Genomic DNA, 57,158 nt, shown 5'->3' with positions numbered 1-57,158 from the left:
AGTGTTATTCCTCATGGGTTTTATGACCTCAAACGAAACACAGGATATATCACGCTTGGAACGAGTCATGATACCAGTGAATTTGCCTGTGATAGCTTATTTCAATGGTGGGTAAACGAGGGTATTATTCATTATCCTAAAGCAAAATCATTGTTGATCCTTTGCGATGGTGGAGGGAGTAACAGCTCACGGCACTACATTTTTAAAGAAGATTTACAAAAGACTGCGAATGCACTTGGATTGGAAATTAGGATTGCCCACTATCCTCCTTATACCTCCAAGTATAATCCCATTGAACATCGTTTTTTTCCTCATGTGACTCGTGCTTGTGAAGGTGTTGTATTTGACTCGGTTGAAACAGTTAAAACATTGATTTCTAGAACATCAACGTCAAAAGGACTAACAACAATTGTTCACATACTCGACAAAATATACGAGACAGGACGAAAATATGCCGCTGACTTCAAAGAAATAATGCCGATTGTATTTGATACACATTTACCAAAATGGAATTACCGTGCAATTCCTCAAGAATAATTAATATCGGGAAGTTGTTTCGTGCTTATTCCTAAGTCCGTTTTAGGTTTTGTGATTTTTTTATAATCTTCAAATGAAAGAATAACCACAGCATTATTTCCATGTTTTGTAACAAACTGGGGTTCACTTGACATAGCATTTTCAACCAATTGGCTAAATTTGCTTTTTGCATCTTGAAGTTGCCATGTATTATTTTTCATTGCGTCTAACTCCTTATCATAAAAACTAGTCAGACTAGACTTTATATTCATTTTTAATATTTGTCAATTCCTTGTGGTGCATAGCTCCTTCTTCAGCTGACGTAAAAAGGGGCGCATTTTTTACCCTAGCAACCTAAACCACCTAAATATCTTTCATAGCTTGGTGTGACACTTTAAAAAATTAGTCTGCCAACCCAGTCTCGCGCATGCAAATAATCTTTATACAATACTGCTTCTGGGCTACCTTCTTCCGGGCTCCAGTCATATTTCCAATGCACTACCGGAGGCATAGACATTAAAATAGATTCGGTACGTCCGCCCGATTGCAAACCAAACAAGGTCCCACGATCATAAACCAGGTTAAATTCCACATAGCGCCCACGACGATATAACTGAAAATCACGTTCACGTTCACCATATTCTGTTGCTTTGCGTTTTTGCACAATGGGTAAATAAGCTTTTAAGTAATGCTCCCCCACACTTTGCATAAAAGCAAAACTTTGCTCAAACCCTGGCTCATTTAAATCATCAAAAAATAACCCACCTACCCCTCGAGTTTCATCCCTGTGCTTGAGATAAAAATATTCATCACACCATTTTTTGTATTGTGCATACACCTCTGCGCCAAAAGGGTCACAAGCTGCTTTAGCCGTTTCATGCCAGCTAATAGCATCTTCTTTAAAGGGGTAAAATGGGGTTAAATCAAAGCCCCCACCAAACCACCAGATAGGCTCTTCACCTTCTTTTTCTGCAATAAAAAAACGTACATTAGCATGTGAAGTAGGTATATAAGGATTATGTGGATGAATGACCAGTGATACTCCCATCGCCTGAAAATCACGACCTTCTAGTTCCGGACGCTTTGCCGTTGCTGAAGGCGGAAGTTTATGGCCAAATACATGAGAAAAATTCACCCCTGCCTGCTCAAAGGTTTTACCGTTTGTTAATACTCGCGAACGGCCACCGCCTCCTTCTGCTCTGTCCCAGGCATCCTCAACAAAGACTGCTCCGCCATCTTCTTTTTGTAGTCCTGCACAAATACTATCTTGCAAGCCTAATAGGAAAGCTTTTACCTGCTCAATTTCATTTTGACTAATGTGTGCCACTATTCATTTTCTCCTTAAAGTTTATTTCTACGTACAAAGTGGCAATTATTAAGTAAAATTAACACTCTGGTTTTATGATAATTAAAATGAATTCACAAAAAGATACTTTATACGCAAGCCCACTAGGGAATGTCGATGGTTTTAAATTCGATAACAGTGTGGTTGATGTTTTCCCTGACATGATACAGCGTTCTGTACCTGGATACAGCGCTATTATTTCAGCTATTGGTTTACTTGCCAGCCGCTTTGCACAGCCGAATAGTCTTTGTTATGACCTAGGTTGCTCATTGGGTGCTGCCACTCTTTCCATGCGTCATAAAATAGCGGCACCAAACTGTAAAATTATAGCTGTGGATAATTCCACTGCCATGCTATCACGCTGCCAGAAAATCATAGATCGAGACACTGCAGCAATTCCCGTTGAGTTAATTTGTAGTGATATTCAAGACATTAATATACAGAATGCATCTGTGGTTGTATTGAATTTTACTCTACAATTTATTCCTTTAGTTGATCGTGATGCCTTTATTAAAAAGATATATGCGGGGCTGCTGCCTGGTGGTTTATTAATTCTCTCTGAAAAGCTTTTGTTTAAAGACACAAGACAACAAGCCTTACAAACAGAAATGCACCATGCCTTTAAAAAAGCCAATGGCTATAGCGATATGGAAGTAAGCCAGAAACGTGCCTCACTGGAAAATGTTTTAATTTCTGAGTCATTCGCTGAACATAAAAACCGCCTTCTGCATTCAGGCTTTGATAGTGCTGAAGTCTGGTTTCAATATTTTAACTTTGCTTCCATGTGTGCTCTGAAATGATTGACTACCAACCGCTTTACGAACTACTAACTGAAAGAGGCGCCGTGCATTGGAGCTCCATTTTAGCAAAACAAATTCAGCAAAAACTAAATCCGCAAGCACATGGTAATTTCACCAAATGGAATGCTGCCGTTGAGCAATTACCAGTACCCATTAACCCGAGTATCCAGCTTAATGATGAGGGGTTTAAAATTGGTCAGACTAAAGAATTATCAGCAGCTGCATGGCAACAACTGGATGCCGGCTTAAAAAACCTGTTCCCCTGGCGTAAAGGACCTTATGATTTATTTGGTTTACATCTGGATACCGAGTGGCGTTCAGACTGGAAATGGGATCGTATTAAAGACCATATCACCTCATTAGATAAGCGCCTAGTTCTAGATGTTGGCTGTGGTAATGGCTATCACTGCTGGCGCATGCTTGGAGCAGGTGCGCAAATGGTCGTTGGAGTTGACCCTGTGCAGTTACATGTATTACAGTTTCAAGCAATACGTCGCTTATATGGTGAAGCTCCGGCGTATGTCCTGCCCTTAACTCTGGAAGAGATACCTGAAAAAACTAAAATTTTTGATACTGTGTTTTCCATGGGAGTACTTTACCACCGCCGCTCGCCCATTGATCATTTAACAGATTTACGCGATTGTTTACGCAGTGGTGGCGAACTGGTTTTAGAAACACTGGTCATCGAAGGTAAGCAAGGCGAAGTTTTAGTACCCGAGGGCCGTTATGCGCGTATGCGTAATGTCTGGTTTTTACCTACTTGCGATACTCTGGTGGGCTGGATGAAACGCTGCGGTTTTAAAAATATACGTGTTGTCGACGTTAATCAAACGAGTATGCAGGAACAACGATCAACCCCGTGGATGACCTTTAACTCGCTAGAAGATTTTTTAGACCCTGACAATCCAGATTTGACCATTGAAGGGCATCCGGCCCCGAGGCGTGCAACTATTATTGCCACGATTGATTAACTTTTCTAGTTCCCCTGTTCCTGCATAGGAAAAAGGAAAAACCACATTTTCTCCGTAGGTCGGGTTTACTCCAAAGGCGGAATCTAGAAGGGCGAACTGAAGTCCTCCCTAACCTGAGAGGCTTGTATACAAAACTTCGTATTTTTTTAGAATTTGCTGATGAAAACTAGTGGGGAGCCTCGCCCAATCACGCGCTTCTACAATGATGGGAATATTACTATCCTTTAACTGCTCGCAGAAGTTCATTACTTGTTCCCAATCTAAGCGTCTAGAATTAGCGCCTCTCATCACCAGGTCCAAGTCACTCGCGTCATGATTAGTCCCATTTATCCGGCTACCGTATGCCCAGACCTCAAGTGGCTCATTAAAATTTCTTTCTATCAGTTCACAAATCCGCTTCTGGTCATTTTCTCTTAAATCAATCATGCTGATTTTGCTTATCAATGGCTATAACCAGCGACTTTGCATCCATAATAAACTGAGGTAACACTTTTAGCGTATCTTCGGCAAAACCTAATCCATAATCATGTGCCGTAGTATTTCTATTGTCACGATAGTTTAGCCACCTTTCCGTTTCTTCCAGGCTAATAATGCTATGCAAGGCTGCCTGACGAAAAATATCTTTAAAGATTAATTTATCAGCAGCTTTATTACTATGGAAGTAGGGTTTCAAGGTTTTTTTAAGTAATTTACCCGATTGCTCAAGAATAATCTCAAATTCCTTGATACAGGCCGAACGATACATTTCATACTCGATACTGTCAGGTTCACTATCTTGTAGAAACGTCAACGCTCTCCCTAAGGCCTGTATGCAACGCTCCAGGAATTGAGTATCAATATCAGTCATAGTTTTCTGGATTGAGAAAAATCTTCACTTCGAATAAAGAAGTCGTGCGATACATTCGCTTCTAAAGCCCCTTTTACTGTGAGCCTGGTTGGCTCACAACCCTAATAAAATCACATAGTATAGTAGTATCAAGAAGTTATTGGCGGGCTAAAGCCACACTCTACTCGAGCACAGAGAAATACTATTTTACATTGCACTCGCGTGACTGATGACTTGAGTCGATGCCAGTTCAAGGCCAAGCTTATAACATTCACTTGCACGCTCCTGATCATCTTCCTCTGCCAGAAAGTTGCCTAAAATACGATAGGCTTCGACAGTCGGCTCGACACCAATGCTTTTAGCTAGATATTTCTTAGCTTTGTCAGCAAACTCACATTTAATGGAGATTTTCCCCAGAACACGCAATAAGATAGGGTCATTACCGTGCTGTAACAACCATTTTTCAGCTATTTCTAACTGTCCACGAAAATCTATAGACTGAACACTGCCAAATAAAACTAGCTGGGTCATATCCCATTTATTATTTAAAGACTTAACCAGGTCTTTTTCAATTTTCGCTCCTGCACCCGCTTCAATCATTGCAGCATAATAAATAGCCGGAACGCCTGGCATGGTTTTAACATGCTCTGGAACACCGTCCCAAAGCTCCTGAATTTCACGAGCATCCGCATGTTCAGCAGTTTCTTTTAACAACACGCTATATGTTTCTACTTCTAATAGCTTGACCTCGGCCTCCATAAAAACTTTATTTTCATGAAAGGCAGGTAACAACGCACGTATCGCTTTCCAGTCACCTAACTGCTGGTAAGTCTGGTGCATCATCTTTAGAACACTGGCATGCGAAGAGTCAATGGAATGTAATTTTGTCAGCGTTTCCAGAGCCTGATCAAATTGTTTTTGCGACAGGTGTAACTCAGCTTGAGTTAAACCTACTGCAACCTCAGAACCTGGCGCATCTTTCGTGGCACGCTGTAGATATTCATCACGCTTTTCCATTGCTCCACGCGAATGCGCTGCTCGTGCAGCCGTCAAGTAGTGTATTAACGGGGCTCCGCTATTAGACGCATGTTTTATTAATGTATTTTCAGCTCTCTCCCAGTTACCTTCAGCCGAATCTACCAATCCTGATATCAATGCATCTTGTGAACGGTTAAATTTAACCGATTTACCACGCATTTTTATTTTTCCCGGCAGACGAATTAGCCAACCCAGGACCCTGAACAAAACATAGAAAATAAAGAAACTGATAATAAGCCCAACAGCAAAAACAATTAGCGATGTTTCCAAAGCCCAATGACCGATACCAATTAAGACATAGCCCGGATCATCATATTGCAGCATCCACTCATGGACAATAAAGGCAAACCCGACTGCGGCAATTAAGGTTCCTAGAAAAAATAGAATATTTTTCATAACTCAACTCTCCTGTTATTGAGTTTTCTGAGTAGTGGGCTGTGTTAAGCTCTCTACTTTAGTCTCAGGTTTTGTTGAGGACTTAATCTCTGCTGCAGGTCGTAGAGCTTTATCCGTTTCCAGTCTTAATTTGGTAATATTTCTTAACATTTTAAGTGACTGACTAATATCCGGAAAATTACTCCGAATCTGTATAAGCTTTAACCTGTCTAATTCACTCATGAAATGCTTATATTCTGCATCTTTCGTAAAATTCTTATTTAACCACTGGACAACATCTTTAATACCAGCCTGATAAAGTGCATCATCATGCTGTACCAGGGCAAGCTTAACAATAACCAGTTTGGTACTTAGCTGCTCATTTATAAATGCTTTCTGTTCCGGGGTAATTATCTCTGTAACCGGGTTATCTAAACGTCTAATAGTAATAATACCTTCAATTTCAATTAAAGCATTATCTAGCGCATCATTTAAATCATCAGCAGTCTGACCTGATGAAGCGTCACGAGCATTTTCTTGATCTTTTCCCTTACCTGAGTAGGGTAAAAAAACGTTTAATTTAATAACATCTTCTTCCAGCATTTCCAAGGTCGAATAAATACCGACAACATCCGCGACTTGTACTTTATTTACTAATGCAATTTCTTTAGTGATTTGCCCCCTGACTTTGAATTCAGCAGTATCACCACTCTCTCGCAAGCGATTATCGGCTGCTTTTAATGCTTCAATAGTAGTCGAGACATCTCCCATTAAGTGCAAACGACGGTTAGCAACACTTAATAGGTATTCTGCATCGGCAACTAACCAGTCACCACGAGTCTTGCCCAACTGTCTTTGAATACGCTGTATAGATTCTTTTAATCGCTCTGCTGTGTTATCTAGGCGCTCATTATGTATATCACTATGCTCATTTAGTTTGTGCTCATAGTTAGTTTCTTTACTATTCACTTCCGCACTTAAATTGGTCAATTGACTCTGAATCGCAACTAACTGTTCCTGATAACCAGAAATTTGTTTGGTTAATTCTTGCATCTGCTGAGTATCTTTACTCAGTTCACCACCTAAATCCTGCTGTTTGTCACGTAACTGTTGTAATAATAGAAAGCCTGCCCCAGCCAAACCTAAAACAACCAATATAATAACCAGCCCAAACCAGGCACCATTTCCAGATTTTTTTTCCGTAGGTACCGATACCGGTGTTGGTGTTGGCGTTACCTCAGCTTGATTTTGTTCTTCTATAATTTCAGCCACATTCTTCCCCATTCAATAATGCGTTTATCATTGCTGCATCGGATGCTTCATCAGCAATAATAATATTCTTAAACCCTATTGTTTTAGCCATTATCTGTACTCGCTGACTAATAACAATTAAAGGTATATTTAACAAGTGCTTGTTAAAGTCTTCTTTAACAAGCACTTTTACCAGATTTTTTAGTGCATCTCCACTATATATAAGGATAGCGCTAAGCGTTTTTTGCAGCAGATAGGCGTCTATGATTTTATTATCGGTTATTGGTAATACCCGCTTATAGACTTCCAAATAATCTACCCTAGCGCCGCGTTCACGTAAGCTATCCGCTAATAATTCACGCCCCCCTTCACCTCGAATTATCAGGCAGGACTGTCCAGACAACACCTGCATTTCCGGCATTGCCAAGATTGCTTCACTATTAAAACCTTGCTCTGGCATTAACACGTGGCTAAGCCCAGAAGCGGATAAAGCATGATAGCTAGCTTTACCTACAGCAATACACGTTAATTTTTGCAAACGATCTATTTTGCCATTAATTAGCTGTAGTGCAAAATTTACTGCATTAACACTGACAAAAATGACCTTTCGATATTGTTCTATATTTTGTATTCGCTGTATATCTTTCGTGGATAACGGCTTAGCCTGAATGTCGATTACTGGAAAACGAATAGCATGCCAGCCTTGCTGCTCAATCAACTTACACAAGTTTTTAGATTGATGATCCGGCCGTGTGACCAATATATTTTTTCCTGTCTGCATCATTTTCCCTGCCAGACGCCCTTAAACTCTAATCATACAATTCTTTTAATACCTCAGCAGCACCACTTGCCAGTAACTCATCAGCCACTGCCCGACCAATTGCTTCAGCATCTGCTATGGGGCCTGTTTTCTCAGCCCGATAAATAACACTACCATCAGGTTTACCTACTAATCCACGCATATATATGTGACCACCCTGCAACTCAGCAAAGCCCGCAATAGGCACTTGACAGCCACCATTCAAACGTTCATTCATAGCACGTTCTGCTCTAATTCTAATGGTACTTTCTTCATCCTGTAAGGGAGCTAGCAACTGGTTCACCTCTAGATCATCCACTCGACACTCAATCCCGACCGTGCCTTGCCCTATCGCTGGTAGGCTTACAGTACTATCCAGTTGCTGAGTAATTCTATTGGCAAAGCCTAAGCGTTTGAGACCTGCACTTGCCAGGATAATCGCATCATAATCACCCGCATCCAGTTTAGCTAAGCGTGTATTGACATTTCCTCTTAAGGATAATATCTTTGCATTCGGCTTGTTCTCAGCAATTTGGCATTGCCGACGTAAACTGGAGGTGCCAATCCTGGCATCAGCAGGTAAATCTTCAATCGATTGATACTTGTTAGATACAAAGGCATCAGTAGGGTCTTCACGCGGCAATACAACTGCCAAATGTAAGCCCTCAGGAAATTCAACAGGAACATCTTTCATGGAATGTACCGCTATATCAGCCGTACCTTCCAGCATCCCTTGCTCTAGCTCTTTAACAAATAAACCTTTGCCACCAATTTTAGCCAAAGGAGCATCTAGGATTTTATCGCCCTTGGTCACCATTTTAACTAATTCGGTTTTTATCCCAGGGTGAGCTTGCTGTAATCTATCCGCTACGTATTCAGCTTGCCATAAAGCTAAAGGGCTCTGTCTTGTTGCAATTTTAATAATTCGTTGAGTCACTAATTGTCCTGATTTCCATTTTCCATAACGCCTAACATTGTACCTTTTTTATGCTGCTTATTAGCATATTTATCTGTGTTTTTCTTGCTCGAGCAGTTAATTCTTAAAAAATGCACGCAAACGTCTCATATCTTCTATAGCTGAAGTTTCCCAATAATTATTTATGGTAAAATTGAAACTATGCTACAACTATATGAAAAAAATAGTCTTTTCATTCGTTTCAAATGCTATTGCCTAAGGGGAATTAAGTAGGGGTTTGCTATAAACATGGCAAAACCACCTAAAATAAACCTCGATACACCAGCATTGTGTATTTCAGCTACTCAATAATTGGGAAACTTCAGTTCTATAGTTATAACAATAATAAAAATAAAAAGTAACTGGCACCTTATTTTCACCTGAAATCAGATAACGATTTTTATGCATATTATTGAAAAAACAGCATTACATTCATTGCATACTGAATTAAAAGCAAAAATCACGCCTTTTGCCGGATATGCAATGCCATTACATTATCCTCCTGGAATTATTAAAGAACACCTACATACCCGCACCAAGGCGGGCCTGTTTGACATTTCTCATATGGGGCAAATTCGTTTAACAGGAGATCAATCTGCTGCTGAACTAGAAAAACTAGTCCCTAGCAATATACAAACTCTACAGCCTGGTCAGCAACGCTACACAGCATTGACCAATAAATCAGGCGGAATTATTGATGACTTGATCATTGCTAACCTTGATAAATATTTGTTACTTATAGTTAATGCATCACGTAAGGACGCCGTTGTACAGCACTTGCAGATTCACTTACCACATCATTGCCAGATAGAATTACTGACAGAGCAGGCTTTATTGGCACTTCAAGGGCCACAAGCCGTTACCGTACTTCAACAGAATGAAAAGCAGCTTAGCAAAATGCCTTATATGAGCATCAGGCAAACAGAAATTAACAATATCCCATGCACTATTAGCCGCAGTGGCTATACAGGCGAAGATGGATTTGAAATTTCCGTTGCTAATATTTTCGCCAACAATCTCGCGCAACGCCTCCTCTCTCATACAGAAGTATTACCTATCGGCCTGGGTGCGCGTGATAGCCTACGTTTAGAAGCTGGGTTTTGTTTATATGGCCATGAGCTTTCAACAGAAATCACTGCAGTAGAAGCAAACTTATCATGGCTAGTTGCAAAAGAGCGAACTGATTATTTAGGCGCAAAAAGAACACTTTATCAATTTCGTGAAGGGGCACAGCACTATCGAGTGGGCATCCAGACCAGCGGAAAAAGCATACTCAGATCAGGAACAGATTTATACGATTCGCAGGGCAATAAAGTCGGAAAAATCAGCAGTGGTAGTTTTGGTGCAAGCCTACAAAAACCGGTTGCCATGGCCTATGTAATTGCAGAAGTTATTGCACCCGGCACCACCTTTTTTTGTCAACAACGCGGGCATGATATCCCTGTCTCACTCACCCCTCTCCCCTTTGTAAAACATCGTTATTACCGCGAAACCAAGAGCTAACCACTACTATCTAGGGTGCTTATTAATGCCGACTAAAAACATACCTTTATCTGAACTAGAAATGCGCGGTAATTTCGTGCAACGTCATATAGGCTCCAATAAACAACAAATTCAAGAAATGTTAGATGAACTGGGACTAGATTCACTCGAAGATATAATTGCTGCCGCTTTTCCTGACAATATCGTCGACCACGAGCCTTTAGAGCTTGTTGATGCCATCAGTGAACGCGCTGCAATCATTTACTTACGTAAGATCCGCGCACGCAACAAAACTTTTACCTCCCTCATCGGCATGGGTTATTACGATACGGTTATGCCTGCAGTCATAAAACGCAATGTCCTGGAAAACCCATCCTGGTATACTGCCTACACCCCCTATCAAGCGGAAGTAAGCCAGGGACAGGGACGACTAGAAGCATTGCTTAATTTTCAGCAAGTCATTATAGATTTAACAGCAATGGATATTGCAAATGCCTCTTTATTAGATGAAGCAACAGCCGCTGCTGAAGCGATGAATATGAGTCAACGCATCAGCAAAAGCAGCTCTAATAATTATTTTGTCGATAAGCTTTGTCACCCACAAACTATTGCCGTATTAGAGACTCATGCAACACCACTAGGTCTGAATATAGTATTAGGAGATCCCTTAAAAGATTTTGCTCAACAGCAATGCTTCGGCGTACTTGTCCAGTACCCAAATACTTTAGGCGAGATTAATGATTTCAGCTTGCTTGCCAGCCTAGCCCAGGAAAAATCAGCATTAATTACCATTGCCACTGACTTGCTCAGCCTGTTATTACTCAAAGCACCCGCTGATTTCGGTGCAGACATAGTCATTGGCAATGCGCAACGCTTTGGTGTGCCAATGGGTTATGCCCCCCCCCACGCGGCCTTTTTTGCCTGCAAGGATAGCTATAAGCGCTCCATGCCAGGCAGATTAATAGGCGTATCCCGGGATATTCATGGCAATACAGCTTATCGCATGAGCTTGCAAACCCGGGAACAACATATCAGACGAGCAAAAGCGACCAGTAATATTTGCACGGCACAAGTGTTATTAGCGGTATTATCCGGGTTTTATGCTGTTTATCATGGCGAATCTGGTCTACGCATGATTGCTCAACGCGTACACCGTTACAGCCAGGTTCTGGCTCAGGGATTAAAGCAATTAGGCTATCAAATCAACACAAGACCCTATTTTGATACCATTATCATCCATACCCCTTACAAAGCCCATCGTATTGCCGCTAGAGCTGAGGAGAGAAAAATCAATCTACGCATTATCGATAAAGATACACTGGGTATTTCAATGGATGAGAGTAGTTCTCGAAGCTTGATTAGACAACTCTGGAAAATCTTTGCATTACCTACGCAGAGTATCCCGGATTTAATAGAAATTGATAAAATATGCCCCACTTGCATTCCTGCCAATTTACTAAGGAAAGATAAAATTTTACAACACCCCGTATTTAACCGATATCACTCAGAAACTGAAATGATGCGTTATATGCGTTTGTTAGCGAGCAAGGACATTGCCTTAGATCGCTCAATGATCCCCCTTGGCTCGTGTACTATGAAGTTAAACTGGGCAACTTCACTGCAAGCCATTTCACAGTACGAATTTAATTGCTTGCACCCTTTTGTGCCAACGCATCAGGCTCAGGGCTACCAGCAATTGATTGAAGAACTGGAAAATATGCTCTGTGATTTAACGGGGTTCTCAGCATTTTCGTTGCAACCGAATGCTGGATCACAAGGCGAATATAGCGGTTTATTAGTTATTCAAAAATATCATCAGGCATGCAACCAGGAATAACGCAATATTTGTTTGATTCCAGAATCAGCCCACGGCACAAATCCAGCTAGTGCAGCTCTGGCAGGCTATACAATTATTGAAGTACCCTGCGACAACCTGGCAATATTAACGTTGAGAAATTAAAAGAAATCGCTTCCCTGCATTCCAGTTTTATCGCTGCATTATGATTACCTACCCATCCACTCACGGTGTATTTGAAGAGTCATTTTGCCAGATATGTCAGATTATCCATGAGCATGGAGGCCAGGTATATTTAGATGGCGCTAATTTCAATGCATTGATTGGTATCAGTCGCCCTGGAAAAATTGGAGCTGATGTCGCCCATCTTAATCTCCATAAAACCTTTAGCATTCCGCATGGCGGAGTTGGACCCATAGGTCGGCGAACACTTGCCAACTCACCCAGTAGTACCAGGAGTCAACCCTGCAGCAAGCAAACATTCAAGCATAGGAACAATTGCAGCAGCCCCTTGGGGTTCAGCAAATACACTTAGTATTCCATGGGCATATATTGCCATGATGGGGGCAGCAGGCCTTAAAAGAAGCACTTTAACTGCCATTCTAAATGCCAACTATATAGCCAGAAATCTAGCCCCCTACTACCCAATCTTATACAAGGGAAAAAATGGCTGGATTGCTCATGAATGCATCCTGGATTGCAGGTCGTTTAAAAAAAGTTGCGGAATAGCAGTAAATGATATCGCAAAACACCTAGTTGATTATGGACACCACGCTCCTACCGTATCTTTTCCAGTACATGAAACATTGATGATAGAACCCACGGAAAGCGAGAACAAACCAGAACTGGATAGATTTTGTGCCGCAATGATCAGCATACGTAAGGAAATAACGGCTATAGAAAACGGAACAGCAGATAGGCAAGACAACTTATTAGTTAATGCCCCACATACTCAGTTAAGCCTGCTAAATGAAAACTGGTCGCACCCTTATAGCAAGCAACAAGCATATTTTCCGGATAAAGCTCAGTATGTCGATAAGTATTGGCCACCTGTTGGCCGTATAGATGAAGCTTATGGCGATCGCCATTTAAAATGCACCTGTGTTTAGTGAGTACTTCAAAACAGGGTAGAAAGCATGAATAAGTAACTCGGCAAAATTGAATTAACTTTTTTTAGAAAATATCCTGGTAATATTAATAGGCACGTAGAACGGATTTTATAGTCCGCCAATATATCAGTTTTCTACATTAGCGGACTAAAGTCCGCTCTACATTGATGCCTTACTTTAGTTAAGTTACTCTGGGGAACTTACAATAGTTAAATTTCTTGATAGCCAAAATCAACCTGATATGCAAAGCCAGTCACTTTCTTCATGACATAAAAAAACCAGCCTAAGCTGGTTTTTTTTTATTAGAAATAAAGAGAAATTAATCTTCTGCTTCTTCTAATTCAGGTCGATCAACTAACTCTACGTATGCCATAGGAGCTTTATCACCAGTGCGGAATCCGCATTTCATAATGCGCAAATAACCACCAGGACGATCCTGGTAACGAGGACCAAGTTCATTAAATAATTTAGTGACTATTTCACGGTCACGTAATTTAGCGAACGCTAAACGACGATTAGCAACTGAATCATTCTTAGATAATGTTAGAAGAGGCTCAGCAATTGAACGCAATTCCTTAGCCTTAGGCAAAGTAGTTCTAATTAATTCTTTATCAAATAAAGAAGTTGCCATATTACTAAACATAGCTTTTCTATGACTACTATTTCTATTTAATTGTCTACCAGACTTACGATGTCTCATACGGTTAAACCTTGTATTGTTATAAAACCGCTTGAGCTTGCTCAAGCAGATTTTCAGGCGGCCAGTTCTCTAGTCGCATTCCTAAAGAAAGTCCTTTTAGTGCTAACACATCTTTAATCTCAGTTAACGACTTTCTACCTAAATTCGGTGTTTTCAATAATTCAAATTCAGTACGCTGAATCAAATCACCGATATAATAAATATTTTCAGCTTTCAGACAATTTGCAGACCTGACAGTTAACTCTAAATCATCAACTGGACGTAGAAGATTAGGGTCTATCTGTTCAACTGGCTCATCGACTTCTTCAGGTATTTGCTCTTTTACTTTCTCAAAGTCAACAAATACTGATAATTGGTCATGTAATATAGTTGCAGCAAGTTTAATTGTCTCCTCAGGATCAATAGTTCCATTGGTATCTAATTCGATAATCAATCTATCCAGATTAGTCCGCTGCTCAACCCTGGTTGTCTCAACAGTATAGGCTACTGTAGAAACAGGGCTATAGGAAGCATCAACTTGCAACGCACCCACCACACCAACACCTAAACCCTCAGTTCTTGTGTTAGAAGGCTCATATCCACGACCACACTGAATGTTGATTTTCATTGATAATTTACCTTCTTCGGTTAAATTAGCAATAACCAGATCAGGGTTAATGATCTCAACATCATGAGTAGTTTGTATATCAGCAGCTGTAACAGGCCCTGAACCGCTTTTACTTAATGTTAATGTTACTTCGTTTGCAGAGTGTAAGATAATAGCCAATTGCTTTAAATTCAACAGCACATCAATAACATCTTCCTGGACGCCATTGATTACTGAATATTCATGCTCGGCATTTTCAATCTCGGCACTAACGACAGCACAACCAGGAATTGAAGAAAGAAGTACTCTTCTTAAAGCATTTCCCAGTGAGTGGCCAAAACCTCTCTCTAAAGGTTCAATAACAATTCTTGAATGATTAGTTGATTTACTTACAACCTCAACAAGTTGAGGTTTTAATAAACCAGTAACAGCACTATGCATTTAAAACCCCAGAATTTATTTAGAATATAGCTCAACTACTAGCTGCTCATTAATATCACTACCTAAATCAGCACGATCAGGTAAAGAATTAAATGAACCAGAAAAATCCTTAGGATTTACTTCAAGCCATGCAGGGAAACCATACTGATCAGCAACTGTTAGTGCATCACCAATACGCACTTGTTTTTTAGATTTTTCTCTAATAGAGACTTTATCGCCAACAGAAACTTGAGCAGAAGGGATATTATTAATATTGTCATTCACCAAAATGGATTTGTGACTAACTAACTGTCTTGCTTCTGCACGAGTTGCAGCAAAGCCCATTCTATAAACTACGTTATCCAGTCTAGACTCTAAAAGGTTTAATAGGTTTAAACCTGTTGCGCCTTTTTGTAAATCTGCTGATTTATAGTAATTTCTAAATTGCTTTTCAAGAACACCATATATACGTCTGATACGCTGCTTAGCTCTTAACTGAGTTGCGTAGTTAGAGTCACGAGCACGCTTAGTACCATGCTGACCAGGACGCTGGTCTAATTTACATTTACCTTCGAGCGACTTACCTCTGCTTTTTAAAAACAGGTCAGTACCTTCGCGACGACTTAATTTACAAGTGGGTCCTACATATCTAGCCATAATAAACTCCTAACTATACCCTACGCTTTTTCGGTGGACGACAACCATTATGAGGAATAGGCGTAACATCAACGATGCTGCCAATTTTAAACCCTAAGTTGTTAAAAGATCTTACTGCAGATTCACGACCTGGGCCTGGGCCTTTGATCATGACATCAAGATTCTTCATGCCGAATTCTTGAGCTACTTTGCCAACGTTTTCTGCTGCAACCTGAGCTGCAAAAGGAGTGCTTTTTCTAGATCCTCTAAAACCAGAACCACCAGAGGTTGCCCATGCTAAGGCATTTCCTTTACGATCAGTAATTGTAACTATTGTGTTATTGAAAGTTGCATGGATATGGGCAATGCCATCAGCAATTTCCTTTTTTATTTTTTTCTTTGTACGATTTGAACTAGCCATATTTATAACTTATCTTATTTTCTAATAGGTTTACGTGGGCCTTTTCTAGTACGAGCATTTGTTCTCGTTCTTTGACCACGCAATGGTAGTCCACGTCTATGACGAATACCACGGTAACAACCAAGATCCATCAAACGCTTAATGTTCATTGACACTTCGCGTCGTAGATCACCCTCAACGACAATTTTTGCGATTACTCCACGAATAGCGTCTAACTGCTCTTCGCTTAGCTCTTTAATTTTAATTGTCCGTTCTATACCAACTTCTTTACAGATATTAATTGCAGTTGGCTTACCAACGCCATAAATAGCAGTCAAACCAATTTCTGCATGTTTATGATCTGGTACATTAATTCCGGCAATTCGTGCCATCTAGATACTCCTAATACGGTACTCTAAAGTCAAGCGCTCAATTATAGCACTTGCACTTTATAAAGCAATAAAAAATTATCCCTGACGTTGTTTATGACGCCCATCTTTACAAATCACCCTAACTACTCCAGCTCTTTTAACAACTTTACAGTTACGGCACATTTTTTTTACAGAAGCTCGTACTTTCACAGCTCACCCCTTAATTAAATTAATTTATCTTTTCTTTAAATTTGCTTTGTTCATCAGTCCATCATACTGCTGTGACATTAGATGAGTTTGCATTTGCGAAACAAAATCCATAACCACGACTACAATAATCAAAAGAGATGTACCACCAAAGTAAAAGGGCACATTCCAATAAACAATTAAAAACTCAGGTAACAAACATACTGCCGTTATGTAAAAGGCACCAATCAACGTTAAACGTGTCATGACCTTATCAATATAAATGGCTGTTTGCTCACCAGGTCTAATTCCAGGTAAAAATGCACCTGATTTTTTTAAATTATCTGCTGTCTCTGTTGAATTAAATACCAACGCAGTATAAAAGAAACAGAAGAATACAATCGCAATTGTATATAGCATTACATATAACGGCTGCCCCGGAGAGATCGATGTGGCAATATCTTGTAACCAACCCATTCCTTCAGCGCTACCAAACCAACCTGCGATTGTAGCAGGAAACAAAATAATACTAGAAGCAAAAATTGGTGGAATAACTCCAGCCATATTTAGCTTAAGTGGCAAAAAACTACTTTGCCCAGCATACATTCTTTTTCCTTGCTGACGCTTAGGATAGTTGATAACAATACGTCTTTGCCCGCGCTCTACAAATACAACTAGAGCAGTGACCGCAATAGCCAATAAAAATAACAAGACAATAAATGCGCCATTAAGCTCACCTGTTCTTGCTAATTCCAAAGTTCCACCAATTGCAGAAGGTAATCCAGAAACGATACCAGCAAAAATAATCAGTGAAATACCATTACCCAGACCACGCTCGGTGATTTGCTCACCCAACCACATAAGAAAAACAGTTCCGGCAACCAGGGTAATAGCAGTAATAACTATAAATTGCATACCTGGATTTATCACTACAGATAAACCACCAGCTGTTTGGTTTTGCAATGCAACCGATACTCCAACAGCCTGGAATGACGCCAATAAAACAGTACCATACCTTGTGTACTGTGAAATTTTACGTCGCCCTGACTCACCTTCTTTCTTTATTTGCTCTAGCTGAGGAATAACAATAGCCATCAACTGCATAATAATAGAGGCAGAAATATACGGCATAATTCCCAGAGCAAAAAGACTTAATCGCTTTAATGCACCACCAGAAAACATGTTGAACATGTCAAAGATAGAGCCTTCTTGCTGCTTGAACATCGCCGCCAAAGCATCAGGATCAATTCCTGGTACCGGAATATGCGCACCAACGCGGTAAACAAAAAAAGCGCCGAGAACGAATAATAGTCTTGAACGCAATTCAGAAGTTTTTTCTAATTGCTCTTTCATTTGTGCGCTTGATCTACTCACTTTTATTCCTCTACTTTTCCACCAGCTGCTTCAACAGATGCCTTAGCACCCGTAGTTGCTTTAATACCCTTTAGGGTAACTGCCGTTGTTATTTCACCAGATTTAATCAGTTTAGCTACTTTAGTAAAAGCAGGAACGATGTTCGCTTTAATTAAATCATCAAGTGTTACCACTTCCTGACCTAGTTTAGCTATTTCGCACAATCTGACTTCAGAAGTAAATTTAGCTTTTCTTGATCTAAAACCTACTTTAGGTAAACGTTTTTGCAGTGGCATTTGACCACCTTCAAAACCTACTTTAGGCATACCACCACTACGTGATTTTTGACCTTTATGCCCACGTCCGCAAGTTTTACCAAGAGTTGATCCGATTCCTCGACCTACTCTTTTGCGATCTTTTTTTGAACCCTCAGCAGGCTTAATTGTATTTAAATACATTAGACTTCCTCTACTGTAACCATATAAGAGACTTTATTAATCATGCCTCTATTTTCAACAGTATCGATTACTTCAACCGTATGATTGATACGTCGTAAACCTAAACCCTGTAAACAGGCTTTATGATTTTTCAGACGGCCAATACTGCTCTTTGTCATTGTAACGCGTAATTTTTTATCAGCCATGTCAATTACCCTGTAATCTCTTCAACTGACAAACCACGCTTAGCAGCGATTTGTTCAGCATTATTCATATGAGCCAGGCCATCTATAGTAGCTCGCACAACATTGATCGGATTATTGGTTCCGATACATTTTGCTAGTACATTGTGTACACCTACCGCCTCAAAAACAGCACGCATAGGTCCACCAGCGATAATACCTGTACCTTCAGTAGCTGGCTGCATAAATACTTTAGCCGCCCCTACTTCTGACATAATTGAATATTGCAATGTATCACCCTTAAGAGCAACTTTATGCATATTTTTTCTTGCTTGCTCTAGTGACTTCTGTATTGCTATGGGTACCTCTTTTGCTTTACTTACCCCATAACCTACATTTCCATCACCATCGCCTACCACTGTAAGCGCAGTAAAACCAAAAACTCTACCGCCTTTAACAACTTTTGCGACTCTACGGACAGAAACTAATTTTTCTTGTAGTCCATCAGAATTCGCTTGTTGAGATGCATTTGCCATTTTTATCCCCTAGAACTTCAAGCCAGCTTCGCGAGCAGCATCAGCTAATGCTTTTACACGACCGTGATATTTAAAACCAGAACGATCAAAAGTTACTTCAGTAATTCCAGCAGCGATTGCTTTATCCGCTACAGCCTTACCTACTAAAACCGCTGATTCAACATTACCAGCACTCTTAACTGCTGACTTAATATCAGCTTGAGTAGTAGAGGCACTAGCTACTGTAACAGTTCCATTCTCAGTAATTATCTGAGCGTATATATGTTTCGATGTTTTATGCACTGATAAACGATTAGCTCCAAGTCTTTTGATACTAGATCTAATCTTTAATGCCCTTTTCATTCGAGATGCTTTTTTATTCATTTCGTTAGCCTATTTTTTCTTAGCGTCTTTTCTAACAATATGCTCATCAGCATACTTAACCCCTTTACCTTTGTAAGGTTCAGGTGGCCTAAACGCTCTAATATCAGCAGATACTGCACCAACAAGTTGCTTATCAATACCTTTAACAACCAATTCAGTCTGGCTTGCCGCTTCAATAACAATCTCTTCTGGCATTCTATATTCAACAGGATGCGAGAAACCAAGGCTTAAATTAAGAACTTTGCCTTTAACCTGCGCTCTGTAACCTACGCCAACCAAGTTAAGTTTCTTTTCAAAGCCGCCAGTAACACCGGTTACCATATTGGCAATATTAGCACGTGCAGTTCCCGCCTGGGCTACCGCTTTTTTATTGTTCTGATCCCACTTCATATTAACTGTTGAATCAGATAGATCAACCTGTACCAGGCTATTCAATCTCATACTTAAAAGACCTTTAGATCCTTTAACAGTAACAGTTGAACCATCAACCTTTACTTCAACACCCGCTGGTAAAGTAATAGGATTTTTTGCTATTCTAGACATAAATTCCCCCTACTATTAACAGACAGTGCATAATACTTCGCCGCCATGACCAATTGCACGTGCTGCGCGATCAGTCATAACACCTTTCGAAGTAGATACAATAGCTACACCCAAACCACCAAGTACTTTTGGTAATTCATCTTTTGATTTATAAACTCGTAAACCAGGACGACTGATACGCTTTACCTTATCAATTACCGGCTTACCATTATAATATTTTAATTCAACTGTTATGGAAGCGTGCGCTCCATTAGTTTCAGTTAAAAAATTGCTGATATACCCTTCATCTTTCAAAACTTTAGCTATTGCAACCTTAAGTTTAGATGATGGCATATTAACGTTCATTTTTCCTGCAGACTGCCCATTTCTGATGCGTGTAAGCATGTCTGCAACTGGATCTGTCATGCTCATATTTTATTCTCCAAATATCTAACTAGTCGATTACCAACTGGCTTTAGTTAAGCCTGGTACATCCCCACGCATAGTCGCTTCTCTAAGCTTATTTCTACTTAAACCAAACTTGCGATAGAAACCATGAGGGCGCCCCGTAATGCTACATCTATTGCGCAATCTTGCCGCACTAGAGTCTCTTGGCAGTTTTTGTAATGCTAGACTAGCTTGATCTTTCTCTTCAAAAGAAGCATTTGGATCTCTAATAATTTCTTTTAAAGAAGCTCTTTTAGCTTCATACTGCTTTACCAGCTTAACTCGTTTATTTTCACGAGCTATCATTGATTTTTTAGCCATAACTTTAGCTCTTAAATGGAAAGTTAAACTGCTTCAATAACGCTAATCCTTCTTCGTTATTACTCGCGCTTGTAGTGATACAAATATCCATACCTCTTAAGGTATCAATCTTGTCATAATCAATCTCAGGAAAGATAATTTGCTCGGTAACACCCATAGAGTAGTTACCACGACCATCAAAACTTTTAGGACTTAAGCCTCTAAAATCGCGAATTCTAGGGATCGCTATACTAATTAAACGATCTAGAAATTCATACATTTTATCTGATCTAAGCGTTACTTTACAACCAATTGCCATATCATCACGTATTTTAAAACCCGCAATGGATTTACGCGACATTGTAACAACGGGTTTTTGACCGCTTATTTTTTCCATATCACTTAGCGCAGCCTGGACAACTTTCTTGTCTGCAACTGCTTCACCCAAACCCATGTTGAGTGTGATTTTAGTTATTTTTGGAGCTTGCATTACTGATGTGTATTTAAACTCTTCCATCAATGCAGGCAGTACTTTCTTTTTATAATCTTCTTGTAATCTAGCCATGATTATACCTACACATCAATAATTTCATTATTAGATTTAAAATAGCGGACTTTCTTGCCATCTTCCAATGCTTTAAAACCTACTTTATCTGCTTTTTTACTTGCAGCATTGTAGAGCGCAACATTTGATTTATGAATGGGCATTTCTTTTTCAATTATCCCACCTTGAACACCAGCATTTGGATTTGGTTTTTGATGCTTTTTAACTCGATTAACACCTTCAACCAATATCTTCTCATCTAAGAATTTACTGATTCGTCCTCGTTTGCCCTTATCTTTACCAATAAGGACGATGACTTCGTCACCTTGTTTAAGTTTTTGCATATTTAAGACCCTTACAATACTTCTGGCGCTAGAGAAACTATTTTCATAAATTTCTCATTTCTCAATTCACGTGTCACTGGACCAAAAATACGTGTGCCTAGCGGTTGAAGTTGAGCGTTTAATATTACTGCAGCATTGCCATCAAATCTTATAGACGAGCCATCAGGTCTACGTACACCTTTTCTTGTACGTACCACTAATGCGTTATAAACTTCGCCTTTTTTCACTCTGCCGCGTGGGATTGCGTCTTTAATACTGACCTTAATAATATCCCCAATCGCAGCGTAGCGTCTATGCGACCCGCCGAGAACTTTGATACACATGACCTTTTTTGCGCCGCTGTTGTCAGCGACATCAAGGTTAGTTTGCATCTGAATCATTATTTATTACCTGTTACTTTAATACTTGTTATTTAAATTAAGTTGCCTAGTAAAGTGAATTACTTTACAACTTCAACTAATTTAAAACTTTTATTTTTTGAATAAGGGCGACACGATGTAATTGTTACAACATCACCTTCATTACAAACATTGTTTTCATCGTGAGCAAACATTTTAGTTGAACGTCTAATGTACTTACCGTACATGCGATGCTTAACTAAGCGCTCAACCAAAACAGTAATGGTTTTATCCATTTTATTACTTACGACACGCCCAGTGATGGTACGTACTTGCTCTGTATTATCACTCATGATGATTGTCTCGCCATTTCATTTACGACTGTTTTAACACGTGCAATATCGCGCCTGACCTTTTTTACCTGGTCAGGCTTGCTTAATTGGCCAGTATTTTTTTGCATACGTAAATTAAACTGTTCACGACCTAATTCAACTAATGCTGTATTAAGCTCTTCTGCACTTTTCTGACGTAATTCACTTACTTTCATTACAGTACCGTCCTAACTATAAACTTAGTTTTTACAGGTAGCTTAGCAGCAGCCAAAGCAAAAGCTTCACGAGCTATTTCTTCTGGCACACCCTGTAATTCATACAGCATAGTACCTGGCTTAATTTGAGCTATCCAATATTCTACACTTCCTTTACCTTTACCCATTCTCACCTCAAGAGGCTTCTTGGTAATAGGCTTGTCAGGAAAGATTCTGATCCACAGTTTACCGTCACGCTTACAATGACGAGTGATAGTTCTACGAGCCGCTTCAATCTGACGTGCAGTAATTCTGCCACGAGCAACTGATTTAAGCCCATATTCACCAAAGCTAACTGATGAACCACGAACAGCAATACCAGTGTTTCTTAATTTATGCTGTTTACGAAATTTTGTTCTTTTAGGTTGAAGCATGTTATTTTCCCTTCACCTATTTTTTAGATTTAGTTTTTTCTGAATTTGCTAAAGCAGGGTCTATGTTGAAAACCTCTCCTTTAAAAATCCAGACTTTAATACCAATAATACCGTAAGTAGTATTGGCTTCAGCGACACCGTAATCAATATCAGCTCTTAATGTATGAAGAGGAACACGTCCTTCTCTATACCACTCGCTACGAGCGATTTCAGCACCGTTTAAACGACCACCAAGATTGATTTTGATACCTTCAGCACCTAAACGCATTGAATTGGTAACCGCACGCTTCATAGCACGACGATACATAATTCTTTTTTCTAATTGCTGCGCAATACTCTCAGCAACTAATTTTGCATCTAATTCAGGCTTTCTAATCTCTTCAACATTAATTTGCACAGGAATGCCCATCATTTTGGAGACTTCCTTACGTAGCAAATCAATATCTTCGCCTTTTTTACCAATCACAATACCTGGACGCGCTGTGTGAACAGTTATGTGTGCATTGTTAGCAGGACGGTTTATTTGAATACGACTTACAGATGCACGTGCCAATTTCTTAGCAATATAATCACGCACTGTTAAATCCTGATTCAAAAAAACAGGAAAATCTTTGCTATTTGCATACCATCTAGATGTGAAATCTTTGACTATTCCAAGTCTAATTCCGGTTGGATGTACCTTTTGACCCATTTTTATGCCCCTACTCGAACTCTGCGACTTTAACTGTAATATGACAGGTACGCTTCAAAATATGATTTGCACGACCTTTAGCTCTAGCTCTAAATCTCTTTAGTGTAGGAGCTTCATCTACAAATACAGTTGAAACTTTTAACTCGTCAATATCTGCACTTTCGTTATGCTCTGCATTAGCAATAGCTGACTCAAGTACTTTCTTCATAATCGCAGCTGCTTTTTTAGTACTGAATTTCAATACATTTAAAGCTTCTTCGACCTCTAGTCCTCTGATTTGATCCGCAACCAATCTTGCTTTTTGAGCTGATAGTGGCGCATTACTTAATTTAGCTGAAATTTCCATTACCCACCCTTACCTTGACTTTTTATCAGCCAAATGGCCTTTATATGTTCGAGTCGGTGCAAATTCACCTAATTTATGGCCTACCATGTTTTCCGAGACTAGCACGGGAACATGTTGGCGGCCATTATGCACAGCTATGGTTAGACCTAGCATTTCAGGTGTTATCATTGATCGTCTAGACCAAGTCTTAATCGGTTTCCTACTATTGCTACTGACCGCATCATCAACTTTTTTCTGTAAATGATGATCAATAAAAGGACCTTTTTTAATTGAACGTGGCACTTTATTAATTCCTCTCTAACGCTTGTTACGACGCCTAACAATCATTTTGTCAGTACGCTTGTTTTTTCTGGTTTTATACCCTTTGGTAGGCATACCCCAAGGAGAAACAGGATGTCTACCACCCGACGTTCTACCTTCACCACCACCGTGTGGATGATCCACTGGATTCATCACTACACCACGAACAGTTGGACGAACACCGCGCCATCTTGAAGCACCGGCTTTACCCAGTGATCTTAGATTATGCTCTGAGTTCGACACCTCACCGATCACAGCTTTACAATCAGCTAGTACTTTACGCATTTCGCCTGAGCGCAATCTTAACGTAACATGAGTTCCTTCTTTAGCAACTAGTTGCGCTGATATTCCCGCGCTACGTGCCATTTGAGCACCCTTTCCAGGCTTAAGCTCAACACAGTGAATCACTGAACCCAGCGGCATATTACGTAGAGACATGCAATTACCTGGCTTAATAGGCGCATTCTCTGAAGACACTATTTCCTGCCCAGCCTTTACACCTTTCGGTGCAATAATATACTTACGCTCTCCATCTTTATACAAGACAAGAGCAATATTTGCTGTTCTATTAGGATCATATTCTAAGCGCTCAACAACGCCTGGAATATCAAGCTTATTACGTTTGAAATCTATAATTCGGTAGCTTTGCTTATGTCCACCACCGATATGACGAGTTGTAATACGTCCATTATTATTACGCCCACCACTCTTACTTTTTTTGCTTAGTAAAGGACTATAAGGTTTACCTTTATGTAAATCCTCATGCTTCACTCTTACGACAAACCTAGATCCTGGCGATGTCGGTTTTGATTTTACAATAGCCATTTATCTTACCGTTTATATACTTATACTTTCAATTATGCTGCAGAAAAATCTATATCATGCCCCGGCTTAAGCTTAACGTATGCTTTTTTCCAGTCAGATCTTTTACCCATAAAACGACCAAATCTTTTTGTTTTTCCTTTAACATTTAATAGCTGAACTTTTTCAACTTCAACATTAAACATTAATTCTACCGATTTTTTCACTTGTAATTTAGTAGCCTGATTAGCCACTTTAAATACAAATCTATTGTCATTTTCTGCTGCAACAGTACTCTTCTCAGATACAACTGGTGCTTTTATAGCATTCGAAAGATTAAACTCTACACTCATGATAACTGCGCCTCAATTGCTTTCAACGCTGCAGGTGTAGCAATAACATTATCTGCAGCAATTAACATAACCGGATCAAGTTCGTTTGCAGTAGTAACTTCCAGGTTCACAACATTTCTTGAAGATAAGTAAATATTTTCAGTTAACTCATCTGCAATAATCAAAACCCGTTTTTTACTTAAGCCTTTCAATTTTGCAACCAACTCTTTTGTTTTTGGAGTCGTAGGCATAATATCAGAACTTGCTACCAGTCTATTTTGGCGCAGTAACTCAGATAAAATAGAACGTATTCCAGCACGGTACATCTTTTTATTCAGTTTCTGATCAAAAGATCTTGGCTGTGCTGCAAACGTCACTCCACCACTTCTCCAAAGTGGACTGCGTATTGTACCAGATCTTGCACGACCTGATCCTTTTTGTTTCCAAGGCTTTGCTCCACCACCACTGACAGCGGCTCTATTTTTTTGTGCTTTCGTTCCTGAACGCAAGCCAGCCAAGGCCTTTGTAGCTAGCTGATGAACCAGAGCTTCATTATATTCTCGCCCAAAAACATCTTCGCTAACCTCTACTTCACCCGCAGAGTCTGCACTATTAAGTGCTGGTATTTTGACACTCATGACCTATCCTTTATTTTTTTGCTTGATTGCTGGCGTTAATATTACATCACCACCTTTAGCACCAGGAATCGCACCCTTAACTAATATAAGGTTTCTTTCAGCATCAATTGAATGAATCGTCAGGTTTTGCGTGGTAACGGATTCCGCCCCCATATGACCAGACATTTTCTTACCTTTGAATACACGACCCGGCGTTTGACACATTCCGATAGATCCATTCGATCTATGCGAAATTGAGTTACCGTGTGTTGCATCTTGCATCTGGAAGTTATGCCGCTTTACACCACCCTGAAAACCCTTACCAATGCTAGTCCCTTTAACATCGATAATCTGGCCATCAGAAAAAAGACCCACAGTTAGCTCAGATCCGATCTCTAAATCGGCACCTTCATCTTCGCCTAGTCTAAATTCCCACAAACCACGACCAGCAGTCATATTTGCTGCTGCATAATGACCTGCCAATGCCTTATTAACTTTTGATGATTTCTTTTCGCCTGCAGCAACCTGCACCGCACGATAACCATCCGTATCCAGCCCTTTGACTTGAGATACCCTATTTGAATCTATTTGTACAACCGAAACTGGTACAGACACGCCATCTTCTGTAAAAACACGTGTCATTCCACATTTACGACCAATTAGACCTAATGCCATAATTAAACCCTCTTACTACTCAAGCTTAAATAAGCTTTATTTTAACGTCGACACCAGCTGCTAAATCTAACCTCATTAGCGTATCAACAGTCTTATCGGTCGGCTCGACTATATCAAGCAGACGCTTATATGTTCTCAATTCATACTGATCACGCGCATCTTTATTTACATGCGGTGAAGTCAGAATTGTAAAACGTTCATGTTTTGTTGGTAGCGGAATAGGCCCTTTTACTTGCGCGCCTGTTCTTTTTGCTGTTTCAACAATTTCACCTGCAGATTGATCAATTAATTTATGATCAAATGCTTTCAGGCTTATTCTAATTGTTTGACTTGACATATTTCTTACTCAATAATTTTAGCAACAACACCCGCACCAACCGTACGTCCACCTTCGCGAATCGCAAAACGCAAACCGTATTCCATCGCAATCGGGGCAATCAAAGTCACTTCAACTGATACGTTATCACCAGGCATTACCATTTCTGTTCCTTCTGGTAATTTAACCGCTCCAGTTACATCTGTTGTTCTGAAGTAGAACTGCGGGCGATAACCGTCAAAGAATGGTGTATGACGACCACCTTCATCTTTTGATAAAATGTAGATTTCTGATGTAAATTTGGTATGTGGAGTGATTGAACCAACATGCGCCAATACCTGACCACGCTCAACTTCTTCACGCTTGGTTCCTCTTAACAAAATACCTACGTTATCGCCGGCCTGACCTTCATCAAGCAACTTGCGAAACATTTCAACACCAGTACAAGTTGTTTTTGTAGTATCTTTGATACCAACGATTTCAATTTCTTCGCCAACCTTGATAATACCACGCTCAATACGCCCAGTTACCACTGTTCCACGACCTGAAATTGAGAATACATCTTCAATCGGCATCAGGAAAGCACCTTCTGTTGCTCTCTCTGGCTCTGGGATATAAGTATCTAGCGCATCAACTAATTTTAAGATAGACGGCACACCTAGATCACTGGTATCACCTTCTAGCCCTTTTAAAGCTGAGCCAACGATAATTGGTGTATCATCACCAGGGAATTCGTATTGATCTAGAATCTCACGAATTTCCATTTCTACCAATTCAAGCATTTCGTTGTATTCGTCAGTACCAACACCACCGCAATCTTCTGCAAGTAGATCAGCTTTGTTCAGGAATACTACGATATAAGGCACACCTACTTGTCTTGACAATAGGATATGCTCTCTTGTTTGCGGCATAGGTCCATCAGTCGCACCACAGACTAAAATAGCACCATCCATTTGCGCCGCGCCAGTAATCATGTTTTTCACATAATCCGCGTGACCCGGACAGTCAACGTGTGCGTAATGACGTGCGCCTGACTCGTATTCTACGTGTGATGTTGCAATTGTAATACCACGCTCACGCTCTTCAGGTGCATTATCAATTTGATCAAATGCCTTAACTTCGCCACCCAGCTTCTCTGCCATAACTTTCGTTAACGCAGCTGTTAGAGTTGTTTTACCGTGATCAACGTGACCAATTGTGCCGACGTTTACGTGTGGTTTATTACGTTCAAATTTTTCTTTAGCCATTAGCCCATACCTTTTTTAAATATCAATTCTTATGAAGTTTTTTGAATAATTGCACTTGCGACTTTTGCAGGCGTCTCATTATATTTTTCAAATTGCATACTGTAAGTAGCACGCCCTTGAGTTGCTGAACGAAGGTCAGTTGCGTAACCAAACATTTCAGCTAACGGCACTTCGCAGTTAATTGTCTTACCTGTTGGCGTATCCTCCATCCCTAGAACAATACCTCTACGCCTATTTACATCTCCTACAACATCCCCCATATAATCCTCAGGGGTTACGATTTCTACTTTCATGACCGGCTCAAGCAGGATTGGCTTAGCCAGCCCCGTACCATCTCGAAATGCCATTGACCCCGCAATCGAAAAAGCCATTTCATTTGAGTCCACATCATGATACGAGCCATCAAGCAGAGTTGCCTTAACATCAACAACCGGATAACCCGCCAGAACTCCATTTTTCATTTGTTCCTGTATACCCTTATCAACGGCCGGGATAAATTCTTTTGGAACCGTACCGCCCGATACCTCACTAATAAAGGAATAACCAGACCCCAACTCCATGGGTTCTAGCTTAATAACAACATGTCCATACTGGCCTTTCCCGCCACTCTGACGGATAAACTTCCCTTCCTGCTCAACTACCTTTTTAATAGTTTCACGATAAGATACCTGAGGAGCACCTACATTCAAATCAACCGCAAACTCTCTACGCATACGATCAACAAGAATCTCAAGATGCAACTCACCCATCCCTGAGATAATGACCTGCCCCGACTCTTCATCTGTCATCACATGAAAAGACGGATCTTCTTTCATTAGTCTTTGCAGTGCCGCAGCCATTTTATCCTGATCTGCCTTGGTCTTTGCCTCAACCGCTATTGATATAACCGGCTCAGGAAAATCAATATTTTCCAATATTATCTGTGCCTTTTCAGCACATAGCGTCTCACCTGTCGTTACATCCTTAAAACCTACTGCAGCAGCAATATCGCCGGCCCTAACTTCACTAATCTCTTCCCTGCTATTAGCGTGCATTTGCAATAACCGACCGACACGCTCACGCTTACCTTTAATAACGTTATAGACAACACTACCCGATTCAAGCACGCCCGAATAAACCCTAAAAAAGGTTAACGAGCCTACGAAGGGGTCTGTTGCTATTTTAAATGCTAAAGCAGAAAAAGGTTCATCGTCTGAAGCATGCCTTTCTGCATACCCCCCGTCGACTAACTCACCCGAAATAGATTTAACATCTAGCGGGGATGGCAAAAAATCAATCACTCCATCCAGTATGCTTTGCACGCCTTTATTTTTAAAAGCTGACCCACAATAGACAGGCGAAATATCATTTGCAATGGTTCTTAGCCTGATACCTGTTTTAATATCTGCCGATGATAATTCACCGCTTTCCAGATATTTCTCCATTAAGTCATCATTAGCTTCAGCCGCCGCTTCCACTAAATTCTCACGCCATTCCTCAGCGCTACTCTGTAATTCTTCAGGTATTTCCTGCTCAAAAAATTTCATGCCCATATTGGCATCTTCCCAATATATGGCTTTCATTTTTATCAAATCAATAACACCAGAAAACTCATCTTCAGAGCCTACTGGTATTTGCATGGCTACCGGGTTACCAGCCAGCCTATCAGAGATTTGCTCTAATACCCTGAAATAGTCAGCACCCGAACGATCCATCTTATTGATAAAGACAATTCTAGGCACTTCATATTTATTTGCTTGCCGCCAGACTGTTTCCGACTGCGGCTCAACCCCCCCAACAGCACAAAAGACTGCACAGGCGCCATCAAGAACCCTAAGTGAGCGCTCAACTTCAATTGTGAAGTCAACATGCCCAGGGGTATCTATAATATTGATACGATGCTTGTCGTATCGACCTTCCATGCCAGACCAAAAGCAAGTTGTTGCCGCCGAAGTAATGGTAATACCTCTTTCCTGCTCTTGCTCCATCCAGTCCATAACAGCCGAACCATCATGAACTTCACCTATCTTATGAGAGACACCCGTATAATACAGAATCCGCTCTGTCGTTGTGGTTTTACCCGCATCGATGTGAGCCATAATACCTATATTTCGATATTTTTCAATCGGCGTTACACGTGCCACTCCAGATACCTACTTTATTACCAGCGATAATGCGAGAACGCTTTATTCGCTTCAGCCATTCTATGTGTATCTTCACGCTTTTTAGCTGCAGATCCGCGCCCTTCGACCGCATCCATAATTTCACCAGCTAATTTTAAAGGCATGTTTTTTTCATTTCGTTTACGAGAAGCCTCAATCAACCAACGCATAGCAAGCGCTATCCGACGACTAGGTCTAACTTCAACAGGCACCTGGTAAGTTGCACCACCGACCCGTCTAGATTTAACTTCAACCCTTGGCTGAATATTTTCTAAAGCTTTAGAAAAAGCCTCCAATGGCTCTGCGTTACCTTTAGCTTCAACCGCTTCAAGTGCGCCATAAACTATTTTTTCTGCTACTGATTTCTTCCCGTCAACCATAACCATATTCATAAATTTGGTTAAAGTAACGCTACTATATCGTGGGTCTGGTAAAACTGTTCGTTTTATCGCCGCTCTTCTTCTTGACATTTATATCACCAACATTAGGTCTTTAAATTTTAGCTCTTAGGCTTTTTTGTACCGTATTTAGAACGGCCACATCTACGACTGTCCACACCTGAAGTATCCAGGCTTCCGCGAACAACGTGATAACGAACACCAGGTAAATCTTTTACCCTTCCCCCACGAATCAGAACAACTGAGTGTTCTTGCAGGTTATGTCCCTCACCACCAATATAACTACTAACTTCTGAACCGCTAGTTAGTCTTACCCGCGCTACTTTACGTAATGCTGAGTTTGGTTTTTTTGGTGTAGTTGTATAAACACGTGTACACACCCCACGTCGCTGAGGACAAGCCTCAAGCGCTGGCACATTACTTTTTTCAATTTTTCTTGTGCGCGGCTTACGAACCAACTGGTTTATAGTAGCCATAAGTTAAATTACTCCGTCTTGCATTTTCTGCTTAGTGCACTAAAAATACACTTAATTAATTACAATAACTCTATTGAGCAGGACATTTTATTATCCTGCCTTGGTAAAGTCAACTATTTCTTATCATTCCGCATTTAACGCTTGCTTTAATGCCGCTTCAGCATCAATAACTTCCAAAGATTTCAATTCTTCAGGCGTTTTAATTGATTCTAATTTTGCTTCCTGACGTTTTCTTCTCGCTTCATGAAATGCCAGACCTGTTCCTGCAGGAATTAAACGCCCCACAATTACATTTTCTTTCAATCCATATAACTGATCTTTCAAGCCGCGAACTGCTGCATCAGTCAAAACTCTCGTTGTTTCCTGAAAAGAGGCTGCCGAGACAAATGATTCAGTTGCGAGAGATGCTTTAGTAATACCTAACAACATAGGATCATAACTTGCTGGAATTTTTCCTTCCGCTTCAAGTTTGTCATTAATCTCTTTAACAGCTACTTTTTCAACCTGCTCACCTTTTGTATATGAGCTATCACCCGATGCCGTAATTTCTACTTTACGTAACATCTGACGAATGATTGCTTCAATATGCTTATCATTAATCTTTACCCCCTGGAGGCGATAAACATCCTGAATCTCTTTAACCAGATAAGTAGTAAGCTCCGTCACACCTCGTAGGCGCAAAATATCATGTGGAGTTAGCTCACCTTCAGCAATGGTTTCACCCTTATCTACAAACTCACCCTCAAACACGGTAATATGACGCCACTTAGGAACCAGGGTTTCATATTGCTCACCTTCAGAATCGGTAATAACAATACGCTGCTTGCCTTTAGTTTCTTTACCAAAACCAATAACCCCTGTTGCTTCAGCTAAAATAGCAGGATCTTTTGTTTTTCTGGCTTCGAACAAATCAGCCACACGTGGCAAACCCCCTGTTATATCACGAGTTTTACTTGATTCCTGAGGGATTCTTCCCAGAACATCACCGACATGAATTTCAGCACCATTCTTTACCGCAACAATTGATCCGGCCGGTAATACATACTGCGCCACTAAATCAGTTTTTGGCAATATGACATCTTCGCCATCCTCAGTAACCAGCTTAACTAAAGGACGTAAATCCTTACCAGCACTTATGCGTTTCTTTGGATCAATTACTGTCGTTGAACTTACACCAGTCACCTCATCAGACACTTCCTGTACTGACAATCCCGGCTCAAAATCTACCAGTTCAACTCTACCCGCAACCTCAGTTACCACTGGATGTACGTGCGGATCCCAGGTAACAACGATATCACCAGACTGTACAGCACTTCCTTCTTTACAAGTTAACTCAGCACCATAAGGAATCTTGTATTTTTCCTTTTCACGACCAAATTCATCCATCACACCTACTTCACCCGATCTTGATACCGCAACCAGGTGACCTGCCTTATTTTCTACAGTTTTTAAGTTGTGTAGTTTAATAACTCCATTAGATTTAACTTGAACGTTACTAATAGCAACCTGCCGTGAAGCAGCCCCACCAATATGGAAAGTACGCATGGTTAGCTGCGTTCCGGGCTCTCCAATGGATTGTGCAGCAATTACACCAACGGCTTCTCCACTATTGACCATATGCCCACGACCCAAGTCACGCCCATAACATTTAGCACAAACCCCATGCCGATTATCACAAGTAATAATCGAGCGCACAAAGACATCATCAATACTATGCTTCTCTAGCACCGAGACAAAATGCTCATCCAGCATTGTTCCGTCATCTATCAGCACTTCTCCTGAAGCTGCACTTATCACATCACCAATCACTACCCGACCTAGAACACGCTCCGCCAGAGGCTCAACAACATCTCCACCCTCAATAATCGGAGCCATTAACACTCCATTGCTAGTACCACAATCAACGCCATTAATAACCAGATCTTGAGCCACATCAACCAATCTACGTGTTAAATATCCAGAGTTAGCTGTTTTAAGAGCAGTATCGGCCAATCCTTTTCTAGCTCCATGTGTGGAAATAAAGTATTGCAGTACATCCAGGCCTTCACGGAAATTTGCTGTAATCGGTGTTTCAATAATGGAACCGTCTGGTTTAGCCATCAAACCACGCATACCCGCAAGCTGACGAATCTGCGCAGCAGATCCCCGCGCACCAGATTCAGCCATCATAAAAATAGAGTTAAATGATTTTTGCTTTAATATAGTACCATCATCTACTACCTCATCAGTTCCTAAATTATCCATCATTACTTTAGCTAACTTCTCATTGGCATGAGACCAGATATCAACGACCTTGTTATATCGCTCTCCATCAGTTACCAGACCAGCAGAATATTGATCCTGTATCTCGATCACTTCTTTCTCAGAGTCAGCCAAAATACCCGCCTTCTCTTTTGGTATTTCCATATCATTGATACCAAAAGAGATTCCAGAGCGTGTCGCGTATTTAAAACCAAGATACATAATCTGGTCAGCAAGAATAACGGTATCTTTATTACCTAGATAGCGATAACTGAAATCAAGTAAGCGTGAGATATTCTTCTTGGTCATATCACAGTTAACAAGCTCAAACGGCATGCCTTCAGGTACAATTTCCCAGATCAAAGCTCGCCCAACAGTCGTCTCATAACGCACTGTTCTATACTTAGGCTCTGTCTCAGGCTCAACTTCAGTATCCTTATTGATTACCCTTTCAGTAATCCTAACTAGAATTTTAGATTGTAATTCAACAACTTTTGCATCTAACGCTCTTTTAACTTCATTAACATTAAAAAAAGCAGCACCATCACCTTTAGCTTTAAGTTTTTCACGGCTAATATAGTAAAGCCCTAAAACTACATCCTGAGATGGGTTAATAATTGGCTCACCATTAGCGGGTGACAAAATATTATTTGTCGCCATCATCAAGGTTCTTGATTCTATTTGTGCCTCAATCGATAATGGAATATGCACCGCCATCTGATCACCATCAAAATCAGCATTGAAAGCACTACATACCAATGGATGAAGATTAATCGCTTTACCTTCAATCAGGGTTGGCTCAAAAGCCTGTATACCCAGTCTGTGCAATGTTGGAGCGCGGTTTAATAGAATTGGGTGCTCATGAATAACCTCTTCAAGAATGTCCCAGACTTCAGCGCCTTCGCTTTCCACTAATTTCTTGGCCGCTTTAATTGTTGTTGCTAGACCACGCAACTGTAACTTACTAAAAATAAATGGCTTGAATAATTCAAGTGCCATTTTTTTAGGTAGTCCACATTGATGCAATTTTAGTGTTGGTCCTACTACAATAACCGAACGCCCTGAATAATCGACTCGCTTACCTAATAAGTTTTGTCTGAAACGTCCCTGCTTGCCTTTAATCATATCAGCAAGTGATTTTAATGGACGTCTATTAGTACCAGTAATTGCTCGGCCACGGCGACCATTATCCAATAAGGCATCAACCGACTCTTGTAACATTCTTTTTTCATTACGAATAATGATATCAGGTGCACTTAAGTCCAGTAGACGATGTAAACGGTTATTTCTATTAATAACACGTCTATATAAATCATTTAAATCTGATGTCGCAAAACGCCCACCATCCAGCGGCACTAAAGGTCTTAGCTCAGGCGGCAGCACTGGTAATACATTCATCACCATCCATTCAGGACGGTTAGATGAACCTAACAGTGACTCAAGAACTTTTAAGCGCTTGGAAAACTTTTTAATCTTGGTTTCCGAGTTTGTCGTATTGATCTCTTCTCTTAACTGATCAACCTCGGCTTTAATATCAATCGTTTTTAGCAACGCATAGATAGCTTCAGCACCCATTTTTGCAACGAATTCATCACCGTACTTTTCAAAAGCATCTAAATATTCATCATCAGTTAATAGCTTCTTTCTTTCCAAAGGTGTTAAGCCTTCTTCAAGCACTACAAATGACTCGAAATATAAAACACGCTCAATTTCACGCAACGTCATATCTAATAACAGCGCAATACGCGAAGGTAATGATTTTAAAAACCAGATATGCGCTACCGGACTTGCAAGTTCAATATGCCCCATACGTTCACGACGCACTTTAGACAAAGTCACTTCAACGCCACATTTTTCGCAAATCACGCCACGATGTTTTAAACGCTTATATTTACCACACAAACATTCATAATCACTTACCGGACCAAAAATTTTGGCACAGAAAAGACCATCACGCTCAGGTTTAAAAGTACGGTAATTAATGGTTTCCGGCTTCTTAACCTCTCCATAAGACCAGGATCTGATCTGATTAGGTGATGCCAAGCCGATGCTGATTTCATCAAAATCAACTGTTCTATTTTGGCGTTTTAAGAAATTTAATAAATCTTTCAAGAGCTTATCCCCTTTGTATTTGTTATCTGGCAGAACCAGAACTCATCAGCTAAAAACTATTTATAAAAGTATTTATTGCACTTCTATATTAATAGCTAGCGAGCGAATTTCTTTAAGCAGTACATTAAATGACTCTGGCATACCTGCTTCCATCTGGTGATTTCCATCGACAATATTTTTATACATACGCGTACGACCCGTTACATCATCAGATTTAACCGTTAACATTTCTTGCAAGGTATAAGCTGCACCATAAGCTTCCAGCGCCCAAACCTCCATTTCTCCAAAACGCTGCCCACCAAACTGTGCTTTACCGCCTAATGGCTGCTGCGTTACCAGACTATATGGCCCCGTTGAACGCGCATGCATTTTGTCATCAACCAAATGATTCAATTTCAGCATATGCATATACCCAACAGTGATATCACGTTCAAATGCCTCCCCCGTCAAACCATCATATAAGGTAGTCTGGCCGCTTTCAGGAAGCTCGGCTAAAGATAACATATAACGAATTTCACTTTCACTTGCACCATCGAATACTGGAGAAGCCATAGGCACACCGGCCACTAGATTTTTCGCCATTTCAATAATTTCTGCATCAGAAAAGGCATCCAGATCTTCCGCCTGACCACTGCTATTATAGATTTTATCTAAATAGCCTTTTATTTCTGTTACTGCCGCATTTGCTTCAAGCATTTTACCAATTTTTGCACCTAGCCCTTTTGCAGCCCAGCCCAGGTGAGTCTCTAGTACCTGCCCAACATTCATCCGTGACGGTACACCTAGTGGATTTAAGACTATATCAATCGGCGTTCCATCCGCCAGGTACGGCATGTCTTCAATTGGATTAATTCGAGAAATAACCCCTTTATTACCATGTCGTCCAGCCATTTTATCGCCTGGCTGAATACGTTTTCTAACAGCTAAATAAACCTTAACCATTTTCAAAACGCCTGGAGCCAAGTCATCACCCATAGTGATTTTCTTATGCTTTACCTCAAAGCGCTCATCAAATTCCTTACGTAATTTGACAATCTGTGCTTCAAGACCTTCAAGCTGCACATTTAGCTCTTCGTTTTCCATTTTAATACTAGACCATTCAGAACGCTTAATAGCATCCAGATAATCCTGAGTAATTAATGTAGACGATTTCAAACTGTTTGGACCAGAAAGTGCTTTTTCACCAATAATAATATTTGCAGTACGCTGATAGACATCCTTTTCTACAATCGCTAGCTGGTCATTCAAATCTTTTCTATAGCTTTTAATTGCTGCGTCTTCATTAGCAAGTGCACGCTTATCTTTTTCTACGCCATCACGGGTAAATATTTGCACATCAATAACGGTTGCGCGAATACTACCTGGCACTCTTAACGAAGTATCTTTTACATCAGCAGCTTTTTCTCCAAAAATTGCTCTAAGTAGCTTTTCCTCAGGTGTAAGCTGAGACTCACCTTTGGGCGTTACTTTACCCACAAGAATATCACCACCCTTAACTTCAGCACCAACATAGACAATACCTGAATCATCAAGCTTGGAAAGTGCCTCTTCACTGACATTTGGAATATCAGCAGTAATTTCTTCCGGGCTGTGTTTAGTATCTCGAGCAATACAGGTTTTTTCTTCAATATGAACCGAAGTAAAGCGATCTTCTTTAACTACTCGCTCAGAAACTAAAATAGAATCTTCAAAGTTGTAGCCATTCCACGGCATAAAGGCAATTAGCATATTCTGACCCAATGCCAACTCACCCATATCTGTAGAAGGACCATCCGCCATAATATCACCGGCAGCAACAAAATCTCCCGGCTTAACTAATGGTTTCTGATTAATACAAGTATTTTGATTTGAGCGTACATACTTAATCAAATTATAAATATCTACCCCTGTTTCCGCAGACTCTGTCTCGCTATCATTAACACGAACCACGATTCTACTTGCATCAACACTGGCAACTTCTCCACCTCGTTTAGCAACAACGGTTACCCCTGAATCCTTGGCGACCGTACGCTCCATCCCTGTTCCTACGAGTGGCTTTTCAGCCTTCAGAACTGGCACAGCCTGACGCTGCATATTCGACCCCATCAAGGCCCTGTTAGCATCATCATGCTCTAAAAATGGCACAATCGAAGCCGCAACAGAAACAATTTGCTTAGCTGATACATCCATATAATCAACATCTGCAGAAGACACAAGAGTAAACTCATCTTTGTAACGACAAGATACCAGGCCTTCAACTAACTTGCCCTTTTCATCCACGGGCACACTTGCCTGGGCAATAACAAAATTACCCTCGCCTATTGCTGAAAGATAATCAACCTTATCGGTAACAATGCCCTTTTGAACTTTACGGTAAGGTGTTTCCAGAAAACCGTATTCATTAGTACGCGCATAAACAGCTAATGAGTTAATCAGCCCAATATTGGGCCCCTCAGGCGTTTCAATCGGACAAACACGACCATAGTGAGTCGTATGTACATCTCGAACTTCAAAACCAGCTCGCTCTCTAGCTAGACCACCAGGCCCTAACGCTGAAACACGACGCTTATGTGTTACTTGCGATAATGGATTATTTTGATCCATAAATTGCGATAACTGACTAGAACCAAAAAATTCCTTAACTGCTGCAGAAACTGGTTTAGCGTTAATAATTTCCTGAGGCATCAAGCCTTCAGAATCAGCCAGTGTTAAACGCTCTCTTACAGCACGCTCAACTCTGACCAAACCAACTCTGAACTGATTTTCAATCATTTCGCCGACTGATCTTACTCGACGGTTACCTAGATGATCGATATCATCAACGATACCACGATCATTTCTAATATTAATCAATTCTTTTAAGACATTAATAATATCTTCTTTACTTAATGTACCTTCCCCTTCAGAATCAGGTATACCTAGACGACGATTAAATTTCATTCGTCCTACCGCCGATAAATCATACCTGTCTTCGGTAAAAAATAGATTTTTAAATAAATTTTCTGCCGAATCTGCTGTTGGCGGCTCTCCTGGGCGCATCATACGATAAATTTCTATCAACGCCTCTAAGCGATTGGTAGTGGTATCGACGCGCATCGCTCCAGATAAGTATGGACCTCTATCCAGATCATTTACATACAAGGTATTAATCTCTGTAACACCTTCACTAATTAGTTTTTCTAAGAGTTCTTCAGTAATTTCATCATTAACATTAGCAACTAACTCACCCGTTGCTTCATCTATAATGTTATTAGCTAATATATTTTCATATAAATACTCTCTAGGAACTTCCATTTCCTTAATTTTGTCTTTTTGCATCTGCCTAATATGTTTAGCAGTGACACGTCTTCCTTCTTCTACTAATACCTTGCCATCGAATTTTATATCGAAGCTTGCAATCTCACCCTTTAATCTTTCTGGAATGAGATTCAACGAAATTTTATCGGCACTAATAGCAAATTTATTTGTTTCGAAGAAAATATCTAACATTTCTTCATTATCATATCCCAATGCACGCAACAAAATGGTTGCAGGGATTTTCCGGCGACGATCAATTCTGACAAAAACACAGTCTTTATGATCAAACTCAAAATCTAGCCATGAGCCACGATACGGAATGACACGCGCGTTTAATAGTAACTTTCCTGAAGAATGCGTTTTTCCTTTATCATGATCAAAAAACACACCAGGGCTACGATGTAATTGAGAAACAATGACTCGCTCTGTACCGTTAATAACAAATGTTCCATTATCTGTCATCAAAGGCAATTCACCCATATAGACTTCTTGCTCTCTTATATCCTTAACTACTTTTGTACTACCAGGCGCATCTTTATCATAGATGACTAAACGTGCAATAACACGTAATGACGCTGCATAGGTTGCACCACGCTGCTGGCATTCACGCACATCGAAAACAGGATCACTTAAACGATACTTTACATACTCCAGAACTGCATAGCCTGAGTGGCTCTCAATTGGAAATACACTGGAAAATGCTGCATGCAGGCCACGATCTTTTCTTTTAGCGGGTTTGATACCAGTTTGTAAAAATCCAGCATAAGAATGGATTTGCGTTGCCAGCAAATAAGGCACTTCTAGTACTTCATTTGCTTTTCCAAAATTATTTCTGAGGCGTTTTTTTTCAGTAAAAGAGTAAGCCATATTAATTCCTTATCCTTTGTAAAGAGTAGGTTTCTGAATTCGTAGCGTTATAAACAGTAAAAGGCCGGCGACTACTCAAGTAATCACCAGCCCATCTTCTAGGCACTGCCTATGAGTTTTTCGTCAAAATTATTTAATTTCGACAGTCGCACCAGCAGCTTCTAAAGTAGCTTTTACTTCTTCAGCTTCTGCTTTGCTCACACCTTCTTTTAATGTTACAGGACAGCTTTCAACAGCGCCTTTCGCTTCTTTCAAGCCTAGTCCAGTAATACCACGAACGGCTTTAATTGCTGAAACTTTATTTGCACCGAATGACTCCATAACTACATCAAATTCAGTTTGCTCTTCTGCTGCACCTGCATCACCACCAGCTGCTGCTGGAGCTGCTGCAACTGCTGCTGCAGATACGCCAAATTTTTCTTCCATTGCTGAAATTAAATCAACGATTTCCATAACAGTCATGTTCGATACTGCTTCCAGGATATCTTCTTGTGAGATTGCCATTGTTTGTTCCTCTAAAATAATTGGTTTTTAAACTGTTTTTAAAAGTTTACTCTGCTACTGCTACTGCTTCAGCTTCGCTTTCTGTACTTGCTTCACCATCATCACGCTGCTCTTTTAAAGCAAGTAAAGTACGTGCCAACTTCTCTACAGGAGCTAACATCAATGCCATAACCAGGCTAATACCTTGATCGCGTGTTGGTAGACTAGCTAAACGAGCTAGCTCTGAACCGTCATACGCTTCGCCGTCTATCGAAACAATTTTTGCAATTAACTTATCGTTTGTTTTTGCAAAATCATTGATTAAACGACCAGCCGAACCAGGATCTTCCATTGAAAATGCAAGAATTAATGGACCAACCATTTTATCCTGCATACACTCAAAAGGAGTTCCTGCAACTGCACGTTTTGCTAATGTGTTTTTCACAACACGCAAATAAACGCCCGTATCTCTAGCAACTTTACGTAACTCAGTTAATTCCGTGACTGTAAGTCCACGGTATTCAGCTGCAACAGCAGAATGCGCTTTAGCGGCGTAGGGAGCTAACTCCTCTACGACAGCTTTTTTGCCATCTAATGCTAAGGCCACAATTTTCTCCGTTTTTACTGATCTTCATCAGCTATACACACCACACCTCTTACGAGATGCACCCAACGGGTCTTTCACCAGTTTCCCAGCATCAATTCCCATCTACGTAGGTTGATATTTTAAGCTTTAAGCACCTACGGTCTTTGATGGTTACCAATTGAACTGGCAACCAAAAATTCATACAACTTCGTGCAGCGACAACCACACGAAGCTAAGTTCTTGTCTAAACAGAAATACTAGATTGATCTAAAGTAATACCTGGACCCATCGTAGTCGTTAAGCTGATTTTCTTTAAATAAATACCTTTAGCCGCACTAGGTTTAGCTTTTACTATATCTGCAACTAATGCTTCCAGGTTTTCTTTAATATCTTCCGCACTAAAGTCAATCTTGCCAATTGAACTATGAACAATACCAGCTTTATCAGTACGGTAACGCGCCTGACCTGCTTTTGCATTTCTCACTGCAGTTGCAACATCAGGTGTCACTGTGCCAACTTTAGGGTTAGGCATTAATCCTCTTGGCCCTAGCACTTGACCTAATTGACCGACAACGCGCATCGCATCAGGTGATGCAATCACAACATCAAAGTCCATCTTGCCTTTTTTCACATCGGCAGCAAGATCATCCATACCCACGATATCAGCACCGGCTTCTTTCGCAGCATCTGCATTGGGTCCCTGAGTAAAAACAGCAACTCTAACTGTTTTACCAGAACCTTTAGGTAATAAAGTTGCCCCTCTGACATTTTGATCTGATTTTCTAGCATCAATGCCTAAATTGATACTGACATCTACAGATTCTGAAAATTTACTAGTAGCAAGTTCTTTTAATACTGCTACCGCGTCTGTAAAAGAATACTGACGCTCAGCATCCACTTTCTCGCTAGCGAGTTTTGCTCTTTTAGATAACTTAGCCATTATTAACCTTCCACATCTAGGCCCATGCTACGCGCACTGCCTGCAATAATTTTCACTGCTGAATCCATATTGGTTGCATTCAGATCTTCCATTTTAGTCGTCGCAATTTCTTCTAGCTGTGCACGTGTTACCGTACCCACTTTAATGGCATTAGGATTACTACTACCTGAAGCAATGCCTGCCGCTTTTTTCAATAAAATTGAAGCAGGCGGCGTTTTAGTAATAAAAGTAAAACTTCTATCACTATAAACAGAAATAACAACTGGAATTGGCAAACCCTTTTCCACATCGGAAGTTTTTGCATTAAAAGCTTTACAAAACTCCATAATATTAACACCATGCTGACCCAATGCTGGACCTACTGGTGGACTAGGATTTGCTTCACCTGCTTTAACTTGCAGTTTGATATATGCTGTGACTTCTTTAGCCATTTTATACTCCTGGTTGGGTTCTAACGCTTTTCAGCTCCCCATAGATAAAAAATCCCCATCAATTGATGAGGACCGCTATAATTCCGCGCTTACTAAACTGTCTAACTTTTTTCTACTTCATTAAATCCTAGTTCTACTGAAGTTGATCTTCCAAAAATTAATACAGAGATACGTAATTTGTTTTTTTCGTAATTAATTGCTTCAATTTCACCATTAAAATCTTTAAATGGCCCATCATTGACACGCACGACTTCGCCCACTTCAAATAATACTTTCGGCCTAGGCTTATTAACACCCTCTTCAACCCGGTTTAGAATGCGCTCTGCTTCTTGTTCAGAAATTGGTGCCGGACGCTCTGAGGTCCCGCCTATAAAACCTAACACTCTTGGCTCGTCTCTTACCAAGTGCCATGTTTCATCGGTCAATTCCATTTGTACCAACACATAACCCGGAAAGAATTTTCGCTCGCTTTTTCTTTGCTGACCCATTCTCATTTCAACAACTTCTTCTGTTGGCACAAGAATTTTTCCGAAGTATTCGCCTAAACCCAGTCTTTCAATCTTTTCTTCTAGCGACTGTTTTACTTTCTTTTCATAATTTGAATACGCATGAACAACATACCAACGAATTGCCATCCCTGAATTCCTCTAAGTTGTTAGTGACGCTATTGCCCAGAACAAAAACATATCCAGAAGCCATAGAAGAAAACCAACAATGACAACCATGGCAAACACCATTAGCGTTGTTTGCATTGTTTCTGAACGTGATGGCCAGACAACCTTTCTTACTTCTTGCCTAGCTTCTTGAGCAAACAACCATGAGTGACGACCTACTGCTGTTGTCAGCATAATTGCCAAAGAAACAACCACAATAGCAACTATACCCAACACTCTATATAGTTGTGAGTAGTCTGAGAATTGATAAAAAGCAACCACACCTGCGCTTATTAGCACAAGAGACAAAATATATTTAAGCACATCTACATTAGATGAAACTTCCTTTGTCTGAGTATTCATTTGACGGATTTTATTTGAGAACTTCTTGAATTTAATTAATGTTTAATGCGAGTTGGCAGGCCAGGAGGGACTCGAACCCACAACCTGCGGTTTTGGAGACCGCTGCTCTACCAATTGAGCCACTGACCTACACGCATAAACCTTCTAACAACGAGCAATTGTACTTTACTTAAAACAATTACTCAATGATTTTTGCAACAACACCAGCACCAACCGTACGACCACCCTCACGAATAGCAAAACGCAGACCGTCTTCCATCGCAATTGGAGCAATCAAAGTCACTTCAACTGATACGTTATCACCAGGCATCACCATTTCAACACCTTCTGGCAAGTCAACAGCACCTGTTACATCTGTTGTTCTAAAATAGAACTGCGGACGATAACCATTAAAGAATGGCGTATGACGACCACCTTCATCTTTTGCCAATACGTAAATTTCTGATGTAAATCTTGTGTGCGGAGTGATTGAACCAACATGTGCTAACACCTGTCCACGCTCAACCTCTTCACGCTTAGTACCTCTTAACAGGATACCTACGTTATCGCCTGCTTCACCTTGATCAAGCAGCTTACGAAACATCTCAACACCAGTACAAGTTGTTTTTGTGGTCTCTTTAATGCCGACGATTTCGATTTCTTCGCCAACGTTAATAACACCACGCTCAATACGCCCTGTCACCACTGTTCCACGCCCTGAAATTGAAAACACATCTTCAATTGGCATCAGGAAAGCACCTTCTGTTGCTCTCTCTGGCTCAGGGATATAGGCATCTAGCGCATCAACTAACTTTAAGATAGATGGCACACCTAGATCACTATCATCACCTTCCAGCCCTTTTAGCGCCGAACCAACAATAATAGGAGTATCATCACCAGGAAAATCGTATTGATCTAGAATCTCACGAATTTCCATTTCTACTAACTCAAGCATTTCGCTGTATTCTTCAGTACCAACACCACCACAATCTTCAGCAAGTAGGTCAGCTTTATTCAGAAATACTACGATATAAGGCACGCCTACTTGTCTTGACAATAGGATATGCTCTCTTGTTTGTGGCATAGGGCCATCAGTCGCACCACAGACTAAAATAGCACCATCCATTTGCGCCGCGCCAGTAATCATGTTTTTCACATAATCCGCGTGACCCGGGCAATCTACGTGCGCGTAATGACGAGTTTCTGACTCATACTCAACATGCGATGTTGCAATAGTAATACCACGTTCACGCTCTTCCGGCGCATTATCAATTTGATCAAATGCTTTAACTTCGCCACCTAACTTTTCAGCCATTACCTTAGTTAATGCAGCCGTTAGAGTTGTTTTACCGTGATCAACGTGGCCAATTGTACCTACGTTTACGTGTGGTTTATTACGTTCAAATTTTTCTTTAGCCATTTTTTTCAAAGACCTTAAATTAATATTGTTTGCAACAATCAGTGTAATTGGAGCCCATAACTGGACTTGAACCGGTAACCTCTTCCTTACCAAGGAAGTGCTCTACCGCTGAGCTATATGGGCTTAAATCTATTTGGAGCGGGTGATGGGAATCGAACCCACGTGATCAGCTTGGAAGGCTGGAGTTCTACCATTAAACTACACCCGCAGAACTCTTAATATCTAAATGGTGGAGGGGGGAGGATTCGAACCTCCGAAGGCTGAGCCGTCAGATTTACAGTCTGATCCCTTTGGCCGCTCGGGAACCCCTCCGTTTAGAAAAACTATTATGATTGGAATCAATTATTTTGTCAATTATTTTGTCAATTATTTTATGAAATTATTTTATACGAGAATGCAGCTCCTGCATTGCCAACTCATAATCCCCACCTTGCAATAAGGATAGATAATTAAAAAAATTGTAAAATAATTCTTTTACATGCTGCACGTCAGTTTTAGAGAAATCTGATAAAACATAGTCCGCTACCTGCATCCCAGGTTTAGGCCTACCTATTCCCACACGCAAACGCTTAAAATCTTTAACGCCTAAACTGGCAATAATATCCCGAAGTCCGTTATGCCCGCCATGTCCACCGCCAGATTTCAACTTCAAAGTACCCACCTCAAAATCCAGCTCATCATGCACAACAAGCACTTCTTCCGGATTAATTTTGTAATACTTCATAAATGATGAAACCGACTGCCCACTTCGATTCATAAAGGTAGCAGGCTTTAATAAATACAACTTACCTACGCTTAAATTTACTTCCGCCAAATCACCAAAGAAGCGCACCTCTTTAGAAAATGTAACAGCCTTTTCTCTTGCCAGCTCGTCTAATAACAAAAACCCGGCATTATGCCGGGTTTTTTGGTATCTCTGACCGGGATTTCCCAGCCCTACGAGTAGCTTGATCACTATTCTGAATCAGTTGCTTCCTCATCGCCACCTTCTTCAGCAGCAGCATCCTCTTCATCTTCTGCCGGACCTCTAGTCTTCATGATTTGAGCAACTGTTAAGTTGTGCTCGTCACCATGCGTCAACGCAAGAACCTCAATACCCTCAGGAATCACGATATCTGACAAATGCACAGAACCACCTATATCAACACTTTCTAAATCCACCTCTATATATTCAGGCAAATTAGCTGGTAGACACGCAACCTCTAACTCAACCATTGAGTGAGTAACTACGCCGCCCGCCTTAACACCAATCGAAATCTCTTCATTGATAAAATGCAAAGGCACATGCACTTTAATCTTTTCATTCATATTAATACGCAAGAAATCCATATGAATCACAGTATCTTTTGCCGGATGCCTTTGCATATCTTTTAAGATTGCATTTTGCACCTTACCATCAACACTCAATTTCAAAACATGAGAATATACTGCTTCATTAGCCAGTTTTTTCGTGACCTCATTATGACTTAACCCAATCAACTCAGGACCAACCGAACCACCGTAGACTACAGCCGGTATATTACCATTACGACGAATACCTTTAGCACTACCAGTACCTGCATTCGCTCTACTTACCGCATCAAATTCAAAAACGCTAGACATCTAAATCTCCACACCCTACAAACAATAACTTAAAATCATCAATCAACATATAGCGAGCTAACTGACTCACCCACAGCAATCCTTCTAATTGTCTCAGCCAGCATATCCGCAACACTTAACTGCCGTATCTTTCCTAAATCCGCCGCTTCATCACTTAGCGGAATAGTATCTGTCACTATCAACTCATCCAATACTGAGTTACGCAAATTCTCAATTGCACGCCCAGATAATACTGGATGCGTACAATAAGCAACCACCTTAACAGCACCTTGCTTTTTCAATGCAACTGCCGCACTACATAGCGTGCCAGCTGTATCAACTAAATCATCTATCATAACGCAAGTCTTGCCACTCACATCACCTATGATATGCATCACCTCAGCCACATTAGCCATCGGTCGACGCTTATCAATAATTGCTAAATCCGCATCATCCAGTCGTTTAGCGAGCGCTCTCGCCCTGACTACACCACCCACATCCGGAGAAACAACGATTAAATTCTTATAATCTTGCCGCCATACATCACCCAATAATAATGGTGAAGCATAGACATTATCCACAGGGATATCAAAAAACCCCTGTATCTGATCAGCATGCAAGTCAACTGTCAACGCCCTGTCCGCACCTGCAACACCCACCATTTTAGCTACCAGCTTGGCACTAATTGCCACTCGAGCTGAGCGAGATCGCCTATCCTGCCGGGCATAACCAAAATATGGCATAACCGCCGTGATTCTTGATGCTGACGCTCTTTTTAAAGCATCTATCATCACCAGCAATTCCATCAAATTCTCATTTGTGGGCTGGCATGTGGGCTGGATAACAAAAACATCTTTATCCCTTACATTTTCTTCAATTTCTACCGTTACTTCGCCATCACTAAAACGCCCTACCGAAGCCATCCCAAGACGCATACTCAATCGATGTACGATACCTTTAGACAGATCAAGATTAGCATTTCCGGAAAAAACCATCATTGAAGTATCACTACTCATAAATAGAGAACCTATAGTACCGAGTTGATTTCATGGAAGATAAAATGGCTGGGCTGCCAGGATTCGAACCTGGGTATGCGGAGATCAAAACCCCGTGCCTTACCGCTTGGCGACAGCCCAATTTTAGAAACTAAAGACTTCACTCATCTGCTTATGCAGAGGTGAAACAGCCAATCCTTGTGCAATATAAGCTTCCCTTCCTGAAGCCAACTCCTCATACACATCCTGTGCAGATACTTTTTCACCAAACTGAACAAAAACGCATGCTCCCGTCCCTGTCAATCTAGCTTGTCCATATTGACTAAGCTCTTCCAAAGCCTGCTTCACTTCAATGTGAGACTCTTTAACCACAGCGGTACAATCATTTTGATTTTGCCCTGAGTTAAAGTCGGCTATTTTGATTGATTTACTATCGCGTGTCAATTCTTTTGCTGAAAATATTCTTCCCGTATCAACATGACACTGAGGCTTAACCACTACAAACCAGGCAGCTGGTAAGTCAATAGCAGTTAATTTTTCACCCACTCCTTCTGCCCAAGTACTTGTTCCTTTTATAAAAACCGGCACATCAGCACCTAACTCTACGCCTAGCTCCATCAGACGCTGCTCAGTTACACCTAACTGCCACAACTGGTTTAAAACCACTAAAACTGTTGCTGCATCAGAACTCCCCCCCCCTAATCCACCACCCATGGGCAGATTTTTTTCTATTTCTATGCAGACTCCGCCCTGATAACCAGATTCCCGTTTCAATAGATTGGCAGCTCGCACCGTTAAATCGTCCGATTCCTTTACTCCTGGTATCGCTTCTTTTAATCGAACCCGGCCATCCTCAGTTTTATTAAAAGTTAAGCCATCCGTTATATCAATTATTTGAAACACCGTCTGCAACAGATGATAGCCATCCTCTCTTTGACCCACTATTCTTAACATTAAATTTAATTTAGCCGGCGCCGGCCATCTTAAGCCCCAGCCTAATTCCGAATCTTTTTGCTCAGTCATTGCATGTCCCACTGATCGACTATCAGTTTTAATTTTATTTGTTCTTTAGTTATCTTAATTCGACGCGGCATAATTCCAACAGGAGTCTGCATATATTCATCATACCTTATACGCCAGCCTAACTGCTGAAAGCCATTTTCAAACTGACGCACTGGCACATCCTGCAAATACGCCCCTAAAACCCACTGCCGTAAAGCTGTTATCGGTACGACGAAACCTATTTGCCGAGCAATAAATGCATCTACATCCTGAGAAACCTGCTTCTCACCCTGTGCATTTTGTAAAACTACCTCATGCTCATCCAACTCAATCATCATTGCCCCTAGCCCCAGAGCACCTGACAACCTTAACACATCTCTTTCGTTATTATGCTGCCATTGAACATTTGCAGTCAGGACTTCATCACTTTTAATTAGTAGCCGCCCTTGCATCTTCCATTGCTGAATATCCAGTCTCTGCTGCTGACTCAGCACTCGCCCCTGCTGTGCATCATAAGTCTTTACCGAGCTACATCCTGCTACAGCCAGCAAAAACATCAGGCTCAATATACCCAGGCGCATCAATCACTACCAAATAGTCGCACCTTAAGCTCCAATAACAGCGGATCATCAGGCGTTTTTTCTATCGCCTCGGCAAACACTGCTTGCGCCTGCCTGGTTTGCTGCAAAGCCCATAAAACTTCAATTAAGTGCGCTGCTATTTCAGCCTGCGGCTGCAAATCATAAGCACGCTGCAAATACTGCCGCGACTCTTCAAGCCGGTTCAGCTTAAACAACAGCCAACCATAACTATCCATAATAATAGGTTCATTAGGCTTAATAGCTATCGCTTTATCAAGGTATTCCTCAGCCTCCGCATAACGGTTTGTTTTATCAACCAGAGTATAACCTAGAGCATTCAAAGCATTAGCATCATTAGGGTCTTTTTCCAGAATATATTTTAAATCATCCTCCAGCACCTGTAGCTTATCAAGCTTTTCAGCCTCCAATGCTCGCGCATAAAGTATTTTTTTATTATCTGGGGCGTTTAATAATTCACTTGTCAGCACATCAAAACTTTGCTGATATAAATGCTGTTGACTGTACAGCTCAGATTCGACCAATACCAGATCACTCGCTTTATCTGGAAAATCTGCTTTTAAACTCTTTAGCCTTAATAAGGCTAACTCATACTGCTTCTGCTCTATAAGGATAAAAACAGAACTCATGCTCGCCTCATATCGGTATGGACCCGCACTAATAACATCAAACCATATTAAAGCTTCATCAAATCGCTTTGCCTTTGCATCTATACGCCCTAAATAAAATGACGCTCTATCTCTAAACTCTTTATCAATAACCAAGGCCTGTAAAATATTACGCGCCGAGTCTTCTTGCCCTGTTTGCAAATAAACCAAAGCTAACTTGAAATTTAACCCCTTATTCTCTGGATGTTTTTCAATCAAGCCTTGCAAGACATCTTCTGCTTCAGAAAACCGCCCTTGCTGCATTAATAATTGCGCTATTTGCTCTTTAATTTGCACACTTTCTTCATGCTCGTCCACCTGCTGTAAAACACCAATTGCTGCTGTTAATTTACCCCGAGAAATATAGAGCTGCGCTTGTAACATCAACGCTTTCACCCATTGCGGATCAAGCTCCAATGCCTTAGAAACATTTGCTTCCGCCAGTCTTAATTTCTGCGCCTGGGCATCCATCAAAGCCAGAACAAAATACAGTTTCGGATTATCTGGGTACTGAGCACTTAAATCTGAAAACACCTGATAGGCCAAAGCCACACTCTGCGGATTTTGTAAATTTTTGACCATGGCAATCGCTTTAGCATCAAAATCAACCGCATCTTTAAGCGATATAAATTCAATATTATCAAAAGCCCCTTGTCGGTCACCCGATTTTAGCGCAGCAACAGCCACCAGATATCGCGCATCCAGACTATCCGGCTCTTCCTCTAACCATAAATCAAGCGCCTGTTTTAATTTAGCATCATCCTGCACATATAATGCAATCTTGGCTGCGCGCTTAATCACCTCAACATCTTTCACTCGTTCAGACGCACGCAAATAACCATCTAGCGCCAACTCATACTGGCCACGCTGCCCGGCAATTTCAGCTGTCATCAATAAAAACAAGACATCAGGTGATATTTCAGTTTTTCCTGCCTGCGGAAGAGCTTTTTGTTCACTCACAAGCTCAGGGTTTTGCTCTTCAGCAACAGGATTAATTGAACTTTCTGAGCCTTTCGTTGCACACGCTGTTAGCATAATAAAACCTAACAGCATCATTACCTTTAAAACCATCTATGAAATTCCCTTAAAATATAACCTTAACCCATTACCAGCCTGTTAAGGCCAGGTTTAAATCACCATAGGCACCAGAGCATGCGCACATACCCACGCATTTATCTATACAGTTATGACATATAACCGTTCACCCAGTGTACTGTTAAGTCCCACCCCCTCAAAGCACAAGAAGGACCCCACCAAAGAATTTGAAAAACTCAATTATACGCATTAAATATAAATTATAGAAACACACCCCTTATTTCTGCCCTGCGCAACAGTTGCCAACTTAAGGGGAGTTCAGCCTAGACAGAAGTAGCAACGTCATTAATCCTAGAAAAATAAGTTACTTACAGATTCTAGAGCTAGCTCTTGATTCCACAGCACTTCAAATTGTGTCCACTTAACCTATGGTGAAGCTAAGATTTTTTTAAAGCACTGTAAAAGCAATGCCTTGCACTATAAATCTACATTCAACTGATATTTCTAGGTTAAAGCGAAAGACTGGCAGACAGGCGCATAACAACAAAACTTAAAAAATGCATATAAGACTAAAGTTTCGACTATTATAGCTGGCCACTACTGAGTTAACATCACAAAAAACACAATCATTTTCTATTCAATTTTGCTAAACCGGCAAAACTCCTTAAAATAGCCACTAACTATTGATTTAAAATCTCTCCGCTAACCACTAAGAATTAATCGGCATTAATGACTCTCCTAGCTCTAGGCATCAACTATATAACAGCACCCGTTGCAATCCGTGAACGCCTAGCTTTCCCGGCTGAAATATTACGCGATGCAGTGACCGAGCTATGGCAACAACAACACATATCTGAGGCAGCTATTCTATCCACATGCAATCGCACTGAAATATACTGCACTGCTCAGAATAACAATATAGAGCCTATCATCGACTGGATTTCTCGCAATAGGAAGCTTAAACATTCTGAGTTTCAACCCTATTTATATGCACATACTGATAATGCATTAATCCGCCATATTTTTCGTGTTGCATGCGGCATGGAATCCATGGTTCTAGGTGAGCCTCAGATTCTAGGGCAAATGAAAACTGCCTACCAGACAGCGAGCCAGGCAGGCACATTGGGCAAAGACCTTGGCAAGCTTTTCCAGCACACTTTTTCTACTGCAAAAAAAGTCCGCACCGATACAGCCATTGGCTCTAGTTCAGTCTCCGTCGCCTTCGCTGCAGTACAGCTTAGTAAACAGATTTTTGATAATCTCAGCGAACAAACTGCTTTACTGATTGGCGCAGGCGAGACGATAGAACTAACAGCGCGCCACTTACACCAAAATGGCATCGGTCGAATTATTATTGCCAATCGCACCTACGACAAGGCGCACACACTTGCCAGCCAGTTCAATGGTTACGCCATTGCACTCTCCGAGCTACCCTTGCATATTGCAGAAGCAGACATTATCGTTTCATCCACAGCAAGCCAGTTACCAATTTTAGGCAAAGGTCTGGTTGAAAGCGCCATAAAAAAACGCAAGCACAAGCCTATTTTCATGGTTGATTTAGCCGTACCGCGCGATATTGAGCCAGAAGTAGAAAAGCTTAACGACGTCTACCTGTATACCGTTGATGACCTACAAAATATCATCAAAGACAACCTGAATTCTCGTCGCCAGGCCGCCGAACAGGCGGAGGAAATCATCGATACCAACGTCGAACATTTTCAGGCATGGATGAAAGCCCAGACAGTGCAATCAACTATCGTTGATTATCGCCAGCAAGCTTCTCAATTACAGCAAGACAGCCTTAATAAAGCACTTGCCGCACTACGCAACGGCGGCGCTCCCGATGAGATTATGCGCCAACTTGCACATACACTAACTAACAAGCTAACCCACACGCCCTGCATCCAGCTGAGAAAAGCAAGTGAAAATGAACGTCATGATCTTATTGCAGCTGCACGTGAAATTTTCAAACTATAAAAACACGCAATGAAAGACTCAATAAAGACGAAATTAGAAAATCTGAGTGAACGATTTGACGAAATTGCTGCTTTACTGTCACAACCTGAAGTACAAAGCGACCAAAATCAATTTCGCGCCCTAAGCCAGGAATATGCCCAGATCACTCCTTTGGTTGACTGTTATAAGAAATATATAGACTCCGAGGAAACTATCAGTAGTGCCCAGGAAATGCTCCTTGAAGAGGATGCTGAAATCCGTGATATGGCCAAAGAAGAAATAGCCGAAGCAGAACAGCAACAAGAACAACTGGAACAAGAATTACAAATCCTGCTATTACCTCAGGACCCTAACGATAATCGCAACATTTACCTGGAAATTCGTGCAGGGACTGGTGGCGACGAAGCTGCTATTTTCTCAGGCGATTTAGCCCGCATGTATATGCGCTACGCTGAAAATAAGGGCTGGAAGATAGAAACAACCAGTGAAACACGCGGCGAACATGGCGGTTATAGAGAAGTCATATTGCGCATTGCCGGCCAAGATGTCTATTCACAACTCAAATTTGAAGCGGGTGCACACCGCGTACAGCGTGTACCAGAAACTGAGTCTCAGGGTCGCGTACACACCTCTGCCTGCACCGTTGCCATTATGCCCGAGGCGCAGGAAATTGATAATATCGACATTAACCCTAGTGACTTACGTGTAGATACCTTTCGCGCCTCAGGCTCAGGTGGCCAGCATGTCAATAAAACTGATTCAGCAATTCGCCTTACTCACCTTCCTACAGGTACTGTAGTGGAATGTCAGGACCAGCGCTCACAACACAAAAACAAAGCTCAGGCTATGGCCGTCTTGCAGTCTCGACTATTATCGGCTGAACAGGATAAACAGCACGCTGAAAATTCAGAAAACAGAAAACTACAAGTCGGTAGTGGTGATCGTTCAGAGCGCATTCGCACCTACAACTATCCGCAAGGGAGAATGACAGATCACCGTATCAACCTAACCTTGTATAAACTAGATGAAATAATGCAGGGCAACCTGGATCATGTTATTCAGCCTCTTATTAGTGAGCATCAAGCTGAATTACTGACCCAGTTAGGTGAGGAAGGTTAAGCATGATGAGTCATGTTTAAAGGCATATAACCACGAAAAACACCTAAAAAGTAACTGTATTTATGTGGAGAATAATTTATTGGCTTTAGTCACAGGTTTAAACCAGTAAAGTAATTTGCCCAGCACAAATTGAATAATACTCTTAATTAGTTGAATTCAGGCACGCTGAAATGAGATATTCAAAAAATATTTTTCGTGCTTTTCGTGTATTTCGTGGTAAATATTTTTTGACTCTAGCCAAGGCAGCGCGGCCAAAATTATAAGATGAATGATATACAATCTGTGCTAACAAGCTCGGCTAGTACCCTGATGGGCACTTCAGATTCAGCAGACCTGGATGTAGAAGTATTACTTTGTCATGTCCTGAAGAAAAACCGCAGCTATCTGCGTACCTGGCCTGAAAGAGAACTCAACAAAACCCAGCTAGACCAGTTTAATCGATTACTTGAGCAGCGCCAACAAGGCCAGCCTATTGCTTATATTACAGGCAACCGGGAATTCTGGTCACGGGATTTTTATGTAGACTCCAACGTCTTAATTCCCCGCCCAGATACCGAAACATTAATTGAGCTCTGCCTGGAACTGATCCAGCATAAACCTAATGCCAGACTAGTTGATTTAGGCACTGGCTCAGGTATTATTGCCATTACCCTGGCAGCAGAATTCCCTCAACTAGATGTAACCGCCGTAGACAATAGCGCAACCGCACTTAAAATTGCCCAGAAAAATGCCCAGCTGAACCAGACCACTGACATTCATTTTTTGCAAAGTAACTGGTTTGATCAACTCGCAGATGAATCCTTTGATTTTATAGTCAGCAACCCCCCCTATATAGCACCAGATGACCCACATTTAGACCAGGGAGACGTTTACTTTGAACCCGAATCAGCATTAATTGCCGAGCAGCAGGGACTGGCAGATATTATGCATATCAGCAAACATAGCCAGCACTATCTTAACAAGGGCGGCTACCTGATATTAGAACATGGCTATAATCAAAAACAGAGCGTACACGACATATTACAACAGCATCAATACCAGAATATTCACTGCCTACATGACTTATCCGGCCAACCGCGCATAAGCTATGCACAATGCTCAGCACCTACAGACAAACCAAAATGACAGATAAAATCAAAGAAATAGCAATTCCGAGGAAAATCGTCCAGAGCCTGCTCCATCACGCCCAGCAAACACCCGAACAGGAAGTCTGTGGACTCATCAGCAGCCTGAATAATACACCCTACCACTGCTACCCTATTGAAAACACAGCGACCCAGCCTGAAAGATTTTTTAACCTAGACCCGCAACAACAAATACAAGCTATGGCAAGTATGCGTGAGAAAGATGAACAGCTTTTTGCCATCTACCATTCTCACCCTAGCGCTCCCGCCGTACCATCCAGTACTGACATAGAACAAGCGAACTATCCAGACACACTTTACATCATCATCTCTCTTAATACCAAAGGTGTTCTGGAGTTACGTGCATACCAGATAGCGGATACGCAATTTTTAGAAGTACCACTGCGTTTAACCTAAAAACATCAGCTAGGCACAGGGTCAGATAAGACAGGACATTGGTAGATTTTATAACACATTAAAAAAACCGTTGGGGATGTGGTTGGTGCTTTTAAATCTTTATCTACGAATGAATATATTCAGCAGGTAAAATCTAATAATTTGTCGTGTCAGAGGGTATTTATCAACGTGCCGTAAACAAGGTCTAAGTGCAACTCAGGCAATGACCCTGGTCTTTGAGGGAAAGTTACCTGAATTTGCTTTATAATTTCATTGGACTACTCAGCTCCGCTGAGTAGTTACGTCTTTTCATTCGTTTCAAATGCTATTGCCTAAGGGGAATTAAGTAGGGGTTTGCTATAAACATCATCAGTGTTCCCCTATCTGATTCACCCTCGGAACTAATTTAGCAACAAGCGCATTGATAAAGCTACTCAGCGACTTTCCTGTCATTATTGCGTTTTGAACAGCCCGAATAGTATATGAGCTTATACGTGCGATTCTTTCATTAAAAAATAATGGATTCACAAATCCTCCCCTTTTTTTAGCTGCTTGCTGCCTTTTCTCAAGATCTTCGGTGTACTTTTTATCAGAAGGGTGAATCAACTCTGGATCTTGTATTTTAGAAAGCTCTTCGACCGTGCGTAATAAGTTGTAGCTCATTGCTGTCAGCCGCATCTGGTTCTTGAGTGAGTTATTATCAGAAGACCATGCTTTTGTTTCTTTCAAATTACTTTTACTGTTATTGAATGCTTTCTCAATCGTCCAGCGCTTGAAGTACAGCATGGCAATCGTTCCAGGGTTGATTGAGCCAGGTAAGGTCGTTATAAAGCGGTGAAGTTTTTTTGTTTCGGGATCGCGATAATTGACAATGCTAAACCTGATACCGTTGTTTTCATAAGTGCTGTAACTTTCAATCCCCGTGTTAAGTTCATGGCTGGTATCGAAATGAATTGATTCAACAAAAGTGGCGACTGAATTCTCCTTTAAAACTGAAATCATCAAATTCCCATGCTCTATTTGGTTATTCCAGAAAGCATAATCAGTGACCGCTTTATCATAGACGTAGAGGCACTTTTGGGTGCTGTTTTTTGTTCTGTTTTCTCTCTTGAGTTCGTCGCGCAGCACGGGGATTTCCTGATGCCGCCGGGTTCCATTTGTAATAAGCGAAAAAGGTCTGAGCAAACCATTTCTGAGATTTAAAGTGTAGATAAACCCTGCTGCGTAGACTTTTCCATTCCTTCCTTTTTCTGTATGACAGGCATGATCAATAAAGTGCCCATCAGCCGCCAATACGGTATAGTCATTCAGTTCAGGAAATGACTTTAGATAATCAATACCGTGCGATGACAGAGTTTCACTGTAAATGTCATAGCTTTGTTGTTCAACAGCTTCGAGCATTCTCACTCGTCTAGGTGACTTGAGTGATTTAAAATAGGTTGAAAGAGGGCATTGCTCCTCATGAACCTCTTCTGCTGCCTGTAAAAAATGGCGACCACTATCCACCAAACTGATGCAACGTAACATCCCAAGACGAATAAAGCCAATATCGTTTAGTCCTGGGCATGCTCGCTTCCACAAAGGGTAACGTTCTGCTGATACGGCATTGTCCATGCTCTTATTGCAGTGATCAAAAATAAAGGCATTCAGTGTCTGGGATTCGTACATGAGAGTTTCCGATTATAAGGTTTATAAAACGGAAAATTATAAAAAAATGTTTTTCGTAATTGCAAGCTTTATTTTAGGTTTTTTGTTGTTTTTCCATGTGCTTATCCTGCGAAGAATTTTTAGGATTGATTAAAAATCTGGGAGTAGGACAAGATAATCGCATACCGCCTCTAAAATAAGGCATACTCTCTAAGTTTCTTAGCTATTGTTGCTTTCAATGGAAACACTGATGATGTTTATAGCAAACCCCTACTTAATTCCCCTTAGGCAATAGCATTTGAAACGAATGAAAAGACGTAACTACTCAGCGGAGCTGAGTAGTCCAATGAAATTATAAAGCAAATTCAGGTAACTTTCCCTCAAAGACCAGGGTCATTGCCTGAGTTGCACTTAGACCTTGTTTACGGCACGTTGATAAATACCCTCTGACACGACAAAAAATCTCTGCACTCTTGGTG

Annotated in this window: 64 protein-coding genes, 5 tRNA genes and 1 pseudogene; 9 read left to right on the top strand and 61 right to left on the bottom strand. The window is 40.9% G+C overall.

Annotated elements, in window-relative coordinates:
* The coding region (locus tag CDZ78_RS02080; RefSeq protein ID WP_140413842.1) for an ISAzo13 family transposase at window positions 1-537 on the top strand (537 nt) is incomplete at its 5' end.
* Here CDZ78_RS02080 and CDZ78_RS02075 read toward each other — a convergent pair.
* Both CDZ78_RS02075 and hemF read right to left on the bottom strand, forming a co-directional pair.
* Window positions 528-737: a type II toxin-antitoxin system Phd/YefM family antitoxin gene (locus tag CDZ78_RS02075; RefSeq protein WP_087868475.1), complete on the bottom strand. Its 210-nt coding sequence runs from the start codon at window positions 735-737 to the stop codon at window positions 528-530. The genes CDZ78_RS02080 and CDZ78_RS02075 overlap by 10 nt on opposite strands.
* 173 nt (window positions 738-910) lie before the next feature.
* Entirely contained in the window at window positions 911-1,834 is a 924-nt protein-coding gene (gene hemF / locus CDZ78_RS02070) for an oxygen-dependent coproporphyrinogen oxidase (protein ID WP_087868474.1), read from the bottom strand.
* A gap of 95 nt (window positions 1,835-1,929) precedes the next feature.
* Between hemF and cmoA the strand changes: the two genes are divergently transcribed.
* Window positions 1,930-2,661 (top strand): carboxy-S-adenosyl-L-methionine synthase CmoA, encoded by a 732-nt coding sequence (cmoA, locus tag CDZ78_RS02065; RefSeq protein WP_087868473.1) that lies wholly within the window; start codon window positions 1,930-1,932, stop codon window positions 2,659-2,661.
* On the top strand, window positions 2,658-3,632 hold the full coding sequence (gene cmoB, locus CDZ78_RS02060; RefSeq protein ID WP_087868469.1) for a tRNA 5-methoxyuridine(34)/uridine 5-oxyacetic acid(34) synthase CmoB: 975 nt from the start codon (window positions 2,658-2,660) through the stop codon (window positions 3,630-3,632). The genes cmoA and cmoB overlap by 4 nt, the downstream gene beginning before the upstream one ends.
* Before the next feature lie 108 nt (window positions 3,633-3,740).
* Here cmoB and CDZ78_RS02055 read toward each other — a convergent pair whose 3' ends face one another.
* The 6 genes from CDZ78_RS02055 to hemC form a co-directional block, all read right to left on the bottom strand.
* Window positions 3,741-4,058, bottom strand: a complete 318-nt coding sequence (locus tag CDZ78_RS02055; RefSeq protein ID WP_230991151.1) for a nucleotidyltransferase domain-containing protein — start codon at window positions 4,056-4,058, stop codon at window positions 3,741-3,743.
* Window positions 4,051-4,479 (bottom strand): nucleotidyltransferase substrate binding protein, encoded by a 429-nt coding sequence (locus tag CDZ78_RS02050; protein ID WP_087868468.1) that lies wholly within the window; start codon window positions 4,477-4,479, stop codon window positions 4,051-4,053. Before CDZ78_RS02050 ends, CDZ78_RS02055 begins: the two co-directional genes overlap by 8 nt.
* A gap of 186 nt (window positions 4,480-4,665) precedes the next feature.
* A complete protein-coding gene (locus CDZ78_RS02045; RefSeq protein WP_087868467.1) occupies window positions 4,666-5,892 on the bottom strand; it encodes a heme biosynthesis HemY N-terminal domain-containing protein in 1,227 nt (408 codons plus the stop codon).
* 15 nt (window positions 5,893-5,907) lie between these two features.
* Window positions 5,908-7,143 carry a uroporphyrinogen-III C-methyltransferase gene (locus CDZ78_RS02040; RefSeq protein ID WP_167374140.1) on the bottom strand — a complete coding sequence of 412 codons (1,236 nt, stop codon included), beginning with the start codon at window positions 7,141-7,143 and terminating at the stop codon, window positions 5,908-5,910.
* Window positions 7,136-7,906, bottom strand: coding sequence for a uroporphyrinogen-III synthase (locus tag CDZ78_RS02035; RefSeq protein WP_087868465.1), 771 nt, complete (start codon window positions 7,904-7,906; stop codon window positions 7,136-7,138). Before CDZ78_RS02035 ends, CDZ78_RS02040 begins: the two co-directional genes overlap by 8 nt.
* A gap of 25 nt (window positions 7,907-7,931) precedes the next feature.
* Window positions 7,932-8,858, bottom strand: coding sequence for a hydroxymethylbilane synthase (gene hemC / locus CDZ78_RS02030; protein WP_087868464.1), 927 nt, complete (start codon window positions 8,856-8,858; stop codon window positions 7,932-7,934).
* Between the two features lie 420 nt (window positions 8,859-9,278).
* Here hemC and gcvT point away from each other — a divergent pair, with 420 nt between their 5' ends.
* Together gcvT and gcvP are read left to right on the top strand one after the other, a co-directional pair.
* Window positions 9,279-10,379: a glycine cleavage system aminomethyltransferase GcvT gene (gene gcvT / locus CDZ78_RS02025; protein ID WP_087868463.1), complete on the top strand. Its 1,101-nt coding sequence runs from the start codon at window positions 9,279-9,281 to the stop codon at window positions 10,377-10,379.
* A 25-nt stretch (window positions 10,380-10,404) separates the two neighbouring features.
* Window positions 10,405-13,262 (top strand): annotated as a pseudogene (gene gcvP / locus CDZ78_RS02020) (aminomethyl-transferring glycine dehydrogenase).
* Window positions 13,263-13,581: 319 nt separating this feature from the next.
* Here the strand turns inward: gcvP and rplQ are convergent.
* From rplQ to CDZ78_RS01760, 52 genes are all read right to left on the bottom strand, one after another.
* On the bottom strand, window positions 13,582-13,962 hold the full coding sequence (gene rplQ / locus CDZ78_RS02015) for a 50S ribosomal protein L17 (RefSeq protein ID WP_087868462.1): 381 nt from the start codon (window positions 13,960-13,962) through the stop codon (window positions 13,582-13,584).
* 19 nt (window positions 13,963-13,981) lie between these two features.
* Complete coding sequence (locus tag CDZ78_RS02010; protein WP_087868461.1) at window positions 13,982-14,989, bottom strand: DNA-directed RNA polymerase subunit alpha; 1,008 nt, start codon at window positions 14,987-14,989, stop codon at window positions 13,982-13,984.
* Between the two features lie 15 nt (window positions 14,990-15,004).
* Entirely contained in the window at window positions 15,005-15,625 is a 621-nt protein-coding gene (gene rpsD / locus CDZ78_RS02005) for a 30S ribosomal protein S4 (RefSeq protein ID WP_087868460.1), read from the bottom strand.
* Between the two features lie 13 nt (window positions 15,626-15,638).
* Window positions 15,639-16,025, bottom strand: a complete 387-nt coding sequence (rpsK, locus tag CDZ78_RS02000; protein WP_087868459.1) for a 30S ribosomal protein S11 — start codon at window positions 16,023-16,025, stop codon at window positions 15,639-15,641.
* Window positions 16,026-16,039: 14 nt separating this feature from the next.
* Window positions 16,040-16,396 carry a 30S ribosomal protein S13 gene (gene rpsM / locus CDZ78_RS01995; RefSeq protein ID WP_087868458.1) on the bottom strand — a complete coding sequence of 119 codons (357 nt, stop codon included), beginning with the start codon at window positions 16,394-16,396 and terminating at the stop codon, window positions 16,040-16,042.
* A gap of 75 nt (window positions 16,397-16,471) precedes the next feature.
* On the bottom strand, window positions 16,472-16,585 hold the full coding sequence (gene rpmJ, locus CDZ78_RS01990; protein WP_087868457.1) for a 50S ribosomal protein L36: 114 nt from the start codon (window positions 16,583-16,585) through the stop codon (window positions 16,472-16,474).
* Between the two features lie 24 nt (window positions 16,586-16,609).
* On the bottom strand, window positions 16,610-17,914 hold the full coding sequence (secY, locus tag CDZ78_RS01985; RefSeq protein ID WP_087868471.1) for a preprotein translocase subunit SecY: 1,305 nt from the start codon (window positions 17,912-17,914) through the stop codon (window positions 16,610-16,612).
* Between the two features lie 23 nt (window positions 17,915-17,937).
* The gene (gene rplO / locus CDZ78_RS01980) at window positions 17,938-18,372 is read right to left on the bottom strand and encodes a 50S ribosomal protein L15 (RefSeq protein WP_087868456.1); all 435 of its coding nucleotides are present in this window, start codon (window positions 18,370-18,372) and stop codon (window positions 17,938-17,940) included.
* The gene (rpmD, locus tag CDZ78_RS01975; protein WP_087868455.1) at window positions 18,372-18,557 is read right to left on the bottom strand and encodes a 50S ribosomal protein L30; all 186 of its coding nucleotides are present in this window, start codon (window positions 18,555-18,557) and stop codon (window positions 18,372-18,374) included. The genes rplO and rpmD overlap by 1 nt, the downstream gene beginning before the upstream one ends.
* Window positions 18,558-18,562: 5 nt before the next feature.
* Window positions 18,563-19,069, bottom strand: a complete 507-nt coding sequence (gene rpsE, locus CDZ78_RS01970) for a 30S ribosomal protein S5 (RefSeq protein WP_087868454.1) — start codon at window positions 19,067-19,069, stop codon at window positions 18,563-18,565.
* Window positions 19,070-19,078: 9 nt separating this feature from the next.
* On the bottom strand, window positions 19,079-19,432 hold the full coding sequence (gene rplR, locus CDZ78_RS01965; RefSeq protein ID WP_087868453.1) for a 50S ribosomal protein L18: 354 nt from the start codon (window positions 19,430-19,432) through the stop codon (window positions 19,079-19,081).
* Window positions 19,433-19,441: 9 nt separating this feature from the next.
* Window positions 19,442-19,975, bottom strand: coding sequence for a 50S ribosomal protein L6 (gene rplF / locus CDZ78_RS01960; RefSeq protein ID WP_087868452.1), 534 nt, complete (start codon window positions 19,973-19,975; stop codon window positions 19,442-19,444).
* A 15-nt stretch (window positions 19,976-19,990) separates the two neighbouring features.
* Entirely contained in the window at window positions 19,991-20,386 is a 396-nt protein-coding gene (rpsH, locus tag CDZ78_RS01955) for a 30S ribosomal protein S8 (protein ID WP_087868451.1), read from the bottom strand.
* 30 nt (window positions 20,387-20,416) lie between these two features.
* Entirely contained in the window at window positions 20,417-20,722 is a 306-nt protein-coding gene (rpsN, locus tag CDZ78_RS01950) for a 30S ribosomal protein S14 (protein WP_087868450.1), read from the bottom strand.
* Between the two features lie 4 nt (window positions 20,723-20,726).
* Window positions 20,727-21,266 (bottom strand): 50S ribosomal protein L5, encoded by a 540-nt coding sequence (rplE, locus tag CDZ78_RS01945; RefSeq protein WP_087868449.1) that lies wholly within the window; start codon window positions 21,264-21,266, stop codon window positions 20,727-20,729.
* An 8-nt stretch (window positions 21,267-21,274) separates the two neighbouring features.
* Window positions 21,275-21,589: a 50S ribosomal protein L24 gene (rplX, locus tag CDZ78_RS01940; protein WP_087868448.1), complete on the bottom strand. Its 315-nt coding sequence runs from the start codon at window positions 21,587-21,589 to the stop codon at window positions 21,275-21,277.
* Window positions 21,590-21,600: 11 nt separating this feature from the next.
* The gene (gene rplN, locus CDZ78_RS01935) at window positions 21,601-21,969 is read right to left on the bottom strand and encodes a 50S ribosomal protein L14 (protein WP_087868447.1); all 369 of its coding nucleotides are present in this window, start codon (window positions 21,967-21,969) and stop codon (window positions 21,601-21,603) included.
* 59 nt (window positions 21,970-22,028) lie between these two features.
* Window positions 22,029-22,280: a 30S ribosomal protein S17 gene (gene rpsQ / locus CDZ78_RS01930; protein ID WP_087868446.1), complete on the bottom strand. Its 252-nt coding sequence runs from the start codon at window positions 22,278-22,280 to the stop codon at window positions 22,029-22,031.
* Window positions 22,277-22,474 (bottom strand): 50S ribosomal protein L29, encoded by a 198-nt coding sequence (gene rpmC, locus CDZ78_RS01925; RefSeq protein WP_087868445.1) that lies wholly within the window; start codon window positions 22,472-22,474, stop codon window positions 22,277-22,279. The genes rpsQ and rpmC overlap by 4 nt, the downstream gene beginning before the upstream one ends.
* On the bottom strand, window positions 22,474-22,887 hold the full coding sequence (rplP, locus tag CDZ78_RS01920; RefSeq protein WP_087868444.1) for a 50S ribosomal protein L16: 414 nt from the start codon (window positions 22,885-22,887) through the stop codon (window positions 22,474-22,476). The genes rpmC and rplP overlap by 1 nt, the downstream gene beginning before the upstream one ends.
* A 16-nt stretch (window positions 22,888-22,903) precedes the next feature.
* On the bottom strand, window positions 22,904-23,578 hold the full coding sequence (gene rpsC, locus CDZ78_RS01915) for a 30S ribosomal protein S3 (protein ID WP_087868443.1): 675 nt from the start codon (window positions 23,576-23,578) through the stop codon (window positions 22,904-22,906).
* Window positions 23,579-23,588: 10 nt separating this feature from the next.
* Window positions 23,589-23,924: a 50S ribosomal protein L22 gene (gene rplV / locus CDZ78_RS01910; protein ID WP_087868442.1), complete on the bottom strand. Its 336-nt coding sequence runs from the start codon at window positions 23,922-23,924 to the stop codon at window positions 23,589-23,591.
* A gap of 9 nt (window positions 23,925-23,933) precedes the next feature.
* Window positions 23,934-24,206 (bottom strand): 30S ribosomal protein S19, encoded by a 273-nt coding sequence (rpsS, locus tag CDZ78_RS01905; protein ID WP_087868441.1) that lies wholly within the window; start codon window positions 24,204-24,206, stop codon window positions 23,934-23,936.
* 15 nt (window positions 24,207-24,221) lie between these two features.
* Window positions 24,222-25,049, bottom strand: a complete 828-nt coding sequence (gene rplB, locus CDZ78_RS01900) for a 50S ribosomal protein L2 (protein WP_087868440.1) — start codon at window positions 25,047-25,049, stop codon at window positions 24,222-24,224.
* 32 nt (window positions 25,050-25,081) lie between these two features.
* Entirely contained in the window at window positions 25,082-25,378 is a 297-nt protein-coding gene (gene rplW / locus CDZ78_RS01895) for a 50S ribosomal protein L23 (RefSeq protein WP_087868439.1), read from the bottom strand.
* Window positions 25,375-25,995, bottom strand: a complete 621-nt coding sequence (gene rplD / locus CDZ78_RS01890) for a 50S ribosomal protein L4 (protein WP_087868438.1) — start codon at window positions 25,993-25,995, stop codon at window positions 25,375-25,377. The genes rplW and rplD overlap by 4 nt, the downstream gene beginning before the upstream one ends.
* 3 nt (window positions 25,996-25,998) lie before the next feature.
* Entirely contained in the window at window positions 25,999-26,649 is a 651-nt protein-coding gene (gene rplC, locus CDZ78_RS01885) for a 50S ribosomal protein L3 (protein ID WP_087868437.1), read from the bottom strand.
* A gap of 25 nt (window positions 26,650-26,674) precedes the next feature.
* Window positions 26,675-26,986 carry a 30S ribosomal protein S10 gene (rpsJ, locus tag CDZ78_RS01880; RefSeq protein ID WP_087868436.1) on the bottom strand — a complete coding sequence of 104 codons (312 nt, stop codon included), beginning with the start codon at window positions 26,984-26,986 and terminating at the stop codon, window positions 26,675-26,677.
* 5 nt (window positions 26,987-26,991) lie between these two features.
* Window positions 26,992-28,212, bottom strand: a complete 1,221-nt coding sequence (tuf, locus tag CDZ78_RS01875; protein ID WP_087868435.1) for an elongation factor Tu — start codon at window positions 28,210-28,212, stop codon at window positions 26,992-26,994.
* Window positions 28,213-28,241: 29 nt separating this feature from the next.
* On the bottom strand, window positions 28,242-30,335 hold the full coding sequence (gene fusA, locus CDZ78_RS01870; protein WP_087868434.1) for an elongation factor G: 2,094 nt from the start codon (window positions 30,333-30,335) through the stop codon (window positions 28,242-28,244).
* Window positions 30,336-30,352: 17 nt separating this feature from the next.
* Complete coding sequence (gene rpsG / locus CDZ78_RS01865) at window positions 30,353-30,823, bottom strand: 30S ribosomal protein S7 (RefSeq protein WP_087868433.1); 471 nt, start codon at window positions 30,821-30,823, stop codon at window positions 30,353-30,355.
* Between the two features lie 29 nt (window positions 30,824-30,852).
* Window positions 30,853-31,227, bottom strand: coding sequence for a 30S ribosomal protein S12 (rpsL, locus tag CDZ78_RS01860; RefSeq protein WP_087868432.1), 375 nt, complete (start codon window positions 31,225-31,227; stop codon window positions 30,853-30,855).
* A 123-nt stretch (window positions 31,228-31,350) separates the two neighbouring features.
* Window positions 31,351-35,580 (bottom strand): DNA-directed RNA polymerase subunit beta', encoded by a 4,230-nt coding sequence (gene rpoC / locus CDZ78_RS01855; protein ID WP_087868431.1) that lies wholly within the window; start codon window positions 35,578-35,580, stop codon window positions 31,351-31,353.
* A gap of 72 nt (window positions 35,581-35,652) precedes the next feature.
* Window positions 35,653-39,723, bottom strand: coding sequence for a DNA-directed RNA polymerase subunit beta (rpoB, locus tag CDZ78_RS01850; RefSeq protein ID WP_087868430.1), 4,071 nt, complete (start codon window positions 39,721-39,723; stop codon window positions 35,653-35,655).
* A gap of 129 nt (window positions 39,724-39,852) precedes the next feature.
* Window positions 39,853-40,227 (bottom strand): 50S ribosomal protein L7/L12, encoded by a 375-nt coding sequence (rplL, locus tag CDZ78_RS01845; RefSeq protein ID WP_087868429.1) that lies wholly within the window; start codon window positions 40,225-40,227, stop codon window positions 39,853-39,855.
* A 46-nt stretch (window positions 40,228-40,273) separates the two neighbouring features.
* A complete protein-coding gene (rplJ, locus tag CDZ78_RS01840; RefSeq protein ID WP_087868428.1) occupies window positions 40,274-40,813 on the bottom strand; it encodes a 50S ribosomal protein L10 in 540 nt (179 codons plus the stop codon).
* A gap of 223 nt (window positions 40,814-41,036) precedes the next feature.
* Window positions 41,037-41,732: a 50S ribosomal protein L1 gene (rplA, locus tag CDZ78_RS01835; protein ID WP_087868427.1), complete on the bottom strand. Its 696-nt coding sequence runs from the start codon at window positions 41,730-41,732 to the stop codon at window positions 41,037-41,039.
* Between the two features lie 2 nt (window positions 41,733-41,734).
* Window positions 41,735-42,163, bottom strand: a complete 429-nt coding sequence (rplK, locus tag CDZ78_RS01830) for a 50S ribosomal protein L11 (RefSeq protein WP_087868426.1) — start codon at window positions 42,161-42,163, stop codon at window positions 41,735-41,737.
* Between the two features lie 101 nt (window positions 42,164-42,264).
* Window positions 42,265-42,798: a transcription termination/antitermination protein NusG gene (gene nusG, locus CDZ78_RS01825; protein ID WP_087868425.1), complete on the bottom strand. Its 534-nt coding sequence runs from the start codon at window positions 42,796-42,798 to the stop codon at window positions 42,265-42,267.
* Between the two features lie 12 nt (window positions 42,799-42,810).
* Window positions 42,811-43,179: a preprotein translocase subunit SecE gene (gene secE / locus CDZ78_RS01820; RefSeq protein ID WP_087868424.1), complete on the bottom strand. Its 369-nt coding sequence runs from the start codon at window positions 43,177-43,179 to the stop codon at window positions 42,811-42,813.
* 53 nt (window positions 43,180-43,232) lie between these two features.
* Window positions 43,233-43,308 (bottom strand) — tRNA-Trp (locus tag CDZ78_RS01815).
* A gap of 49 nt (window positions 43,309-43,357) precedes the next feature.
* Window positions 43,358-44,578, bottom strand: coding sequence for an elongation factor Tu (tuf, locus tag CDZ78_RS01810; protein WP_087868423.1), 1,221 nt, complete (start codon window positions 44,576-44,578; stop codon window positions 43,358-43,360).
* Between the two features lie 48 nt (window positions 44,579-44,626).
* Window positions 44,627-44,701, bottom strand: a tRNA-Thr gene (locus CDZ78_RS01805).
* Window positions 44,702-44,712: 11 nt separating this feature from the next.
* Window positions 44,713-44,786, bottom strand: a tRNA-Gly gene (locus tag CDZ78_RS01800).
* A gap of 19 nt (window positions 44,787-44,805) precedes the next feature.
* Window positions 44,806-44,890: transfer RNA gene (locus CDZ78_RS01795), tRNA-Tyr, on the bottom strand.
* 67 nt (window positions 44,891-44,957) lie between these two features.
* Window positions 44,958-45,533: an aminoacyl-tRNA hydrolase gene (pth, locus tag CDZ78_RS01790; RefSeq protein WP_087868422.1), complete on the bottom strand. Its 576-nt coding sequence runs from the start codon at window positions 45,531-45,533 to the stop codon at window positions 44,958-44,960.
* Window positions 45,533-46,180, bottom strand: a complete 648-nt coding sequence (locus CDZ78_RS01785) for a 50S ribosomal protein L25/general stress protein Ctc (RefSeq protein ID WP_087868421.1) — start codon at window positions 46,178-46,180, stop codon at window positions 45,533-45,535. Before CDZ78_RS01785 ends, pth begins: the two co-directional genes overlap by 1 nt.
* 38 nt (window positions 46,181-46,218) lie before the next feature.
* Entirely contained in the window at window positions 46,219-47,175 is a 957-nt protein-coding gene (locus CDZ78_RS01780) for a ribose-phosphate diphosphokinase (RefSeq protein WP_087868420.1), read from the bottom strand.
* 45 nt (window positions 47,176-47,220) lie between these two features.
* Window positions 47,221-47,295 (bottom strand) — tRNA-Gln (locus tag CDZ78_RS01775).
* Window positions 47,296-47,298: 3 nt separating this feature from the next.
* Window positions 47,299-48,177, bottom strand: coding sequence for a 4-(cytidine 5'-diphospho)-2-C-methyl-D-erythritol kinase (gene ispE / locus CDZ78_RS01770; protein ID WP_087868419.1), 879 nt, complete (start codon window positions 48,175-48,177; stop codon window positions 47,299-47,301).
* Window positions 48,174-48,737: a lipoprotein insertase outer membrane protein LolB gene (lolB, locus tag CDZ78_RS01765; protein ID WP_087868418.1), complete on the bottom strand. Its 564-nt coding sequence runs from the start codon at window positions 48,735-48,737 to the stop codon at window positions 48,174-48,176. Before lolB ends, ispE begins: the two co-directional genes overlap by 4 nt.
* The gene (locus tag CDZ78_RS01760) at window positions 48,737-50,473 is read right to left on the bottom strand and encodes a tetratricopeptide repeat protein (RefSeq protein WP_087868417.1); all 1,737 of its coding nucleotides are present in this window, start codon (window positions 50,471-50,473) and stop codon (window positions 48,737-48,739) included. Before CDZ78_RS01760 ends, lolB begins: the two co-directional genes overlap by 1 nt.
* 693 nt (window positions 50,474-51,166) lie before the next feature.
* Here CDZ78_RS01760 and hemA point away from each other — a divergent pair.
* The 4 genes from hemA to CDZ78_RS01740 all read left to right on the top strand — a co-directional run bounded on the left by hemA (window position 51,167) and on the right by CDZ78_RS01740 (window position 55,053).
* A complete protein-coding gene (gene hemA / locus CDZ78_RS01755) occupies window positions 51,167-52,414 on the top strand; it encodes a glutamyl-tRNA reductase (protein WP_087868416.1) in 1,248 nt (415 codons plus the stop codon).
* A gap of 9 nt (window positions 52,415-52,423) precedes the next feature.
* Entirely contained in the window at window positions 52,424-53,512 is a 1,089-nt protein-coding gene (gene prfA / locus CDZ78_RS01750) for a peptide chain release factor 1 (RefSeq protein WP_087868415.1), read from the top strand.
* Window positions 53,513-53,776: 264 nt separating this feature from the next.
* On the top strand, window positions 53,777-54,637 hold the full coding sequence (gene prmC / locus CDZ78_RS01745) for a peptide chain release factor N(5)-glutamine methyltransferase (RefSeq protein WP_087868414.1): 861 nt from the start codon (window positions 53,777-53,779) through the stop codon (window positions 54,635-54,637).
* Window positions 54,634-55,053: a M67 family metallopeptidase gene (locus CDZ78_RS01740; protein ID WP_174664546.1), complete on the top strand. Its 420-nt coding sequence runs from the start codon at window positions 54,634-54,636 to the stop codon at window positions 55,051-55,053. Before prmC ends, CDZ78_RS01740 begins: the two co-directional genes overlap by 4 nt.
* 348 nt (window positions 55,054-55,401) lie before the next feature.
* On the opposite strand, the gene CDZ78_RS01735 is transcribed toward CDZ78_RS01740, so the two are convergent.
* Window positions 55,402-56,700: a transposase gene (locus tag CDZ78_RS01735; protein WP_087868413.1), complete on the bottom strand. Its 1,299-nt coding sequence runs from the start codon at window positions 56,698-56,700 to the stop codon at window positions 55,402-55,404.
* Window positions 56,701-57,158: the final 458 nt, after the last annotated feature.

This window comes from Bathymodiolus platifrons methanotrophic gill symbiont, from assembly GCF_002189065.1.
Taxonomy (GTDB): domain Bacteria; phylum Pseudomonadota; class Gammaproteobacteria; order Methylococcales; family Methylomonadaceae; genus Methyloprofundus.
The sequence above is the reverse complement of the archived record's forward strand: the minus strand, read 5'-3'. Positions and strand labels throughout refer to the sequence as shown.

Bases quoted from the DNA above. Each gene is read 5' to 3' on its own strand.
- CDZ78_RS02075 (WP_087868475.1), bottom strand. From the start codon at position 737: ATGAAAAATAATACATGGCAACTTCAAGATGCAAAAAGCAAATTTAGC.
- cmoA (WP_087868473.1), top strand. From the start codon at position 1,930: ATGAATTCACAAAAAGATACTTTATACGCAAGCCCACTAGGGAATGTC.
- cmoB (WP_087868469.1), top strand. From the start codon at position 2,658: ATGATTGACTACCAACCGCTTTACGAACTACTAACTGAAAGAGGCGCC.
- CDZ78_RS02055 (WP_230991151.1), bottom strand. From the start codon at position 4,058: ATGATTGATTTAAGAGAAAATGACCAGAAGCGGATTTGTGAACTGATA.
- CDZ78_RS02050 (WP_087868468.1), bottom strand. From the start codon at position 4,479: ATGACTGATATTGATACTCAATTCCTGGAGCGTTGCATACAGGCCTTA.
- CDZ78_RS02045 (WP_087868467.1), bottom strand. From the start codon at position 5,892: ATGAAAAATATTCTATTTTTTCTAGGAACCTTAATTGCCGCAGTCGGG.
- CDZ78_RS02035 (WP_087868465.1), bottom strand. From the start codon at position 7,906: ATGATGCAGACAGGAAAAAATATATTGGTCACACGGCCGGATCATCAA.
- gcvT (WP_087868463.1), top strand. From the start codon at position 9,279: ATGCATATTATTGAAAAAACAGCATTACATTCATTGCATACTGAATTA.
- rplQ (WP_087868462.1), bottom strand. From the start codon at position 13,962: ATGAGACATCGTAAGTCTGGTAGACAATTAAATAGAAATAGTAGTCAT.
- CDZ78_RS02010 (WP_087868461.1), bottom strand. From the start codon at position 14,989: ATGCATAGTGCTGTTACTGGTTTATTAAAACCTCAACTTGTTGAGGTT.
- rpsD (WP_087868460.1), bottom strand. From the start codon at position 15,625: ATGGCTAGATATGTAGGACCCACTTGTAAATTAAGTCGTCGCGAAGGT.
- rpsK (WP_087868459.1), bottom strand. From the start codon at position 16,025: ATGGCTAGTTCAAATCGTACAAAGAAAAAAATAAAAAAGGAAATTGCT.
- rpsM (WP_087868458.1), bottom strand. From the start codon at position 16,396: ATGGCACGAATTGCCGGAATTAATGTACCAGATCATAAACATGCAGAA.
- secY (WP_087868471.1), bottom strand. From the start codon at position 17,914: ATGAAAGAGCAATTAGAAAAAACTTCTGAATTGCGTTCAAGACTATTA.
- rplO (WP_087868456.1), bottom strand. From the start codon at position 18,372: ATGTATTTAAATACAATTAAGCCTGCTGAGGGTTCAAAAAAAGATCGC.
- rpmD (WP_087868455.1), bottom strand. From the start codon at position 18,557: ATGGCTGATAAAAAATTACGCGTTACAATGACAAAGAGCAGTATTGGC.
- rpsE (WP_087868454.1), bottom strand. From the start codon at position 19,069: ATGGCAAATGCATCTCAACAAGCGAATTCTGATGGACTACAAGAAAAA.
- rplR (WP_087868453.1), bottom strand. From the start codon at position 19,432: ATGAATAAAAAAGCATCTCGAATGAAAAGGGCATTAAAGATTAGATCT.
- rplF (WP_087868452.1), bottom strand. From the start codon at position 19,975: ATGTCTAGAATAGCAAAAAATCCTATTACTTTACCAGCGGGTGTTGAA.
- rpsH (WP_087868451.1), bottom strand. From the start codon at position 20,386: ATGAGCATGACAGATCCAGTTGCAGACATGCTTACACGCATCAGAAAT.
- rpsN (WP_087868450.1), bottom strand. From the start codon at position 20,722: ATGGCTAAAAAATCAATGATAGCTCGTGAAAATAAACGAGTTAAGCTG.
- rplE (WP_087868449.1), bottom strand. From the start codon at position 21,266: ATGGCTAGATTACAAGAAGATTATAAAAAGAAAGTACTGCCTGCATTG.
- rplX (WP_087868448.1), bottom strand. From the start codon at position 21,589: ATGCAAAAACTTAAACAAGGTGACGAAGTCATCGTCCTTATTGGTAAA.
- rplN (WP_087868447.1), bottom strand. From the start codon at position 21,969: ATGATTCAGATGCAAACTAACCTTGATGTCGCTGACAACAGCGGCGCA.
- rpsQ (WP_087868446.1), bottom strand. From the start codon at position 22,280: ATGAGTGATAATACAGAGCAAGTACGTACCATCACTGGGCGTGTCGTA.
- rpmC (WP_087868445.1), bottom strand. From the start codon at position 22,474: ATGAAAGTAAGTGAATTACGTCAGAAAAGTGCAGAAGAGCTTAATACA.
- rplP (WP_087868444.1), bottom strand. From the start codon at position 22,887: ATGCTTCAACCTAAAAGAACAAAATTTCGTAAACAGCATAAATTAAGA.
- rpsC (WP_087868443.1), bottom strand. From the start codon at position 23,578: ATGGGTCAAAAGGTACATCCAACCGGAATTAGACTTGGAATAGTCAAA.
- rplV (WP_087868442.1), bottom strand. From the start codon at position 23,924: ATGGAAATTTCAGCTAAATTAAGTAATGCGCCACTATCAGCTCAAAAA.
- rplB (WP_087868440.1), bottom strand. From the start codon at position 25,049: ATGGCTATTGTAAAATCAAAACCGACATCGCCAGGATCTAGGTTTGTC.
- rplW (WP_087868439.1), bottom strand. From the start codon at position 25,378: ATGAGTGTAGAGTTTAATCTTTCGAATGCTATAAAAGCACCAGTTGTA.
- rplD (WP_087868438.1), bottom strand. From the start codon at position 25,995: ATGAGTGTCAAAATACCAGCACTTAATAGTGCAGACTCTGCGGGTGAA.
- rplC (WP_087868437.1), bottom strand. From the start codon at position 26,649: ATGGCATTAGGTCTAATTGGTCGTAAATGTGGAATGACACGTGTTTTT.
- rpsJ (WP_087868436.1), bottom strand. From the start codon at position 26,986: ATGTCAAGTCAAACAATTAGAATAAGCCTGAAAGCATTTGATCATAAA.
- tuf (WP_087868435.1), bottom strand. From the start codon at position 28,212: ATGGCTAAAGAAAAATTTGAACGTAATAAACCACACGTAAACGTCGGC.
- rpsG (WP_087868433.1), bottom strand. From the start codon at position 30,823: ATGTCAAGAAGAAGAGCGGCGATAAAACGAACAGTTTTACCAGACCCA.
- rpsL (WP_087868432.1), bottom strand. From the start codon at position 31,227: ATGGCTACTATAAACCAGTTGGTTCGTAAGCCGCGCACAAGAAAAATT.
- rpoB (WP_087868430.1), bottom strand. From the start codon at position 39,723: ATGGCTTACTCTTTTACTGAAAAAAAACGCCTCAGAAATAATTTTGGA.
- rplL (WP_087868429.1), bottom strand. From the start codon at position 40,227: ATGGCAATCTCACAAGAAGATATCCTGGAAGCAGTATCGAACATGACT.
- rplA (WP_087868427.1), bottom strand. From the start codon at position 41,732: ATGGCTAAGTTATCTAAAAGAGCAAAACTCGCTAGCGAGAAAGTGGAT.
- rplK (WP_087868426.1), bottom strand. From the start codon at position 42,163: ATGGCTAAAGAAGTCACAGCATATATCAAACTGCAAGTTAAAGCAGGT.
- nusG (WP_087868425.1), bottom strand. From the start codon at position 42,798: ATGGCAATTCGTTGGTATGTTGTTCATGCGTATTCAAATTATGAAAAG.
- secE (WP_087868424.1), bottom strand. From the start codon at position 43,179: ATGAATACTCAGACAAAGGAAGTTTCATCTAATGTAGATGTGCTTAAA.
- tuf (WP_087868423.1), bottom strand. From the start codon at position 44,578: ATGGCTAAAGAAAAATTTGAACGTAATAAACCACACGTAAACGTAGGT.
- CDZ78_RS01785 (WP_087868421.1), bottom strand. From the start codon at position 46,180: ATGTCTAGCGTTTTTGAATTTGATGCGGTAAGTAGAGCGAATGCAGGT.
- CDZ78_RS01780 (WP_087868420.1), bottom strand. From the start codon at position 47,175: ATGAGTAGTGATACTTCAATGATGGTTTTTTCCGGAAATGCTAATCTT.
- ispE (WP_087868419.1), bottom strand. From the start codon at position 48,177: ATGACTGAGCAAAAAGATTCGGAATTAGGCTGGGGCTTAAGATGGCCG.
- lolB (WP_087868418.1), bottom strand. From the start codon at position 48,737: ATGCGCCTGGGTATATTGAGCCTGATGTTTTTGCTGGCTGTAGCAGGA.
- CDZ78_RS01760 (WP_087868417.1), bottom strand. From the start codon at position 50,473: ATGGTTTTAAAGGTAATGATGCTGTTAGGTTTTATTATGCTAACAGCG.
- hemA (WP_087868416.1), top strand. From the start codon at position 51,167: ATGACTCTCCTAGCTCTAGGCATCAACTATATAACAGCACCCGTTGCA.
- prfA (WP_087868415.1), top strand. From the start codon at position 52,424: ATGAAAGACTCAATAAAGACGAAATTAGAAAATCTGAGTGAACGATTT.
- prmC (WP_087868414.1), top strand. From the start codon at position 53,777: ATGAATGATATACAATCTGTGCTAACAAGCTCGGCTAGTACCCTGATG.
- CDZ78_RS01740 (WP_174664546.1), top strand. From the start codon at position 54,634: ATGACAGATAAAATCAAAGAAATAGCAATTCCGAGGAAAATCGTCCAG.
- CDZ78_RS01735 (WP_087868413.1), bottom strand. From the start codon at position 56,700: ATGTACGAATCCCAGACACTGAATGCCTTTATTTTTGATCACTGCAAT.